56 protein-coding genes, 3 tRNA genes and 4 pseudogenes (1 of these 63 running past the window's edge) are annotated in these 56,165 nt (G+C 68.0%); 29 read left to right on the forward strand and 34 right to left on the reverse strand.

Going from position 1 to position 56,165, the window contains the following annotated elements:
- Nucleotides 1–318: 318 nt before the first annotated feature.
- Together Acor_RS33440 and Acor_RS33445 are read right to left on the reverse strand one after the other, a co-directional pair.
- The gene (locus Acor_RS33440) at nt 319–636 is read right to left on the reverse strand and encodes a DMT family transporter (RefSeq protein ID WP_155340776.1); all 318 of its coding nucleotides are present in this window, start codon (nt 634–636) and stop codon (nt 319–321) included.
- A 6-nt stretch (nt 637–642) separates the two neighbouring features.
- On the reverse strand, nt 643–1,374 hold the full coding sequence (locus tag Acor_RS33445; protein WP_155340777.1) for an SDR family NAD(P)-dependent oxidoreductase: 732 nt from the start codon (nt 1,372–1,374) through the stop codon (nt 643–645).
- An 82-nt stretch (nt 1,375–1,456) separates the two neighbouring features.
- On the opposite strand from Acor_RS33445, the gene Acor_RS33450 reads away from it, so the two are divergent.
- Entirely contained in the window at nt 1,457–2,050 is a 594-nt protein-coding gene (locus Acor_RS33450; RefSeq protein WP_246239491.1) for a TetR/AcrR family transcriptional regulator, read from the forward strand.
- Nucleotides 2,051–2,225: 175 nt separating this feature from the next.
- On the opposite strand, the gene Acor_RS33455 is transcribed toward Acor_RS33450, so the two are convergent.
- Nucleotides 2,226–3,248 carry a zinc-dependent alcohol dehydrogenase family protein gene (locus Acor_RS33455; protein WP_246239492.1) on the reverse strand — a complete coding sequence of 341 codons (1,023 nt, stop codon included), beginning with the start codon at nt 3,246–3,248 and terminating at the stop codon, nt 2,226–2,228.
- Between the two features lie 124 nt (nt 3,249–3,372).
- The gene (locus Acor_RS33460) at nt 3,373–3,840 is read right to left on the reverse strand and encodes a GNAT family N-acetyltransferase (protein WP_174876233.1); all 468 of its coding nucleotides are present in this window, start codon (nt 3,838–3,840) and stop codon (nt 3,373–3,375) included.
- Between the two features lie 123 nt (nt 3,841–3,963).
- On the opposite strand from Acor_RS33460, the gene Acor_RS33465 reads away from it, so the two are divergent.
- From Acor_RS33465 to Acor_RS33480, 4 genes are all read left to right on the forward strand, one after another.
- Nucleotides 3,964–4,039, forward strand: a tRNA-Pro gene (locus tag Acor_RS33465).
- 11 nt (nt 4,040–4,050) lie between these two features.
- A tRNA-Tyr gene (locus Acor_RS33470) sits at nt 4,051–4,129 on the forward strand.
- A 163-nt stretch (nt 4,130–4,292) separates the two neighbouring features.
- Complete coding sequence (locus Acor_RS33475) at nt 4,293–5,024, forward strand: DUF7873 family protein (RefSeq protein ID WP_155340779.1); 732 nt, start codon at nt 4,293–4,295, stop codon at nt 5,022–5,024.
- Between the two features lie 421 nt (nt 5,025–5,445).
- Nucleotides 5,446–5,901 carry a MaoC family dehydratase gene (locus Acor_RS33480; protein WP_155340780.1) on the forward strand — a complete coding sequence of 152 codons (456 nt, stop codon included), beginning with the start codon at nt 5,446–5,448 and terminating at the stop codon, nt 5,899–5,901.
- Here the strand turns inward: Acor_RS33480 and Acor_RS33485 are convergent.
- Both Acor_RS33485 and Acor_RS33490 read right to left on the reverse strand, forming a co-directional pair.
- Nucleotides 5,886–6,496 (reverse strand): annotated as a pseudogene (locus tag Acor_RS33485) (response regulator). The gene Acor_RS33480 and the pseudogene Acor_RS33485 sit on opposite strands and share 16 nt — an antisense overlap.
- Nucleotides 6,493–7,308 (reverse strand): sensor histidine kinase, encoded by an 816-nt coding sequence (locus Acor_RS33490; protein ID WP_246239493.1) that lies wholly within the window; start codon nt 7,306–7,308, stop codon nt 6,493–6,495. The pseudogene Acor_RS33485 and the gene Acor_RS33490 overlap by 4 nt, the downstream one beginning before the upstream one ends.
- 429 nt (nt 7,309–7,737) lie before the next feature.
- On the opposite strand from Acor_RS33490, the gene Acor_RS33495 reads away from it, so the two are divergent.
- Entirely contained in the window at nt 7,738–8,013 is a 276-nt protein-coding gene (locus tag Acor_RS33495; protein ID WP_155340781.1) for a hypothetical protein, read from the forward strand.
- A 22-nt stretch (nt 8,014–8,035) separates the two neighbouring features.
- Here Acor_RS33495 and Acor_RS33500 read toward each other — a convergent pair whose 3' ends face one another.
- Complete coding sequence (locus tag Acor_RS33500) at nt 8,036–8,563, reverse strand: sensor histidine kinase (RefSeq protein WP_155340782.1); 528 nt, start codon at nt 8,561–8,563, stop codon at nt 8,036–8,038.
- 503 nt (nt 8,564–9,066) lie between these two features.
- Here Acor_RS33500 and Acor_RS33505 point away from each other — a divergent pair.
- Nucleotides 9,067–9,139 (forward strand) — tRNA-Arg (locus tag Acor_RS33505).
- 192 nt (nt 9,140–9,331) lie between these two features.
- Here Acor_RS33505 and Acor_RS33510 read toward each other — a convergent pair.
- Nucleotides 9,332–10,438, reverse strand: a complete 1,107-nt coding sequence (locus Acor_RS33510) for a tyrosine-type recombinase/integrase (protein ID WP_170317202.1) — start codon at nt 10,436–10,438, stop codon at nt 9,332–9,334.
- A 247-nt stretch (nt 10,439–10,685) separates the two neighbouring features.
- On the opposite strand from Acor_RS33510, the gene Acor_RS33515 reads away from it, so the two are divergent.
- Complete coding sequence (locus tag Acor_RS33515; RefSeq protein WP_155340784.1) at nt 10,686–11,057, forward strand: hypothetical protein; 372 nt, start codon at nt 10,686–10,688, stop codon at nt 11,055–11,057.
- 402 nt (nt 11,058–11,459) lie between these two features.
- On the opposite strand, the gene Acor_RS33520 is transcribed toward Acor_RS33515, so the two are convergent.
- The 3 genes and pseudogenes from Acor_RS33520 to Acor_RS44940 form a co-directional block, all read right to left on the reverse strand.
- Nucleotides 11,460–12,191 carry a hypothetical protein gene (locus tag Acor_RS33520; RefSeq protein ID WP_155340785.1) on the reverse strand — a complete coding sequence of 244 codons (732 nt, stop codon included), beginning with the start codon at nt 12,189–12,191 and terminating at the stop codon, nt 11,460–11,462.
- 3 nt (nt 12,192–12,194) lie between these two features.
- Nucleotides 12,195–12,554, reverse strand: coding sequence for a hypothetical protein (locus tag Acor_RS46480; protein ID WP_155340786.1), 360 nt, complete (start codon nt 12,552–12,554; stop codon nt 12,195–12,197).
- Nucleotides 12,555–12,705: 151 nt separating this feature from the next.
- Nucleotides 12,706–12,846: pseudogene (locus tag Acor_RS44940) on the reverse strand (daunorubicin/doxorubicin resistance ABC transporter ATP-binding protein DrrA); the annotation flags it as partial.
- Nucleotides 12,847–13,055: 209 nt separating this feature from the next.
- On the opposite strand from Acor_RS44940, the gene Acor_RS33535 reads away from it, so the two are divergent.
- The 3 genes from Acor_RS33535 (at nt 13,056) to Acor_RS33545 (ending at nt 15,970) form a co-directional block, all read left to right on the forward strand.
- On the forward strand, nt 13,056–13,559 hold the full coding sequence (locus tag Acor_RS33535; RefSeq protein WP_155340787.1) for a SigE family RNA polymerase sigma factor: 504 nt from the start codon (nt 13,056–13,058) through the stop codon (nt 13,557–13,559).
- A gap of 4 nt (nt 13,560–13,563) precedes the next feature.
- Nucleotides 13,564–14,565, forward strand: a complete 1,002-nt coding sequence (locus Acor_RS33540) for a hypothetical protein (RefSeq protein WP_155340788.1) — start codon at nt 13,564–13,566, stop codon at nt 14,563–14,565.
- A gap of 1,021 nt (nt 14,566–15,586) precedes the next feature.
- A complete protein-coding gene (locus tag Acor_RS33545; protein ID WP_170317203.1) occupies nt 15,587–15,970 on the forward strand; it encodes an SSI family serine proteinase inhibitor in 384 nt (127 codons plus the stop codon).
- A gap of 145 nt (nt 15,971–16,115) precedes the next feature.
- Here Acor_RS33545 and Acor_RS33550 read toward each other — a convergent pair whose 3' ends face one another.
- Nucleotides 16,116–16,532: a M15 family metallopeptidase gene (locus Acor_RS33550; RefSeq protein ID WP_246239495.1), complete on the reverse strand. Its 417-nt coding sequence runs from the start codon at nt 16,530–16,532 to the stop codon at nt 16,116–16,118.
- 267 nt (nt 16,533–16,799) lie between these two features.
- Here Acor_RS33550 and Acor_RS33555 point away from each other — a divergent pair, with 267 nt between their 5' ends.
- Nucleotides 16,800–17,495: a response regulator transcription factor gene (locus Acor_RS33555; RefSeq protein ID WP_155340791.1), complete on the forward strand. Its 696-nt coding sequence runs from the start codon at nt 16,800–16,802 to the stop codon at nt 17,493–17,495.
- 55 nt (nt 17,496–17,550) lie between these two features.
- Nucleotides 17,551–18,576: a sensor histidine kinase gene (locus tag Acor_RS33560; RefSeq protein WP_281353288.1), complete on the forward strand. Its 1,026-nt coding sequence runs from the start codon at nt 17,551–17,553 to the stop codon at nt 18,574–18,576.
- Between the two features lie 152 nt (nt 18,577–18,728).
- On the opposite strand, the gene tnpA is transcribed toward Acor_RS33560, so the two are convergent.
- Nucleotides 18,729–19,157: an IS200/IS605 family transposase gene (tnpA, locus tag Acor_RS33565; RefSeq protein WP_155340793.1), complete on the reverse strand. Its 429-nt coding sequence runs from the start codon at nt 19,155–19,157 to the stop codon at nt 18,729–18,731.
- 43 nt (nt 19,158–19,200) lie between these two features.
- Here tnpA and Acor_RS33570 point away from each other — a divergent pair, with 43 nt between their 5' ends.
- A complete protein-coding gene (locus Acor_RS33570) occupies nt 19,201–20,325 on the forward strand; it encodes an RNA-guided endonuclease InsQ/TnpB family protein (RefSeq protein ID WP_308805703.1) in 1,125 nt (374 codons plus the stop codon).
- Between the two features lie 400 nt (nt 20,326–20,725).
- Nucleotides 20,726–22,243, forward strand: a complete 1,518-nt coding sequence (locus Acor_RS33575) for a hypothetical protein (RefSeq protein ID WP_155340795.1) — start codon at nt 20,726–20,728, stop codon at nt 22,241–22,243.
- Between the two features lie 9 nt (nt 22,244–22,252).
- Here Acor_RS33575 and Acor_RS33580 read toward each other — a convergent pair whose 3' ends face one another.
- On the reverse strand, nt 22,253–22,714 hold the full coding sequence (locus Acor_RS33580) for a PPOX class F420-dependent oxidoreductase (RefSeq protein WP_155340796.1): 462 nt from the start codon (nt 22,712–22,714) through the stop codon (nt 22,253–22,255).
- Nucleotides 22,715–22,866: 152 nt separating this feature from the next.
- Here Acor_RS33580 and Acor_RS33585 point away from each other — a divergent pair, with 152 nt between their 5' ends.
- On the forward strand, nt 22,867–23,211 hold the full coding sequence (locus Acor_RS33585; protein ID WP_155340797.1) for a VOC family protein: 345 nt from the start codon (nt 22,867–22,869) through the stop codon (nt 23,209–23,211).
- Between the two features lie 140 nt (nt 23,212–23,351).
- On the forward strand, nt 23,352–25,739 hold the full coding sequence (locus tag Acor_RS33590; protein WP_155340798.1) for an ATP-binding cassette domain-containing protein: 2,388 nt from the start codon (nt 23,352–23,354) through the stop codon (nt 25,737–25,739).
- 34 nt (nt 25,740–25,773) lie between these two features.
- Here the strand turns inward: Acor_RS33590 and Acor_RS33595 are convergent, their stop codons facing one another.
- The 3 genes from Acor_RS33595 to Acor_RS33605 all read right to left on the reverse strand — a co-directional run bounded on the left by Acor_RS33595 (nt 25,774) and on the right by Acor_RS33605 (nt 29,407).
- Nucleotides 25,774–26,823, reverse strand: coding sequence for a M48 family metallopeptidase (locus tag Acor_RS33595; RefSeq protein ID WP_170317204.1), 1,050 nt, complete (start codon nt 26,821–26,823; stop codon nt 25,774–25,776).
- Between the two features lie 319 nt (nt 26,824–27,142).
- Nucleotides 27,143–28,858 carry a glycoside hydrolase family 9 protein gene (locus Acor_RS33600; RefSeq protein WP_155340800.1) on the reverse strand — a complete coding sequence of 572 codons (1,716 nt, stop codon included), beginning with the start codon at nt 28,856–28,858 and terminating at the stop codon, nt 27,143–27,145.
- Nucleotides 28,859–28,972: 114 nt separating this feature from the next.
- Nucleotides 28,973–29,407 carry an Rrf2 family transcriptional regulator gene (locus Acor_RS33605; RefSeq protein ID WP_155340801.1) on the reverse strand — a complete coding sequence of 145 codons (435 nt, stop codon included), beginning with the start codon at nt 29,405–29,407 and terminating at the stop codon, nt 28,973–28,975.
- 124 nt (nt 29,408–29,531) lie between these two features.
- Here Acor_RS33605 and Acor_RS33610 point away from each other — a divergent pair, with 124 nt between their 5' ends.
- The 5 genes from Acor_RS33610 to Acor_RS33630 all read left to right on the forward strand — a co-directional run bounded on the left by Acor_RS33610 (nt 29,532) and on the right by Acor_RS33630 (nt 34,840).
- On the forward strand, nt 29,532–30,287 hold the full coding sequence (locus Acor_RS33610) for an SDR family NAD(P)-dependent oxidoreductase (protein WP_155340802.1): 756 nt from the start codon (nt 29,532–29,534) through the stop codon (nt 30,285–30,287).
- A gap of 73 nt (nt 30,288–30,360) precedes the next feature.
- Nucleotides 30,361–31,398, forward strand: a complete 1,038-nt coding sequence (locus tag Acor_RS33615) for an ArsR/SmtB family transcription factor (RefSeq protein WP_155340803.1) — start codon at nt 30,361–30,363, stop codon at nt 31,396–31,398.
- A gap of 264 nt (nt 31,399–31,662) precedes the next feature.
- Entirely contained in the window at nt 31,663–32,160 is a 498-nt protein-coding gene (locus Acor_RS33620) for a maleylpyruvate isomerase N-terminal domain-containing protein (protein WP_155340804.1), read from the forward strand.
- A gap of 24 nt (nt 32,161–32,184) precedes the next feature.
- Nucleotides 32,185–33,279 carry an alpha/beta hydrolase gene (locus Acor_RS33625; RefSeq protein WP_155340805.1) on the forward strand — a complete coding sequence of 365 codons (1,095 nt, stop codon included), beginning with the start codon at nt 32,185–32,187 and terminating at the stop codon, nt 33,277–33,279.
- A gap of 703 nt (nt 33,280–33,982) precedes the next feature.
- A complete protein-coding gene (locus Acor_RS33630; protein ID WP_246239497.1) occupies nt 33,983–34,840 on the forward strand; it encodes a hypothetical protein in 858 nt (285 codons plus the stop codon).
- Nucleotides 34,841–34,958: 118 nt separating this feature from the next.
- Here the strand turns inward: Acor_RS33630 and Acor_RS33635 are convergent, their stop codons facing one another.
- Entirely contained in the window at nt 34,959–36,014 is a 1,056-nt protein-coding gene (locus tag Acor_RS33635) for a DUF418 domain-containing protein (RefSeq protein WP_155340807.1), read from the reverse strand.
- Nucleotides 36,015–36,444: 430 nt separating this feature from the next.
- Here Acor_RS33635 and Acor_RS33640 point away from each other — a divergent pair, with 430 nt between their 5' ends.
- From Acor_RS33640 to Acor_RS46490, 7 genes and pseudogenes are all read left to right on the forward strand, one after another.
- Nucleotides 36,445–37,356 (forward strand): SIS domain-containing protein, encoded by a 912-nt coding sequence (locus Acor_RS33640; RefSeq protein ID WP_218034635.1) that lies wholly within the window; start codon nt 36,445–36,447, stop codon nt 37,354–37,356.
- 2 nt (nt 37,357–37,358) lie between these two features.
- Nucleotides 37,359–37,481 (forward strand): hypothetical protein, encoded by a 123-nt coding sequence (locus Acor_RS45680; RefSeq protein ID WP_281353289.1) that lies wholly within the window; start codon nt 37,359–37,361, stop codon nt 37,479–37,481.
- Nucleotides 37,478–38,398, forward strand: coding sequence for a 1-phosphofructokinase family hexose kinase (locus tag Acor_RS33645; protein ID WP_155340808.1), 921 nt, complete (start codon nt 37,478–37,480; stop codon nt 38,396–38,398). Before Acor_RS45680 ends, Acor_RS33645 begins: the two co-directional genes overlap by 4 nt.
- Nucleotides 38,392–39,207 (forward strand): class II fructose-bisphosphate aldolase, encoded by an 816-nt coding sequence (locus tag Acor_RS33650; protein WP_155340809.1) that lies wholly within the window; start codon nt 38,392–38,394, stop codon nt 39,205–39,207. Before Acor_RS33645 ends, Acor_RS33650 begins: the two co-directional genes overlap by 7 nt.
- Nucleotides 39,208–39,394: 187 nt before the next feature.
- The gene (locus Acor_RS33655; protein ID WP_155340810.1) at nt 39,395–39,838 is read left to right on the forward strand and encodes an ester cyclase; all 444 of its coding nucleotides are present in this window, start codon (nt 39,395–39,397) and stop codon (nt 39,836–39,838) included.
- A 782-nt stretch (nt 39,839–40,620) separates the two neighbouring features.
- A pseudogene (locus Acor_RS46485) lies at nt 40,621–41,244 on the forward strand (glucuronyl esterase domain-containing protein); the annotation flags it as partial.
- A gap of 327 nt (nt 41,245–41,571) precedes the next feature.
- A complete protein-coding gene (locus Acor_RS46490; protein ID WP_422664850.1) occupies nt 41,572–42,441 on the forward strand; it encodes a fibronectin type III domain-containing protein in 870 nt (289 codons plus the stop codon).
- 51 nt (nt 42,442–42,492) lie between these two features.
- Here Acor_RS46490 and Acor_RS42455 read toward each other — a convergent pair whose 3' ends face one another.
- The 16 genes and pseudogenes from Acor_RS42455 to Acor_RS33740 form a co-directional block, all read right to left on the reverse strand.
- On the reverse strand, nt 42,493–42,981 hold the full coding sequence (locus Acor_RS42455) for an ABC transporter permease (protein ID WP_170317205.1): 489 nt from the start codon (nt 42,979–42,981) through the stop codon (nt 42,493–42,495).
- A gap of 227 nt (nt 42,982–43,208) precedes the next feature.
- Nucleotides 43,209–43,738, reverse strand: a pseudogene (locus Acor_RS42460) (response regulator transcription factor); the annotation flags it as partial.
- Between the two features lie 46 nt (nt 43,739–43,784).
- A complete protein-coding gene (locus Acor_RS33675; protein WP_155340813.1) occupies nt 43,785–44,957 on the reverse strand; it encodes an MFS transporter in 1,173 nt (390 codons plus the stop codon).
- Nucleotides 44,957–45,904, reverse strand: coding sequence for an electron transfer flavoprotein subunit alpha/FixB family protein (locus Acor_RS33680; RefSeq protein WP_155340814.1), 948 nt, complete (start codon nt 45,902–45,904; stop codon nt 44,957–44,959). Before Acor_RS33680 ends, Acor_RS33675 begins: the two co-directional genes overlap by 1 nt.
- A gap of 13 nt (nt 45,905–45,917) precedes the next feature.
- Nucleotides 45,918–46,697: an electron transfer flavoprotein subunit beta/FixA family protein gene (locus Acor_RS33685; protein WP_155340815.1), complete on the reverse strand. Its 780-nt coding sequence runs from the start codon at nt 46,695–46,697 to the stop codon at nt 45,918–45,920.
- Nucleotides 46,698–46,700: 3 nt separating this feature from the next.
- Nucleotides 46,701–47,504 (reverse strand): enoyl-CoA hydratase/isomerase family protein, encoded by an 804-nt coding sequence (locus Acor_RS33690; protein WP_155340816.1) that lies wholly within the window; start codon nt 47,502–47,504, stop codon nt 46,701–46,703.
- Complete coding sequence (locus tag Acor_RS33695; protein ID WP_155340817.1) at nt 47,501–48,265, reverse strand: enoyl-CoA hydratase/isomerase family protein; 765 nt, start codon at nt 48,263–48,265, stop codon at nt 47,501–47,503. The genes Acor_RS33690 and Acor_RS33695 overlap by 4 nt, the downstream gene beginning before the upstream one ends.
- Complete coding sequence (locus tag Acor_RS33700) at nt 48,262–49,428, reverse strand: acetyl-CoA acetyltransferase (RefSeq protein ID WP_155340818.1); 1,167 nt, start codon at nt 49,426–49,428, stop codon at nt 48,262–48,264. The genes Acor_RS33695 and Acor_RS33700 overlap by 4 nt, the downstream gene beginning before the upstream one ends.
- Nucleotides 49,425–49,790 carry a Zn-ribbon domain-containing OB-fold protein gene (locus Acor_RS33705; protein ID WP_155340819.1) on the reverse strand — a complete coding sequence of 122 codons (366 nt, stop codon included), beginning with the start codon at nt 49,788–49,790 and terminating at the stop codon, nt 49,425–49,427. Before Acor_RS33705 ends, Acor_RS33700 begins: the two co-directional genes overlap by 4 nt.
- Nucleotides 49,787–50,209 carry a MaoC/PaaZ C-terminal domain-containing protein gene (locus tag Acor_RS33710; RefSeq protein WP_155340820.1) on the reverse strand — a complete coding sequence of 141 codons (423 nt, stop codon included), beginning with the start codon at nt 50,207–50,209 and terminating at the stop codon, nt 49,787–49,789. The genes Acor_RS33705 and Acor_RS33710 overlap by 4 nt, the downstream gene beginning before the upstream one ends.
- Complete coding sequence (locus Acor_RS33715) at nt 50,206–50,634, reverse strand: FAS1-like dehydratase domain-containing protein (protein ID WP_218034636.1); 429 nt, start codon at nt 50,632–50,634, stop codon at nt 50,206–50,208. The genes Acor_RS33710 and Acor_RS33715 overlap by 4 nt, the downstream gene beginning before the upstream one ends.
- On the reverse strand, nt 50,627–52,717 hold the full coding sequence (locus Acor_RS33720; protein WP_155340821.1) for an acetate--CoA ligase family protein: 2,091 nt from the start codon (nt 52,715–52,717) through the stop codon (nt 50,627–50,629). Before Acor_RS33720 ends, Acor_RS33715 begins: the two co-directional genes overlap by 8 nt.
- Nucleotide 52,718: 1 nt before the next feature.
- Nucleotides 52,719–53,843: a CaiB/BaiF CoA transferase family protein gene (locus Acor_RS33725; protein ID WP_155340822.1), complete on the reverse strand. Its 1,125-nt coding sequence runs from the start codon at nt 53,841–53,843 to the stop codon at nt 52,719–52,721.
- Between the two features lies 1 nt (nt 53,844).
- On the reverse strand, nt 53,845–54,591 hold the full coding sequence (locus Acor_RS33730; RefSeq protein ID WP_155340823.1) for an SDR family NAD(P)-dependent oxidoreductase: 747 nt from the start codon (nt 54,589–54,591) through the stop codon (nt 53,845–53,847).
- Between the two features lie 14 nt (nt 54,592–54,605).
- Entirely contained in the window at nt 54,606–55,355 is a 750-nt protein-coding gene (locus Acor_RS33735) for an ABC transporter ATP-binding protein (RefSeq protein ID WP_155340824.1), read from the reverse strand.
- Nucleotides 55,355–56,165: the 3' portion of a branched-chain amino acid ABC transporter ATP-binding protein/permease gene (locus Acor_RS33740; protein WP_218034637.1), read on the reverse strand. The gene runs 1,013 nt beyond the window's last position; only the last 811 of its 1,824 coding nucleotides appear in the window; its start codon lies off the right edge, out of view — the gene reads right to left on this strand; it ends in the stop codon at nt 55,355–55,357. Before Acor_RS33740 ends, Acor_RS33735 begins: the two co-directional genes overlap by 1 nt.

Here is a 56,165-nt window from a genome sequence, read left to right on the forward strand (position 1 = left end):
CCCCCGTGAATGGACACCCGACAGGAAGTTCGCTTTGGCGCGACAACTTGGAAGAGGGAGCCCGAAGAAAACAATGTGGCGGCGGGTTTATTGTTCCAGGAATCGGATCGTAAACCTTTCTCGCATAAGGTTACGGCCCCGGAACGTTTAAGATACGCCCGTATGGGCCGAGTGAACGAGCAGGCGGCGGGCATCGTTGCGGTACGCCCTCAGGCATTGGCCCTTCCCGCCCCCACATGTCGCGAGGTCTCCGAAGGCCGCCATCGACACTGCCGGGGACGGTGACCCCCAGGAGCAGCAGACCCTCAAATCACGCCCTCAGCCGTCAAGGAACTTCAGGCCGACCACGCCGACCAGAATGAGCATCAGGCAGGCCAAGCGAGCGGGTGCGGCGCTTTCGCCCAGGGCGACGATTCCCATGACGGCGACCCCGACCGCGCCGAGCCCGACCCAGACGGCGTAGCCCGTACCCAGTGGCAGGGTCTTGAGCGCGAAAGTGAGCAGGACGAAACTCAAGGCCGCCGCCGTCACCCCGATGACCGTTGGCCATAGCCGCGTGAACCCGGCAGAGCGCTCAAGCGCGGTGGCCCAGACGACCTCCAGCATGGCCGCCACAACGAGCAAAACCCAAGCCACGGCGGGTCAGGCCGTGGTGCCCGCGTCGACGGCGATGGCAGAGCCGGTGATGTTCGCACCGCCCTCGCCCGCCAGGTGGGAGATAGTCGCGGCGATGTCCTCGGGCTGGCAGTACCTGTCCAGCGCGGTGAAACGCCGCTCATCCTCCGCGTCCGGACCATCGGCCGGGTTCATCTCGGTGTCGGTCGAACCGGGATGAACGAGATTGGCCGTGATACCGCGCGGCCCCAGATCCCGCGCGAGCCCCTTGGTCAATCCGATCAGCGCCGACTTGCTCATCGCGTAGAGAGTCCACCCCGGGTACGGCACCCGCACAGCAAGGCTGCTACCGACACAGATGATCCTGCCCCCCACCCCCATATACCGCGCAGCCGCCTGGGCCAGGACAAACGAGGCACGGGCGTGAATCGCCAGACATCGGTCGACCTCGGCGAGCGTCACCTCATCAAGCGGCCCGTACGGCGCGATGCCGGCGTTGCTGACCAGAATGTCGATCCGCCCGAACTCGGCGACCGTACGCTCGACCGCCGCCACCAACATGCCTGCGTCGGATGCCTCCGCCTCCACGGCCAGCCCCCGCGCCCCAGCTGCGGCCATCTCCTTCACCACCGCCGCCGCTCGATCCGCCGAGCGCGCGTACGTGATCACGACGTCAGCGCCGTCGGCGGCGAGCCGGACGGCGGTGGCGGCGCCGATCCCACGGCTTCCTCCGGTGACGAGTGCGACCTTGCGTGTCATAGCAACCTCCTATACGGAATCAATTCCGTTTCAAGTTAATCGGAATCGATTCCGCTTGCAAGGCCTCCAGTAGCCTGTGACGGTGAACCTCGTCACAAATCCGCGGCAGGAGCGGGTCGACGCGGCGCGCAACCGGGCGAAGATCCTCGCCGCCGCCGCCGAGATCGTCGCCTCCCACGGCGTCGAGGGCCTGGCGATGGCCGACGTCGCCGCGGCCGCGGGAGTCGGTGTCGGCACCCTGTACCGCCGGTTCGGTGATCGCTCCGGGCTGGCCTACGCGCTCATCGACGAGCGAGAGCGGGAGTTCCAGGCAGCGTTCATCGCTGGACCGCCCCCACTCGGCCCCGGCGCCGACGCGCCCGTCCGCATCCGCGCCTTCCTGAACGCCGCAGTCGACAGAACCGTGGAGCAACTCGACCTGCTGCTGATGGCCGAAACGGCGGCTCCACTGGCCCGGTTCGGCGGTGCGTACGACGCCTACCACGCGCACCTGTCGATGCTCATCGCCCAAGCCAGACCCGACGCCGACGCCTACGTCCTGGCCGACGCGCTGCTGGCCACACTGGCCGCCCCACTCCTCGCCCACCGCCTGCGCGACTGCGGTGTGACAGCGGACCGGATCAAGGCAGGTCTGGGAGATCTGTTCAACCTTGCTGGCCAACGCCGTGTCCAATAACGTTCACCGGCTCGGAGCGCCGCGATCGGGGAGCCACTTTGACCCGGCGAGCTCGTGGTCACCGCTCTTGCCACCATGCAGATGACTGCCACGCCACCTGGCCGAGCGGGCTGCGCGGCGTCGTTGAGGAGACGGTCCACTCAGCTGGCCGCGGTTACCCTGTGGCATGGTCAGTTCAGCCACCCATGATCAGGACTGCCGCGCCGTTGACGCGATCGGCGGCGAGATCGCTGAGAGCGTCGGATGCGTCGGCGAAGTCGTACGGGACGGTCGAGACCTGGAGGGCGTTGTCTGCGGCGAATGCCAGAAATGCGCGCCCGTCCTCGCGGGTATTGGCCGTGACACTTCGTAGCACACGCTCCTGAAAGAGATGCCGTTCGTAGTCGAGGCTGGGGATGTCGGTGAGATGGATGCCCGCGACGGCGAGCGTTCCACCACGATCCAGCGCCCGAAGCGCGACCGGCACAAGCTCACCCACCGGAGCGAAGAGAATGGCCGAATCGAGCGGCTCGGGTGGTTCGTCGTAGGCGCCTCGTGCGGAAGCCGCCCCCAGCCCCAGAGCGAGTTCGCGCGCTTTCTCCGACCTTGTCAGCACATGTACGGCAGCGCCTTGGGCGATAGCCACCTGCGCGGTGAGGTGCGCCGACGCGCCGAACCCGTAGATACCGAGCCGGCCACCGGGCGGAAGGTTGGCCTGCACCAGCGAGCGATATCCGATGATCCCCGCGCAGAGCAGCGGAGCCAGCTTCTCCGCCGGATGGTCCTCCGGCAACGGATAGACATAGGCCTCGGGTGCCACGAGGTACTCGGCATACCCGCCATCCGCATCCCACCCGGTATACGTGGAATACGGACAGAGGTTCTCCGCCCCGCGCAAGCAATACCGGCATTCGCCGCAGGTTGACCGCAGCCACGCCACCCCCACCCGGGTGCCGACCGCCAACCCGCCATCCCGGACGCCCCCGACAACGCGACCGACCGCTTCATGCCCGGGGACGGTACGCGGACGTCGGGGCTTCAGGTCCCCTTCGGTAAGATGCAGGTCGGTACGGCACACCGCACACACCTCTACCTTGATCAGGACTTCCCCAGGACCAGGCTCGAGGACCGGAACCCGCACATACCGCAGCGGCCCAGTGGCCATCGGCCCCGGCCGGTCGACGACCCAAGCGTTCATCTCATCCGGAATCGGCACCATGCCTCCGACGATATGAGGATGGCGCGGATCGTTCGTCAGCGCAGCATCCCTCTTCCACCAACGTTCTCTCAGCGTCGGCTGCGTGGTCGCGACCAGCGACGGTTCGCCTCACGACAATGAGCAATCAGTCGCTCTCAGCGTCGGACAGGACGAGCATGATGTGCTCGTCCTGGCCATGCATGACCGTTCCGCTCGGCCGGAACCCACACCTCTCCAGCAGACGCACCGAACCGGCATTGCCGGAGAAGGGGTCGGCGAAGAGGGGGCGAGTCTTTTCTCGTTCGAGGAACAGACCTAAGGCTCTGGTGCCGACGCCGCGCCCCCAGAACTCGCGCCCGAACCAGTAGCCGATAAAACGTCTACCCTCCTCCCACCAGGCAACGATGTTGCCGGCGGCCACGCCGTCGACCGTGACCGTCTGCACGAAGACCGTGGGATCACCCAAGATCCTCGTCCGCCAATGGTTCATGAAATAGTCCCGTTCCCGGGGAACGAATCTTGATCGCCGGGTCGCCTCGGGGTCGTGTTCCTGGGCGTAGAACAGCTCCAGGTCGGCCTCTTCGACATCCCTCAACTGCACCTCGTCACTCATGGCGACGACTCTGCCACACGGCACCGACAGAATCCTGAGCCACCGCCCGGCAGGCATAATTCGGAAAAACCAGATGAACTACCGGAAGGCGCCTTGTTACCGTTCTAATGCCGGAACGGTAAACCGGGTGTGGGGCAGTTTGGTCAGCCCGCCTGCGTTGGGAGCAGGAGTATCGCAGGTTCGAATCCTGCCGCCTGGACGCGGTATCCCGCAGGAGCTGAGCATTGGTGAGCTCATTCGGTTGTAACCCGGACGCATTGCTGTGATGGTTCGAATCCATCCTCCTGCACTCTCCAGAAAGAGCCACTTCGCACCGCAATGCGAGGCCGAGCGGTTCTGTCGGTGGCGGCTGATAGGAAATACCTGCAGCCCAGCGAGGAGCCCGAGATCCGGGTATCCCCCCTTCAGATATTGAGGTGTGACATGTCGTCATTTACCGATACGGTCATACCGTGACCAAGCTCAACCAGATCCTCGCCGTAGAGAAGGGCGTCAAATCCGACGTCCAGCGTAAGGTTGCGGACGCGCACAGCCTGATCAACAAGGCTCCGCTGCTGTCCGGCATCTCCCGGACGTACCAGCCGATCGATGATGAGGGTGAGCAGCTGCCGCCCGAGTCGACGCGGGTGCAGGTGCAGGCCGAGCAGGTGCTCAAGGATGTGACCGTGGCGCTGACCCGGCTCCTGGACGTCACCGCGACCAAGGACGTCGCGAACTGCTCGGCGAAGGCCGATGTGAAGATCGACGGGGTCGTGCTGGTGCCCGAGGTGCCGGTGACGTACCTGCTGTTTCTGGAGAAGCAGCTCGTCGACCTGCACAATTTCATTTCGCGGCTGCCCACGCTGGACCCGTCCGAGAGCTGGACGCGCGACGAGAACACCGATTCCTGGCGCACCGAGCCGGTGAAGACCACGCGAACCAAGAAGGTGCCGCGCAACCACGTCCTGGTGGCCGCGACGGACAAACACCCGGCGCAGGTGCAGGTGTACAACGAGGACATCATCGTCGGTTACTGGACCAAGGTCGGTTTCTCCGGTTCGGTGCCGCAGCGTCGGGTGAACGAACTGCTGGCCCGGGTCGTCAAACTGCAGGAAGCCGTCAAGTATGCCCGCGAGGAGGCGAACGGCACCGAGATCGTCGACCAGCGGGTCGGTGAGGCGGTGTTCTCCTACCTTCTCGGGTAGTACGTCATAGACCCCCGCTCGTGAGAGCGGGTGCGCGAGGAGCGCAAGCTGAAAATGAAGCTCGAAACTGAACACGGTGAAAAGTTCGGGTTCGATTCCCGACTCCGGTACCGCATACCGGAGTAGCCCAATGGTAGAGGCCGCCGTTCAAACTCAGACTCTCGCTCCAGATTCAGTATTCTCCGTCGGACGCCAGAACAATCGAATGCTGACAGAGATAGTCGGGGTGCGGGTTCGATTCCCGCGGGGTGCTCCACGTGCACCCCTAGCTCAATAGGAAGAGCACGACCTACTTATGACTGACCAGCATTCTTAAACGAGCTGACGTCCCATGTGACGGAACTGGACCCCCAGGGCCAGGGAAGGTCCTGGGGGTCGCCGTCCCTAGCCGGAGGCGTACCAACAGAATAAAGTTCGACGTATGCGGATATTTGCTGATCTCGGCGAGCTGGCGGCTGCGCAGGGTGATCATCTGGGCCACACCGAGTGGCGGGTGGTCACGCAGGAGCAGGTCAACCTGTTCGCGGACGCCACCGGGGACCACCAGTGGATCCACGTAGATGTGGACAAGGCGGCCCAAGGCCCGTTCGGCCGGACCATCGCGCACGGGTACCTCTCGCTGTCGATGCTGCCCTCGTTCATGCAGGAACTGGTACGAGTCGACGGCATCCGGATGGGCATCAACTACGGGCTCAACAAGGTACGGTTCCCGACTCCGGTTCCGGTGGGGTCGCGCGTACGAGCAAGTGGTGAAATTGCCGAAATTACTGCCACGGCGAATGGGACGTTGGTCAACCTCAAGCTCACCATCGAGGTCGAAGGTGTGGCGAAGCCGGCCTGTGTCGCTGAGACGCTGTCGCTCTACATACCCGCATAGAACGCCGCTGCCTGCGCCCGGCTCTGCAACCCGAGTTTCGCGAGCACGCGGCTGACGTGCGTCTTCGCCGTCGGTTCGGCGATGTCTAGTTCGCGGGCTATCTCCGCGTTCGACAGCCCCGACCGAGACACCCGAGGACCTCCCGTTCGCGCGCCGTGAGCCCTTCGGGTTCCGGGGCCGTACGCGTCTGGGCGAACGCGGAGATAAGCTGCCGGGTGACCGACGGCGAGATGAGGCCGTCACCACGCGCGACCAGTCGCACGGCCTGGACCAGGGTGTCCGCATCGATGTTCTTCAGCAGAAAGCCCGCAGCCCCCGCCCGGAGAGCGCCGAAAACATACTCGTCCTGGTCGAACGTGGTTAGAACGATCACATCCGCGACGCCGTTCAGCTCGGCCGTGGCCGCGATCCCGTCCAGGCGCGGCATACGAATATCCATAAGCACAACATCTGGCCGCATTTCCATGGCCAGCTCCACCGCGGCACGCCCATCCGCGGCCTCCCCGACCACCTCGATATCGGGAGCCCCACCCAGGATCAGCAGCACCCCAGCGCGCACGGCCGCGTGATCATCCGCGACCAGCACCCTGATCATGACATCTCCCCCTGAATGGGGAGCTCAGCGCGAACCCGCCAGCCATGCCGGTACGGCCCTGCCTCGAATGTCCCTCCGACGAGCGCGACGCGTTCCCGCATCCCGACCAGCCCCGCGCCCGCCCCCGGCAGCGCCGGCGGCTGATCGCCAACCGGATTGTCGATGGTTACTCTGACCGCATTCGCCAGGTAGTCGACGGCGATGGCGGCAGCGGTCGTTCCGTGCTTGAGGGCATTCGTCAGGGATTCCTGAAGGATCCGATAGGCGGCGAGATCGACAGCGGCAGGCAGATCGTACGGCGACCCGCTGATCGCAAGAGTGGCCTGAAGCCCTGATCGTTCGACGAGGTCCCCTGCGTCAGCAAGCCTGCGCCGGGTCGGTTCGTCCTCATCTGTCGTCTCAGCCCGAAGCAGCCCGATCATGGTGCGCATCTCCGCCATGCCCTGAACGCTGTTCTCCCGGATCGATTCCACGATCGCCTGTACGGCCTGTGGCTCCAGATCCGACCGAGAAAGCACTCCCGCGGACTGGATGGCGATCGCACTGAAGTGGTTGGTGACCAGATCATGGAGCTCCCTGGCCATCCGCGTACGCTCAGCGGTGATCGCCGTCCGGCGGTCGAGCTCAGCCAGCCGCGCGATCTGCTCCGCCCTGGCGCGCTCGGCCTCGGCCTGGTCCCGGTGCTGCCGGACGATGACCGCCGTGATCACCGGAATGATTCCGACGAGCGCGGCCTGGACCCCCACCGGCAGGATCGCCCGCCAATCCCCAACGACATATCCGGCAGCAGCGCCGATAACAAGGGTGCCCACCGGGGGTTATCCGGAGCAGGGCACGAGTCAGCGGCGCAGGGCCGTACAGGGCGGCGGCATAGATGTTGTCGGTAAATATCAGGACCGTGCCCAGCGAGGGACCAAGCAGGACGTCCCCCAACAAGCCAATCGTTCCCAGGACGAGGGTGAGGATCGGCGCACGCCTGCGGATGGCGACCCCGACGCAAGTGATCGCGAGCGGCGCAATGAGCAGGATGGGCGGAGTTGCCCGAGGGATGTACACGCCCGCGGCGAGCAGGACCAGGCCGCCGACGAAGAGCACGCCGGCCATCCAGGTGTCCTGCCGACCGGGAGCCATGCCCCCATCTCATCATCCGGCGTACATCGAAGGATGTATCCCGGTTCGTTCCCGCTGACGAGGAATGCGAGGCGTCCGGCATCGACGATGGGATCAAGGAGGTGTTCGGCGTGCTGGCACTGATCATCGCGTGCGAGATCGGCTTCTGGGTGTTCCTCGGGCTCGGCTTGGCGGCCAGGTACGGCCTGCGGCTGCCGCGCGTGAGCGCCATCCTGCTGCTGTGCGTGCCACTGATCGACGTGGTGCTACTGGTGGCAGCCGTGATCGACATGCGTTCCGGCGCTGCGGCGACCTGGCAACACGGTCTCGCCGCGGCGTACATCGCGTATTCCGTGCTCGGCGCCCTGAGAGTCCCACTGATCGCCGCGATCTGGCACACCCTGTGACCGAAGAAGGAAAAGGACCAGGTCACGACGGAGTGAGCTCGGTAGGCAGGTACGCGTGAACCCGCCAGCCCCCCCGATAAGGCCCCGACTGCACCGTCCCGCCCAACGGAGTCGCCCGCTCGCGCATCCGCTTCACCCCAGAATGTCGCGTCGGCTTCCCCCCAACCGGGCTGTCCACAGTGAGCGTGATCGCGCCCACCTGATAGCTGATGGTCACCGTCGCCGCGTTCGTCCTGTGCTCCAGCGCATTGGTCAGTGCCTCCTGAACAATGCGATACCCGGCCAGATCCACACTGCGCGGCAACTTCCTCGGCGCCCCCGACACATGCAGCCGCGCCGCCAACCCCAACTGCCGCGACCGCTGAAGCAAGATCACCGCATCATCGAGCCCACGCCCATCGGCTCCCAGCGCCCCCTCGACCTGCTCGGCCAGCATGCGCTCGTTCTCGATGTCCACCTTCCGCCGCCGTACGGACTGCATGACGATCAGCACCACGAGAAGACACGCGGCCGTCACGACGATGCCTAGGTTCATCAGCATCAGCCCCATCTGGTGAGGTATAGGCGGATATATCCCTTTTTATGGCCCTCGCGATTGCGCTCCACGCCCACAGCCAGAGAACTTTGACCCTTCTTGGCAGGGGGCACGAACCCTCATCCCCCACCCGCCCCACCCCCAAAGCCAAGGAATGACCACAACCCTCGACGCCCCTGGCACCCTCGACTCCGTCATGCCCTGAAAATCCGGGGCATCCGCGGCAGATTCGAACGAGCGCTACGCTATGATCGGCGACCCGCTCGCCCCCACCCCGAACCACGAGAGTGGTCGCATCCCCAAGCCACCCGTGATCACCTCTCGACGACATGCCGGATGCAGGCCCACGACTCCGCCCCAGCCGGCCCTTCCCCTGATCAACCCCCAGCCGTCGATCTCCAAGAAGATCCACAACCTGACGCCAGGACGGCGTGGCCCACGGGATAATTGGCTCGATCAGCCATGTCCGGCTGGTACAGTTGGATCCGTTGCCAGCGACAAGTCACGGCAACAAACAAGCGGCCGTAGCTCAATGGATAGAGCATCTGACTACGGATCAGAAGGTTGGGGGTTCGAGTCCTCCCGGCCGCGCAAGGCAGAGCCCAGGTCATCACTGCGATGACCTGGGCTTTCTTCATTCCGAAGATCCTCCCCGTGCCCGGCGGTGTTCGGAGATGATCTAGCGTAGTCGGCTGATCATTCCCAATGTGTTCCCACGCTGTCGGGCGCAGACTGGCCGTCGACGAGTCCCGTCTCCCGTGGTGCGGGGCCGCCCGCGGAGGGTCATGGCGAGCCTGTAGTCCCCGCCTCTGGAGAGCGCGAGAACTCGCCATACAGGGCGCTGTCGATGCGGCGCATGGCGATCTGGTCGTGACCGACGAGGCACTTCTCGTATGTCCGGTGGAGAACTTCCACGCTGTTGCCCGCCCACTCGGCAACCTGTTTCGGGGAAACGCCAGCGTTGAGCCATGTGGACAAGCAGGCATGGCGTAGGTCGTAAGGGCGCCGGGCGATTGGAGAAGCAGCATCTTCAGTGCTTAGCGCCTCTACTCGTGCCTTAGCCCAGATTTGCTTGATGGTGCTGGTCGAAAGCATGCCCCCGAACCGCCCACGAAAGATCAGGCCGTCAGGTCCCGCCCCGTGTTCCTTGAGGTGGTTACGCAGAATGGCAACCAACTCGGGAGGACAGGGTACGGGGCGTCCGTGGCCCTGGGGCCGGTGCTTGAGGCCGCGTAGGTCGCGCTGCTCGCCGGTGCCTGTCCATTCCTTCCCCGCGTCCGGTGCGGCTTGGGTGAGATAGAGCTCCCCCCAGGCGTCGTCGGTATCGGGCAAGGTGAGGTCCCCTTCTTTCAGGTTGACCGCTTCCTCGGGGCGAAGGCCAGCGAAATAGAGGCCAGCGAAATAGAGGCCAGCGAAATAGAGGGTTGCGAAGAACGGCATCAGCAATGGGCCGCTGGGCTTCTGGGCCTCCACCGCGCCGAGTAGTCGTCGGGCCTGTTCGGGGTTGACGACTGACTTGCGGTCCACGTGATGGGTCGGCGTGGACACTTTCCATTTCAAGCTCGGAATGGGGTTGGTATCGAGGAGGCCGAGTTCGACGGCGTGGGTCAGCGCGTTGGAGAGGATGACGCGATGCCACCGGTTGGTGCTGGCGGCGACGCGCATACCGTCGAGCCGGGTAGTCGCGGCGTTCATCAACTTACGTGTCACGGTTGCATCGGAGAGCGCGGATACGGGTCGGCTGTGGCGTGAGACCCATCGAAGGATCTCTTCCACCTCGGCCGGAGCGGAGTCACGTTCTCTGGTGTTGAATCCCCACCGTCGAAGTGCGGTCCTCACCGCCTTGTCGTCATGAGGGCAGTTCTTGTCGAGCATGGCTTTGGATGCCATGGACAAGGCGTAGGCGATACCGGCCCGGTGTTTGCTCCTGCGGTCATGTAAGAGTCCGCGCCGGATCGGTCCTAGGGCGATGAAGCGCGTGCTACCAGGGTCTATACCTGGCATATACCGACGTGTCCGATACTCAACCCGGCGCCACGATCTTCGGTTTTACCGGGGCGCCGCAGACCAACAGTGGTCCGGGGATGCGACTAAAGACCGCATTATCACCCCAGAAGACCCTCTATGGAGGAAACACATGCGAAAGCAAACCAAAGCGCTGCTCATCGGGGCGACCACGTGCGCTGTGCTGTTCGCCGCGGCACCGGCCGAAGCCGCGTCGTCCACGTGCCATCTGGGAACCTTCAACACCAGCTGTACGAGCGGCATCATCAACGCCTACCCGGGAGGCAACTGGGTCGACATCCACATCACCTCTTACACCGCTAACACGGTGAAGTACCAGGTCGTGGACGTGGACACCGGGGTTACCGTGGCGTCAGGACAGACGTCGGGCGGGAATGGTGTCAATCGGACTATCGGGGGACTGGTCGGCCGCTATCGGCTGAAGATGCAGAAGCAAATACTCGGGGCCGGCGCCGACGGCGTGATCGAGAACGAGTTGCCATAACGTCGATCCCAGATGACACCCGTCGTCTGACGATTCGTTCTTTCGGCGTGATGCAACTCGGACAGTAAGGATATCCTCGGCGATATCGACACACTGGTGTAGACATATGGACGCACCGAAACGCGGGTTCGTCCGGAGGGGGCCGCTGCCTAAAGCGGATCTTTACCGGACGAACCTGCGGGTTCGGGGGTGGTGAGCGGTACGGACGAGGCTCGGCTAAAGGGCTTGGTCCGCACCGCGGCCGTGATGTCGGTTCCTACCGTCAGGTTCTCCGGGGGGCGGCACCGAGCCCGGAGAGCAACAGTGAAAGGCCCACAGGCGCGGCTCCCGGCGTCCGACCAAGCACGGCCTCAACGACCAGGGGCACCTGGCCCGGTGTCGAGCACCAGGCCGACCACGTGTTCACGGACGTACTCCAAGCTGTCGAGATCTTGCAGTAAAGGGAACGAGGGCGGCGGCTCGCCGTGACAGCAACGTCGGCGTTCGACCCGCCCCTGACCACATCACCTGAACAGCCAAAACGCCCCGAGCATCCGTGCTTCGGGGCGTTTTGGTCTCCAGTGGCAGCAACGTCCTAAGGACCTTCGTCATGCATCTCCTGGGCGATCGCGACGCCGGTTCCAAAGTGAATGCGTAGGTCAAGGGTTCAATTGCCTTAGCCCGCCTGGAAGCGCAGATCGCTCTTCCCGCGCTGTTCGACCGCTTCCCCAGCCTCGCCCTCGCCGAGCCCGCAGGCCAGCTCCGACCGCTTGAGTCCTTCATCTCCAATGGCACCGCGCCAATGCGCTCCAGGACGCTGTCGCGCCCCTCTTGAAGTGCTGCTTCGTCGGCCTTAGAGAGCCCTCGCAAGCCGAACAGCTTGTCGTAGGAGAAGTGAGAGTGGGTGCCCTCTTCGTCGTCCAAGACGACTAGGATGTTGGGGAATTCGGTGCCTTTCACGCCCTGCTGGGTGGAGTACGACGACTCATCGCCTACATAGTTGAAGTAGCCGGGTAGTTCGTGGATGTCGCAAGCCATGAAGGCACTGAGCGCCTGCCCATCATTGTCGGGGACGAGGGTGCTGCCATAGTTGCTGCTGGCGGCCAGATGATCAACCCACCGCTTGTCCAATTCGACGAGGCCGTAGTTCGACACGATTCACAGGGCTTTCCCGACCGATCCTGGACCTCCTTTGGTTATGACGCTTGCAAGCTCGATGAGGCCTTGCTTGAGCGAGCTGAGGATGGTGGCCAGATTTTCGCTGGCACGGATGCCCTGGAGGAGGGGCGAGTGGGCGCGGAGCAGGGTCATGGCGTCGGATGAGTTTGCTCGGTTCTTACCGGAGTGGTACGGCCGGTCGGCGGCCACTCGGTCGATCGGGATGAGGGTCCCGTCCAGTACGACGAAGGCGTAGTCGGGGCGTTCGGCTGCCCATAATGCCTGGTCCAGGCTCGGGGAGCGACGGGCGAGCAGCGTGATCGCCTCGCGGACATAGCGCCAGGCGGTGGTCGTGCCCACGCCGAATCCGGCCTCCGCCTCGGTAGGGTTTCGCCTTTGCGCAGGTGGACCAGCACGAGCAGGGCCTGCCGGCCGGCGTTCCGCCTCGGACCGCTGCCGTCCCGCCGGCCTCGGTGACGATCGCGGCCACCACCTTGATCACCACGACCCCGTCCGCCTCGTCGAGATACTGGGTGGCGAGTAGCACGGTCGTGCCGTCGGCGACGACGTCCCGGACGAGGTCCCAGACGTCACCGCGCGAGCGCGGGTCCAGCCCGGTGGTCGGCTCGTCCAGGAATAGCACGCGCGGGCGGCTTCACCAGGCCCTCGACTTGGATCGCGTGCGTCGTCGAATTCATGCCGCCCACGCTGCTATGGAGCACTGTTACGGCTCGCTCACGGCACTGACGCGGCTTCCCGGAACCCGGTAGCCGCGCTGTCCGGCAAACCAAGCGTCCGGGCAACCTTTTCGTGTCCTGGGGGCGTACAAACGGGTGACTGTCGCTTGAGGGGGGCTTGTTGATGGCGGATCGATCGGAGTACGACGCGTTTGTCGCCGCCGCGTGGACGCGGTTGCTCCGTACCGCCTACCTGCTGACCAGAGACTGGGGGGCAGCCGAGGACTTGGTGCAGACGGCGCTGTTGAAGACGTGGCTGGCCTGGCCGCGCATGGGCGACGAGCGGGAGGCGTACGTCCGCAAGATCATGGTGAATGTGCACGTGTCGTGGTGGCGGCGGCGGTGGAGATGGGCGGAGGTCACGACCGGATCGCCGCCCGCCCGGACGCAGGAGGCCGACCGCATGGAGCAGGCCGACGAGCGGGAACTCCTCTGGCAGGCGCTGGGGCGGCTGCCCGTCCGGCAGCGAGCCGTCGTGGTGTTGCGCTACTTCGAGGACATGACCGAGGCCCAGGCCGCCCAGACGCTGGGGTGCAGTGTGGGGACGGTCAAGAGCCAGACCAGCAAGGCGCTGGCCAAACTGCGCGTAGACGACTCGTTCGCATCAACGTCCATGAGTTGGGGGTAGGCGCATGCCCATCAACCGGCGAGATCTCCATGACCTTCTGGACGAGCGCAGCCGTCACGCGTTCGAGCGCCCGATCCCGTGGGAGCCGCTGCGGGCACGGGTGCGTGCCGCCCGCCGTCGCCGTCTCGCCGTCGTCGCGGGCGTCGTGGCGGTCGTGGCGTCGGCGAGCATGCTGAGCTTGCGCGGGCCTGAGAAAGGCGACCAGACGATCACCGCGTCCGCCGGCGGCCCGATCCCGGCTCAGTTGGAGGAAGCGGACGGGACGGTCTACCGCAGGGTCGCCACGGCGACGCTCGACGCCTCGCGCGAGAAGACGGTGACGTTCGACGTGGAAGTGCGCGGCAGGCCGCTGGCCATTCTCCCGAATTGCCCGACGAAGTCGATGTTCATGATGCCGGACGTCACCGTACGGGTTCCGGGCGTCGCCACAGTGTTCACCCTGTCGCCTCTCCCGTTCCTGTCGGACGCGTGCGAAACGAACAGGCCGGTCGACGTGATGCCGCTCCCGGCCGGGACGCGACGGGCAAGGTTCACCGTCAAAGCGCCCAAGGGGTTCGAGGACGTGCGCCTGCAGAAGTGGCGGTTCGGCGTCTATGAATGGACGCCACCCGCCACGATGAAGGCTGCGTCGCCACCGGCCGAGCCACCTGCGGGCTTCGGGGGATACACCCTGATCACGAAGAAGAGCATCACCTGGCCGGCCGTACGCGAATTGACGGTCACCGTTCCGAACGAAGGCCGGTCGATGGCGTTCCTGACGTACTGCGGAGGCGACGTCGCCGGCCGCCTGGCTCAAGAGGTCCGGGTGAACGGCCGCCTGATCAAGAGTTCCATCGTCTGCTCCGCCTCGCCCGCCGATCGCGGGATCGTCTTCACCACCTTGGGCGGGCCGCGGCCGCGGAGCCAGAAGACGGTGACCATCCAGGTCCGGCTGGTGGCGAAGGTCCCCGACCACCAGCACCGTCCGGGGGCGCTGACAGTGGCCGTCTATGACGAGCCCGGGTGACGGCGCTTACGCGCGCTCCTGGTTACTTCGCACTCGGTGCACAGACCTGAGCGAGGGCCTCGTAGTCGTCTGCGGGCCTTCACGAATCGCACTGACCTGGCGGGAGTGTGGGATCCGAAGGTCCCTCCCCTGATTGCGACTGATCGTTTTCCGACGGGTCGTCGCGATCACGCGACGGGCGAAGGGTCAGATGATCAGGCTGAGTGCGGCCTCGCACCGGGCGGCCGGCGTCGAACGGTGGCCGGGGGTCGTACTCGATCGCGAGCTGCACGGTGCGAGCCGTCTCCTCATGCGTCTCGGTCGGTTCACCCATGTCTATTGGCTGGGCCCCGGCATGTTCCCAATGCATTCCCACAAGCACCACGGCAGGCTAGAAGCCGAGCTGTTTCTGCAGTTCAGAGGCATAGGCGCCGCCAATCGATGCTTTTCCTACGGATCAGAAGGTTGGGGGTTCGAGTCCTCCCGGCCGCGCAGCAGGTCAAAGGCCCATTGCGATCATTGCAGTGGGCCTTTTTGATCTCTGTACAGCAACGCGATCTACCCCCGGTGAATCCGGTAGAACTGCCACCCGACCGTCAACCTTCCTGACCCGCTTGCAGTCAACGCTGGGCAGCTGTTCGATCTGGTCCTGGTGGACCTGCCTCCACCTCATCGCGATGGCGTCGTGGTCCTTGCGCGTCACCTCCAGGACGGCCTCCGGAAATAGAGCCACCAGCCGTCATCGCGACGCACTCACAGGATCGCGCGGGCCAGGCCGCCGCCGATGATCCGGAAGAGTGGCCCGTCCGGCACCGAGTTGAGCGGAGGGAACTGCTCCGGCAACTCCTCCAGTGTCTCGAACATATGTTCGATAGTCTGCCCGAGTCGCCCCGCGTGGGTGAGCGCGCAGGAGTAAGACTGCGAAACATACACAGGGCTACGACCCGTACGCTGCGACTTCGTCAACGGTCGCGGCGGTGGGCTTGACGGGGCGGACGGGCCGCGCATGCATAGATGGCACCCACCCATTCCAGGAGCCGTGATGAAGATCGTAAGGATCGTCGCGCTGGCGCTGACCGCCGCGCTGTTCTCCGCTCCCCTCACCGCCTCCCCGGCCGCCGCGTCCGCCGGAGCCAACTACCAGCTCACCCTCGTACGCAACGGGATTCCCAAGACCGCCACGCTCACCTGCGCACCCGACGGGGGGACACACCCGAACCCAGCGGCCGCCTGCGCCCGGCTGGCACCGGCGCTGGGGAATCCCGCGTCGATCCAGCCCAAGCAGGGTGTGATGTGCATCGCCCTGTACGACCCGGTGACGGCCACGGCGACGGGCGTATGGTTCGGCCGCCCGATCTCCTACACCCGAACTTTCACCAACACCTGCTGGCTCTCCGTGGCCACTTGGGAGGTGTTCGCCTTCTAACTCGGCGCTGGTACGGATGCCCCGTCGGCGCGAGGTCGACGGGGGCCAGCGCCTCCGGCACGCGGCCGCTCATCCCCCGATTCTCGTGGCAAACCTAGCCACGCCGTCGGCACCTGCGTCATCGTCTGTCCTAACTCACTGCCGGTCACTGCTGCATCCTCGGGTCCTGGGTGGGGTCGGCGTACATGCGAGGGCAACCACGATCGATCGCCTCAGTGCGCAGTTCGTAGTGCCAGGGTTCGTTCCGGTAGATCTGGCACAGCCCGTACTCGGCGCCGTGCTCGGACAGCCACGCCGTGGCATCGTAGCGCCCGATGTCGATCGCGTCCCCCGACACGTGCCGAGACGTCTCCGGGGTGGCCACCCATCGGGCGGCTTCCGCTGCCGAGCCATATGTCGAGACCGCCTCACGAAGGAGCTGATTCTGGCGCTCAGGGGAACGCCAGCCGCTGTTGACGTAGAACGTGACCTGGTCCTCGGCGGCATCCGTCGCCGCTTCACGCAGGGCTTGGAGTAGAGCGGGGTCGAGGTTGGCCACACCGGGATACTCGTCCTCGAACACCGTCGCACCGTCAGGGACGGCGCCATCAGCCTCGCCACGTACACCAGCGGCCGGGGAAGGCGAGTAATTCGGCACCTGGTCGGCGCAGGCTGCGCTGATCATTGCTAGGACGACACTCAAAGCGAGGAACCGGCGAATCCGGCGGCGCGATATTCGTGCCGCCGGTGGGATTGGGGGCATAGCGCCAGTCAAGGCAGCGTGGTGTTGCCAGCGCGTATGCGGTTTTCAATACGCTGACGATATGCGCCCGCTCGTAGCATCAAGAGCGTGCGCGTGCTGATCGTCGAGGACGAACCTTATCTGGCGGAAGCCATCCGCGATGGTCTCCGCCTGGACGCGATCGCCGCCGACATCGCAGGTGACGGCGACACTGCTCTGAAACTGCTGGGCATCAACATTTACGACATCGCCGTCCTTGACCGCGACGTTCCTGGACCGTCCGGTGACGAGATCGCCAAACGCGTCGTCGCCTCCGGCAGCGGCATGCCGATCCTCATGCTCACCGCTGCCGACCGGCTCGACGACAAAGCCTCCGGGTTCGAGCTCGGCGCCGACGACTACCTCACCAAGCCTTTCGAACTCCGGGAGCTCGTCCTCAGGCTCAGAGCACTCGACCGCAGACGTGCCCACAACAGGCCGCCTGTGCGAGAGATCGCCGGTCTGCGGCTGGACCCGTTCCGCAGAGAGGTCTACCGGGACGGCCGCTATGTCGCGTTGACCAGGAAGCAGTTCGCCGTGCTCGAAGTCCTCGTCGCGGCCGAAGGCGGTGTCGTCAGCGCCGAGGAACTTCTGGAGCGGGCGTGGGATGAGAACGCCGACCCGTTCACCAACGCCGTGCGCATCACGGTTTCGGCACTGCGCAAGCGTCTCGGCGAACCCTGGCTCATCGCCACCGTTCCCGGCGTCGGCTACCGCATCGACACGCGACCAGAGGCCGGACATGAGGGAGGAGACCGTGGATAGAGCGCCCGGGTTGAGCGTTCGCCTCAAACTCACCCTCAGCTACGCCGGATTCCTCATGCTCGCCGGCGCCCTGCCGCTCGCGGCGGTGTGGATCTTCATCCTGCGCCACCTGCCCGACTACACGAGTGTCCCCGGGGGAGTGCTGAGCCGCACGACCCTCCTGCGCGACTTCGCGTCGGCCGCGGGCGCGGTGCTGCTCTTGCTGCTGATGTTCGGCCTCGCGGGAGGGTGGATCCTCGCCGGCCGGATGCTCGCCCCGCTGACCCGCATCGCCGACGCCACGCGGCTGGCCACGACCGGATCACTCTCCCACCGAATCCGGCTACCGGGCCGCAGAGACGAGTTTCGCGAACTCGCCGACGTCTTCGACGGCATGCTTGAACGGCTCGAAGCACACGTCGCCGAACAGCAGAGATTCGCAGCCAACGCCTCTCACGAACTGCGCACCCCGCTCGCGATCTCGAAGGCACTTCTCGACGTGGCCCGCACCGATCCGCACCGCGACATCGGCGAACTCGTCGACCGCCTCCACGCCGTCAACACCCGAGCCATCGACCTCACCGAAGCATTGCTCCTGCTCAGCCGCGCCGAGCAGCGGTCCTTCACCCGGGAACACGTCGACCTGTCCCTCGTGGCGGAAGAAGCCACAGAAACACTCCTCCCCCTCGCGGAAAAGCATGGCGTCACCATCGAGACCTGCGGCGACATCACCCCCACGATCGGATCGCAAACGCTCCTGCTGCAGCTGACCATGAACCTGGTGCAGAACGCGATCGTCCACAACCTGTCCGAACAGGGCACCGTTTGGGTCAATACCAGCGTCCGCCCCAAGACCGTGGTGCTCGCTGTCGAAAACACCGGCGAGACGCTCACCCCGCGGCTGGTCTCGACACTCACCGAACCGTTCCAGCGTGGCACCGAGCGGATACACACCGACCACGCGGGCGTCGGCCTCGGCCTGGCAATTGTCAAGACCATCACCCACGCACATGACGGAACACTCACCCTCACCCCGCGCTCTGCCGGCGGGATCCGCATCACTGTGGAACTACCCGCGACAGCCCCGCACACCGGCAGGTGAAGAATCAGGGGAAAGGCCCCGCCTGCTGTCTCCTCGAAAGCGAGCAAGTTCCAGCGAGATCTACCCCGGGCGTTTACGCCCGGGAGGAAGCGACAGCGCGGGAGGGCCTTCAGGCCCGAGCGGTGCCGTGACAGGTAGTCCGCGTGAGTAGCTCAGCCGGGCCGTTTCTGGTTCTCGATGTACTCCTTGATGATGGAGAGTGGGGCTCCGCCGCAGGAGGCGGCGAAGTAGGACGGGGACCAGAAGTGGTCGCCCCACAGGTCCTTGCTGATGTGGGCCGGGTACTGCTTGCGCAGGAGTCGGGCCGAGACGCCCTTGAGGGAGCCGACCAAGCTGGACAGGGCGACTTTGGGCGGGTAGCGGACCAAGAGGTGGACGTGGTCGGGTTCGCCGTTGAACTCCACCAGTTCCGCGCCGAAGTTGTCACACACCTCGATCATGATGGCTTCGCAGCGGGTCAGGATCTCCTCGGTGAACACTCCACGTCGAGACCTCGGGATGAAGACCAAGTGAGCGTGGAGGCTATGGACAACACTTCTACCCCGGCGGGTGTCGGGGTCAGGCTCCCAGCGCGGTGACATAGGCCAAATGGTAGTGTGTTCGATTGTGAAGTTGGTGGTGCGGGTGAAGCTCCTGCCAACGCCCGAGCAGGCGGCGGCACTACAGGCAACCCTGCGCATGGTCAACCAGGCCGCCAACCACGTGTCGAAGGTCGCGTTCGAACGGAACACGCGCCGCCACTACGACCTGAGGAAACTCACCTACGCCAACGTGCGGGAGGAGTTCGCTCTCGCGGCGCAGGCCGCCCAGCACGCGATCAAGAAGGTAGCCGACGCCTACACCTCCCTGAGAAGCAACATCCGCGCGGGGAACCTGGGCCCGGAAGGCTCGCCCCGCCGGGCCAAAGCCGAATCCAAACCGATCACCTTCGGTCCCGACGCCGCCAAGCCCTACGACGACCGGTGCCTGAGCTGGAACCACGACGCCCGCACGCTGTCGATCTGGACCACGGCCGGCCGACTCAGGAACATGGCCTTCACCGGCTCTCCCGATCAGCTGAAGATGCTCACCGCGCACCGCAAAGGCGAATCCGACCTGATCCACCGCGACGGCATGTGGTTTCTGTACGCCACCTGCGACCTGCCCGACGTCCAGGTCCTCGACCCGGTCGGATTCGTGTGCGTCGACCTGGGCATCGCCAACTTCGCGACCACCTCCGATGGCACGCTCTACGCCGGGAAGACCCTCAACGCGGTCCGCCACCGGCACCGGGAGCTACGCCGCCGGTTGCAGGCCAGGAACACCAAGTCCGCGAAACGACTCCTCAAACGGCGTTTCCGCAAAGAGGCCCGCTTCGCCGCCGACGCCAACCACGTCATCAGCAAACGCATCGTGACCGAGGCGAAACGCACCGGGCGCGGCATCTCACTGGAAGACCTGAGTGGAATCCGTGACCGGGTACGGCTCCGCAAGCCCCAGCGGGTCACCCTGCACTCGTGGAGTTTCCACCAGCTGGGAAGCTTCATCGCCTACAAGGCGGCCGGCCAGGGCGTTCCCCTGGTGTACGTCGATTCGGCCTGCACCAGCCGGGAATGCTCGACCTGCGGGCATGTGGACAAGAAGAACCGGCCGGACCAGGCCACCTTCTCCTGCACCTCGTGCGGCTTCGCTGAGCACGCCGACGTCAACGCGGCCCGCAACATCGCCTCACGCGGTGCCACGGGCTGGGCAGTGAGTCACGCTGCCTGACGCGGCCCGAACCGTCGACGCCATCGACGGTCAGGAGCTGCAAGCTCGGTCGTTTACGGCCGAGAAGCTGACTGAAGACGGCATCGGGTGGTACGCCATCGACTTCTTCGACCTTGCGCGTCGTCCCATCCGGTGACGTATCCGGCTTCAAACCGGCATTCTCGGATTCCGGCAATTCACCTGGACCAGCTCCGGAATGCCCGCTGGGCCCGCACGGGAGCATTGCGTAGTCGTACTACGATCATGCCTCATTGTGCGCATATACCGTTTGGCGGCTTCTGCCTACTTAGTCATCACCCTCGGTTCGATCATCCTCAGCCTGGTGATGGGCACGGCGACACCCGCCTGGTTGGTCACCATGTGGTACCCGCCCAGCGAGATCACCGGGAAGTCCCCGCTGGTGCCGGTGCTGGGTGGTCTGCTGCTGCTTGGGCTGGTGAACTCGTGGATGCTGTGGCAGGTTCTGCGGGGACCCGCGCCCACGGCCGTGCCGATGAGCCGGGCGGCCAGGTGGCTACGGCTGCTGCTGTACGCCGACGTAGTGTGGCTGCTGATCCCCTCACTCCTCCCAGGCCTGGTCGAAACGGTCATCGGGCTGGCGCTCTGGGTGCCCGCGCTCGTGTTGTTCACGATGGTGTTCACCGGGTCAGGCTGGCCCTTCCGACTGGCTCTGCTCCTGCTCGGACTGATGGAACCGGTCAGATCGCTCGTGTACGACCTGGCGGACGATTCAGTGTTCCGGCTCTTCATGAGTCCGGCCTATCAAGTGACTGTCATGGCCGCAGGAGTGGCCTCGTTCGTCGCGATAGTGATGCTCCTGCTCGCTCAGCGGCGCGACGGGCGCTGGAGCCGGATGACCCTCCTCATCGGGCTGGGCATATTCGCGAGCGCGTTCCTGGTGGAGTTGGTGGATGGCCTGACCCGCGGCAGCACGATCGAGTCGATCGCCGAGGCGATGGATGTGCTCTACATCGTCTGGCTGGCCCGTACGGCGCATGAACTGAACCGCGAGCCGAAGCAGAACGCGCCACTGCGCGTGCCCACAGCGGTCGCCGCTGCTGCCACGGTTCTCCCGCTGATGGTCATCGGAGCCGAAGGCCGTCCACATCTCACCTACACCTGGCAGAGCGATGAGCCCACCGAATGTTGGACGTGGTGGAAACCGCCACGTGTCGCGGATGTCCCGGCCAACAAGCGCGATTGGGCCTACGTGTGCAGCGTGAGCAAGCCTTCTCGGCATGTCTCGGACCAGGAACTGCTCGGCAAGGGCTGGAATGCGTGCGCCAGGTTCGCAGCCGGGGAGCCGGTCAGGGCTCGGCCTGCGCTGCTCGCGCTGCTCTGCCCGGAGGTGATTGGACGGAAATATCCGGATCTGTTGCTGTCATCCGCTCAGATCGCCCAGCAAGAGGCAGAGAAGGAGAACATCCAGCGCGAACGGTTGAGGCGCGAGGCGCGCAAGGAGGACGCACTGTGCCGCGACCCGTGGCCCGCGCTACGCACCCGGTTCCAGGCGACCGCGTCCTATTACGACTGGGACACCCAGCCCTACGGCATCTACGACGCGGAAGCGGACACCGAGGAAGACGCCGAGAAGATCTGGGACGCGAAACAGGTCGACACCCTGGCAACCAGCGGTCAGCTGGCCCTGATCTACACACCCAGCCAGGACTGGGCGACCTGCGTCACGGCGAAGGCGCTGAACTCGGCCCCGCCACCCCTGCGACGAAAAGGGTGGGACGAGGTGGTCGAGGCCGACATCATCAGCGAATCGGGCCGCCTGGTGATGGAGACGTTGTCGGCGAGCAAGGTGCGCTTCCCCAACCTCGCGCGCAACGGCCCTGGCCGCTACCGCCTGCGCCTGTATACACGTCCAGGCGTGGATCTCGTCCTCATCTATCCGGCGAGGAGGGCGGCTTAAGCGCCATCTTCAGGCGAGGCGAGCGGGGAAGCCGCCGGTGGCGATCGGGCCCCAGCGGGTGGGGGTGACGCGCAGCAGCGACTTGCCCTGGCGTGTCATGGCCGCACGGTATTCGTCCCAGTCGGGATGCTCGCCCGAGATCGAGCGGTAATAGTCCACCAGGGGTTCGAGCGCCTCCGGCAGATCGAGCACCTCCGCGGTGCCGTCCACCTGCACCCAAGCGCCGTCGAAGTCGTCCGACAACACCATGACGCTGACCTGTTCGTCGCGCCGGGCGTTGTGGGTCTTGGCCCGCTCGGGGTAGGTCGAGATCACGATCCTGCCGTCGTCGTCGACCCCGCAGGTCACCGGCGACGCCTGCGGCCGTCCGTCCCGCCGGGCCGTGATGACGATCGCCCGGTGCCGTACGCGCAGGAAATCGAGCAGTTGCTCACGGGTGACGGTGTCCGACGTCGCGATCTTTGGGCTCATTCGGCCAACTCTAGGACCTCGGGAAACAGGTGACCAGACCGGTCAGGAATCGAGAAGCGCAGGTCACAGGCCCGCAACTAGCCTGACTGTCATGACCGACGGCAATCTCCGTCCGTCTTCAAGCTCGACAATCCGCAATCTCAGGAGTGCCCATGACCACCCAGGGAATCAAGACCGTCCTGCATCCCGTCTCCGACCTGGCCGCCGCCAAAGCGGTGTACGCCGCTCTGCTCGGCGTCCAGCCGGTGGCCGACTCGTCCTACTATGTCGGTTTCGAGGCCGAGGGTCAGCACATCGGGCTGGTGCCGGGCGGTGGACCGCAGGGCATGACCTCGCCGGTGGCGTACTGGCACGTGGCCGACATCGAGGCGAAGCTGGCCGAGGTGACCGCCGCGGGCGCCACCGTGAAGGAGCCCGCGCACGACGTCGGCGGCGGACGCCTGGTGGCCACCTTCACCGACCCCGACGGCAACGTCCTCGGGCTGCTCCAGGACTGAGCGCCGACCCCCGCTCCCGCCGCCGCGGGGCGGGGTGACCGCGGCCTACGCCTGGGTCGAAGGAACACGAACCAGACGTACCCTCGAATCTGGTCAAATCGAGCCAGGCGACCCCCCCCCGACCAACAGATGGAGACAGGATGACCATGTCCACGAGGACGGACGCGCAGGCGCCCACGCTGCACGCGGCCGACAGCCACGATCTGATCCGCGTGTACGGCGCGCGCGTGAACAACCTCAAGGACGTCAGCATCGAGATCCCGAAGCGCCGGCTGACGGTGTTCACGGGTGTCTCCGGCTCGGGCAAGAGCTCGCTGGTGTTCGGCACGATCGCCGCGGAGTCGCAGCGGCTGATCAACGAGACCTACAGCGCCTTCGTGCAGGGCTTCATGCCGACGCTGGCGCGGCCCGAGGTCGACGTGCTCGACGGGCTGACGACCGCGATCATCGTCGACCAGCAGCGGATGGGCGCCGACCCCCGTTCCACCGTCGGCACCGCCACCGACGCCAACGCGATGCTGCGCATCCTGTTCAGCCGGCTCGGGCAGCCGCACATCGGCTCGCCCAACGCGTACTCGTTCAATGTCGCCTCGGTACGGGCGAGCGGTCCGATCACGATCGACCGCGGCGCCAACAGCACGACCGTGAAACAGTCCTACAGCCGAACCGGCGGCATGTGCACGCGCTGCGAAGGCCGGGGCTCGGTCACCGACTTCGACCTCTCCCAGCTGTACGACGACAGCAAGTCGATCAACGAGGGCGCGATCACGATCCCCGGCTACAGCGTCGACGGCTGGTACGGCCGCATCTTCAGCGGCTGCGGTTTCTTCGACCCGGACAAACCCATCAGCAAGTACACCAAGAAGGAGCTCCACGACCTGCTCCGCAAGGAGCCGACCAAGATCAAGGTCGACAACATCAACCTGACGTACGAGGGCCTGATCCCGAAGATCCAGAAGTCGTTCCTGGCCAAGGACGTGGACGCGCTGCAGCCGCACATCCGCGCCTTCGTGGAGCGGGCGGTGACGTTCACCATCTGCCCCGAGTGCGACGGCACCCGCCTCAGCGAAGCGGCGCGCTCGTCGAAGATCAGCGGGATCAACATCGCCGACGCGTGCGCGATGCAGATCAGCGACCTGGCCGACTGGGTGCGCGGCCTGGGGGAGCCGTCCGTAGCGCCGCTGCTGGCGACGCTGCGGCAGACCCTCGACTCGTTCGTGGAGATCGGGCTGGGTTACCTCAGCCTCGAACGGCCGTCGGGCACCCTGTCGGGCGGCGAGGCACAGCGCGTCAAGATGATCCGCCACCTCGGCTCCTCGCTCACCGACACCACCTACGTCTTCGACGAGCCGACCACGGGCCTGCACCCGCACGACATCCAGCGGATGAACGACCTGCTGCTGCGGCTGCGGGACAAGGGCAACACGGTGCTCGTTGTGGAGCACAAACCGGAGACGATCGCGATCGCCGACCACGTTGTCGACCTCGGCCCCGGCGCCGGTACGGCAGGCGGAGCCGTCTGCTTCGAAGGAACCGTCGAAGGACTCCGCGCCAGCGACACCATCACCGGCCGCCACTTCGACGACCGCGCCGCCCTCAAGGAGACGGTACGGACGCCCACCGGCAAACTGGAGATCCGCGGCGCGACCTCCCACAACGTGCGCGACGTCGACGTCGACATCCCGCTCGGGGTGCTCGTCGTCGTCACCGGCGTCGCCGGGTCAGGCAAGAGTTCGCTAATTCACGGGTCGGTCTCCGGCCGTACTGGTGTGGTGGCGATCGACCAGGGCGGGATCCGCGGCTCGCGACGGAGCAACCCGGCGACCTACACCGGCCTGCTCGACCCGATCCGCAAGGCGTTCGCGAAGGCCAACGGCGTGAAGCCGGCCCTGTTCAGCGCCAACTCCGAGGGCGCCTGCCCCAACTGCAACGGCGCCGGCGTCATCTACACCGACCTGGCGATGATGGCCAGCGTCGCCACCACCTGCGAGGAGTGCGAGGGGAAGCGGTTCGAGGCCTCGGTGCTGCACTACCACTTCGGTGGCCGCGACATCAGCGAGGTGCTCGCCATGTCGGTGACCGAAGCCAAGGAGTTCTTCGGCGCCGGCGAAGCCCGTACCCCCGCCGCGCACGCCATCCTCACCCGGCTCGCCGACGTCGGGCTCGGCTACCTCAGCCTCGGCCAGCCGCTCACCACGCTGTCCGGCGGCGAGCGGCAGCGCCTCAAGCTGGCCACCCACATGGCCGAGAAGGGCGGCGTCTACGTCCTGGACGAGCCGACCGCCGGCCTCCACCTCGCCGACGTCGAGCAACTGCTCGGCCTGCTCGACCGTCTGGTCGACTCCGGCAAGTCGGTCATCGTCATCGAGCACCACCAGGCGGTCATGGCCCACGCCGACTGGATCATCGACCTCGGCCCCGGCGCCGGCCACGACGGCGGCCGAATCGTCTTCGAAGGCACCCCCGCCACCCTCATCGCCGCCCGCTCCACCCTCACGGGCGAACACCTCGCGTCCTACGTCGCCTGACCGAAGAAGGACCTCTGGGGTCACCCAGAGGTCCTCAGTAATTCGAGGTGAGTACGGCGTGAGCCGCGCGGGCGCGGACGGCCGTCAGCTCGGTTTCGACGGCGGCGATCTCTGTTTCCCGGAGGGTGATCGCGGCTTCCTGGGGCGGTCGTTCGTCGGCGAGCCGGATACGCAGGTGGGTGGGCGGGTGGGTCGTGTCCACCGATGCCATGTGCAGGGCCGACACTCGCAGTCGCCGCAGGCGTTCGGTTTCGGGGATCGAAGTGATGTACTCCCGCAACTCCTGCCACAGATCGAAGTCGTCTCCCCGGCGGGAGTTGATGCGGGAAGAGCGCGTTTGCCGGCGAATGACCGTCTGGCGTTGGAACAGGTGCTCCACGCTCTTGTCGAGCACCAGTGCCTCCAGCATGGATCGGGTCGCCGCCGACGAGGCGACGCGTGCGGCCAGGTCATCCGCCAGGTATTCGGCGCGCTGGCCGGTGCGCAGCGTGTAGCGGTGCAGCAGGAGCAGGATCAGGCCGGTGAGCTTGTGGGGAACGATCAGCAGCAGTGTGGCGGTCGCGTTGCCGATCATGGTGAAAGGGTCTGACTCAGTGGTGAAGGTTCTGCTGGGCCGGGTGAACTCGTACCAGCTGGCCAGCGCCTCGGAGGCCGAGTGGAGCCACAGGCCGCGACGGCTGTCGCCGTTGCGGGCGTGCCCGAACTCGTGCCCGAGTAGTGCGACGCGTTCTTGAGGAGTCAGCACCTCCCATAAGGCCAGGCCTATGGTGAGGACGCTGCGCCGGCGCAGGCCGGTCTTGCCGTAGCTGGCGTTGAATTCCGGGGCGACGCGGATCAGATCGACGGGCCGCACGCCCAGTTCGGCGGCGACTCGGTTGGCGATGCCGTACAGGTGGGGTGCTTCGGTTCGGTTCAGTGACCATTCGTCGCGCCGGAATCGGCCCAGGCGCGGACGGAGCAGAACGGCGGTGGCGAAGCCCACCACACCGAGGAACCTGATCAGGAAGGTCCCGTTGACCAGGAGCCAGACGGAACCCGTTGCCAGGACGGCAGTGGTCAGGTGCACCGCGCCCGCGATGGTCATGGCAGTGAACCATGCCCCGTCGCGCCATGGGCGTGAGGTCGCTTCGCCGGAGATCTCCGCGTACAGCCGTTCGACGGCCGCGCGGTCGGCCGCCCGTCGTGCGTCCTGCCGCCGGGCGGAGCGTCCGCGCTGAGCGTCGGGCGCGGGACCGAGGTTCCCTTCACATGCGGGACACCAAGTGACGAACCGTGGGTCCGCCGAGGCACGGGTGGAGCAGGAACAGAGGCTGTCAGCCGAGGCAGCGGGCAGCGATGTCATGACGGAGATCATGCCGTATGCGCACATCTCTCCTGCGCGCGTCGGAGAACATCGTGGTTGGTCAGTGGGCGGAGGCGACGGCGAGGAGGAACCAGCCCGTGTGCGGGATCCATTGTTCGGCCCAGCGCCAGGAGTCTCCCGGGGGTGCGTCGGGCGGGAGGAAGGCGATGTCCTCCTCGTCGCTCCAGCCGGAGGTGATCCCGTTGACGATCCCGCCGGGGATGTTCGGGAAGTCCGAGGTGTAGTCGGGGTTGTTGCGACCGCGTCCGTGGATCATGGAGGCGTCGAAGGGGTTGCGGCCGGTGATCCAGGCGAGTTGGTCGTCGGCGAAGGCGTTGAGCCGGTGGCGGTCGGGCTCGGTGACGTTGTCGAGGGCGGCGCAGGCGCACGCGGCTGCGGCGAGTGAGGCGATTGTGGCGTTTTCGCCCTGCCACCAGTAGCCGGTTTCGTTGGCGTGCGGGAAGAAGAAGGCGTCCTTGGGTGCCGCGTCGGCTGGCTGGACCCGCTGGCGTGGGTATCCGAAGGGGTTGGCCACGGCGTAAGTGCGTTCCAGCGTGTCGAGCATCGCGCGCAGAGCCACGTCCTCGGCTTGCGCGGCTTCGGGAGAGCCGGGCAGGACCTCGGCGAACCTGAGTAGTGCCAGCACCGGGAGGCCGGCTTCGGCGGCGTGGAAGAACGGGCGCTCCTCGGCGTCGGCGACGAACCAGCCGGGGGCGTTTGCGGGCCGGGTGTAGCGTGCCGCGAGCGTGCGGGCCCGGCGTCTGGCGGCCTCGGGTGCTCCGTCGGCGACTCCGGCCGCCACCAGCTCGGCGGCGGCCAGCAGTGCCGCGTAGTCGTCGACGATGGATTCGGTGCCGTCATCGAGGTAGTCGAGGTTGTGCTGTTCGAGGTGGGCGAAGCCGAGCCGGGCCGCGGACAGGTACTCGGCCCGGGTGAAGTCGCCGTCGTCGTCCTGCGTGGCGGCTCGGGCCAGGGCCGCGATGGCCAGCCCGCCGCCCTGCCGGTAGGCGGCCTGGTAGCGGTCGGTGCGTACACACTCGGGCAGCGGCGCGGTCACCACCCGTTCCTCCAGGCGCTTGGTCAGCGCGTCGAAGATCCCGGTGTAGAAGCAGCCTTCGGCGGAGCGGAATCTGACCAGGAAGTCGGTCCCCCACAGCGCCTCGTCGCGCAGGCGTGCACCGAGCGAGCGCACCAGGGCGGGGTGGCGTACGGCGATGGCGTCACGCGCGGCCAGCATTGCCCAGGCGCACAGCGGAATCTGCTGCGGGCTCATCGTGCGCGTATAGGTCAGATGGCTGAGGAACTTGCTGGTGTCACCACTCGCGTCGAGCCACCCACCGCGTGCGTCGACGGTGGCGCCGGAGTCATCACCCCAGAACGCCGCCCGGCGATCCTTGCGGTCGATCTCCCCGCTGGAACGCATGGCCTTGAAATAGGCGAGCACATCGGACATGGTCTGACGCTGCAAACGATCGGCCGCGACGACGAACGGCTCACCCTGCACGCTCCGCCCATCAGCACACTCCACCTGTACGGCATAACCCCCCGGCCCCAATTCGTCGGGAAGCTCCACCCGCGTGTACGGTCCAAGACTCCAGCCGGGCACCTTCTCGACCGGCCCAGCTGTCAGCGGGCGAGGCGCCGACCCGTCCGACGGCACCAGCAGGACCCGCGCGGGCGGCGCACCGTCCGGCAGAAGCACCACGACGGCCTTTGAGCCGGCCAGGCCGTAGCCGAGGTGGCCGGCGTGGACAACGGGAGTATCCCTTGAGCGCACCTGCGACCGCCCCCTCCATCGTGCCGCGAAGATCGCGTAGAGGATATACACACCACGCAAGTGCGCCAGCGGCGGCGACTCAAGCTCATCACGGCCGTGAGCACGCCGTATGTACTAGCGAGGTGCCGCGAGGACGTCTCGGACCACGTCCTCCAGCGTGACACGGGCCAGCTCGTGCCGCAGGGTCTCCTCGATGCCCTCGTAAATGCCCTGCATGGCCGGCTGGATGCCGTACCCCACCACGCATCCCTGGTCAGGGGTGGCGCGGTGCATCGCGAACAGGGGGCCGGGTTCCACTGCCTCGTACACGTCGAGCAGGGTCATCGACGTCAGTTCGCGCGCCAGCGACCAGCCCGCGCCGACGCCGCGCCGGGACTCCACGAGCCCGGCCTTGCGCAGCTCGCCGAGGAGCCGCCTGATCACCACGGGATTGGTGTTCGCGCTGCTCGCGATCTGCTCGGAAGTGGCGACCTCGTGGCCCTGGCGCTGGTAGAGGCTGATCCAGGCCAGCGCGTGGGCGGCGATGGTCAACCTGCTGTTGGCGCTCATGAACCCTCTCCTCTTGGCCGCAATGCTACGACCGCACAGTCGTAACAGCAAATGTTGCGACTAGGATGTCGTAACTACTAGTGTTACGACTTTCTTTGGAGGATCGATCAGCGAGGTGGGAAGAATGAACAAGCCGCTCACGGGCAAGGTCGCCCTGGTCACCGGAGGGTCCCGCGGGCTGGGAGCCGCGACCGTACGGCTGCTGGCCGAACAGGGCGCCGACGTCGCGTTCACCTATGTCAGCTCCGACAAGCAGGCGCAGGCCGTCGTCGACGAGGTGCGCGGCAAGGGCGCGAAGGTCGCCGCCTTCAAGTCCGACCAGGCGGACCTGGGCCGGGCGCCGGCGCTGATCGACGACGTGGTCGAGGGCTTCGGTGGCCTGGACATCCTCGTCAACAACGCGGCGATCTCGGTGGAGCAGGGCCGTACTGTGGACGACCCGGACGTCGACACCGCCGCGCTGGACCGGATGCACGCCACCAACTACCTCGGCGTGATCGCCGTAATCCGGGCTGCCTCCCGCGTGCTGCGTACGGGCGGCCGCATCATCACAGTGAGCTCCGGGCTGGGCACCCGGGTCGGCGTCCCGGGCCTGGCCGACTACTCGGCGACCAAGTCGGGCGTCGAGAGATACACCATGGGCGTCGCGCGGGATCTCGGCCGCCGGGGCATCACGGCCAACGTCGTGGAAGCCGGACTGATGGAGAGCGGCATGCAACCGCCGGATCCCGAAACCCTCAAGGGCATGGTCAGCTCGCTGTCCCTGCAGCGTATGGGCCACCCCGACGAGATCGCCGCGGCGATCGCCTTCCTGGCGAGCCCCGCCGCGTCGTACGTCACGGGCGCGGTGCTGGACGCCCACGGCGGCTACAACGCATAGGCTGGCTCCTAAATCGTAGGAACTGACCGATATCGGGTTGTTCGTCAAGCAGCCCTATCGGGAGCCGGGTGGTATGCCGATCATCGTCGCCGGGCTGAGGTCGCTTCAGCGTATTCACGTCGTTGTGGCGCCCTTGATCGAACTCGGGTCCGCGTTGCACGTGCTGGGTCAGCCGAAGCATCACGGTCGTGAGGAATGGGCGCAGAATGTGCTCGCGGGCATGAGCCCTGTTCTCGCTGAGCAGTCACGGACGTGGGCTTGGGCGACTCAGGCGATCCGCGCGACCCCGTTCGTGCGCGTCACCGGGAATTCGGACCGGAATGACTTCTCCGGGCAGGTTGAGCAGATGCGGCGGATTCCGGCGCGTGAACTCGCGAATCAGTTGCTGCGGCCGGTATCGGGTGCCGGAGATCCGGCCGCGGCCCGTAAATGGGGAAAATCTCGGGGCCCGGCCGTCACCGCTCTGGTCGACGCGCTGATCGATCAGCCTCAGGCGGCGGTTGGGCGCTTTCTGGACTTTCTCGCGGCCACCTGGCAGGAGTGGTTTCGCGACGAGTGGCACACCGTACAAACGGATCTTGTTTCACGAGCACGGCAGATCGAGGACATTTTCCAACGTTTCGGAGGGTCGGCTGGTCTGGACTGTTTGGACCCGGCGGTGAGCGTTCGCGGTAACAGCGTTGTCATCGCCAAAGTCCAGAGCAGACGCCACGACGTCTCCCGCCGCGGCCTGGCGATCGCTCCGAGCGCTTTCGTCCACCCGCATGTGTACGTCGCGAACATCCCAGGTCAGCCGCTCCTATTGATCCACGACGCCCACCCCGATCAGGGCGTGGTGCCCTCGGCCCCGGCTGTACTCTCACGGCTCACCGTTCTCGCCCACGCGGGCCGCCTGGAGGTGTGCCGGGCGATCGCCAGCGAGCCGCGAACCGCCGGCGAGATCGCGGCTCTGTGGGGCATGGACCCGAGCCAGGTCACGCGGCATCTTCGCGCCCTGGCGTCCGCCGGTCTGGTCCGCGCCAGACGCCAAGGGCGTTTCGTCCAGTACGCCCTTGAGGTGGAGGCGGTCGAGTCGGTCGGCGTGGACCTCGTCCGGCTCCTCCTCCGCTGACACCGCAGGACGATTGCCGAACATCGTCAGTCCACTCGCCATCCCGACCGGCGTGCCCTTTGCTCTCGGGGGGACACGTCCTGGCCGTGGACGGACGTGACAGCCATGTCCTGCATGAATACGGAGCACGATCGTGAGTACAGATGGAAGCGCGTTGCCGCTGGGGCCCACCAGGACGGCGGCGGGCCACCGGGCCGCGAAGGCCGCATCGTGAGTACGGATGAAAGCGCCTTGCCGATGGGAAAGGCCGCCCGGAGAGTCCGCGTGGATCGGGGACTCCTGCTGGCGGAGGTCGCGCAACGCTCGGAAGAAGACCTGATTGCCGGATACAGCGTCGCCGGCGGCCCGCTCGGCGACTTCTGCGAGTCGTTGCGCGACCTTGTGGCCCATGTGCTGATGTGGGACGAGATCAACCTGGCGGTGCTCACGGAGGCGCGGCTCGGACGGGCGCACTGGAGCCTGCGATCAGCGTGGGAGACGCGCGAGGCGGGCCAACTGCTCAATAAATCGGGTGTCGCCGCCGGCCGTGACCTTCCCGTGGACCTGCTGACAGATCGCTACGCCGCAGTCCAGGAAGCGCTCCTCGCCGAACTGCGGAGTTACGGCGAGGACGGATGGCGGGCTCCGACCGGGCTCGGGCATCCGCAGGCGACAAGCGTCGGATCGCTGGCGCAGTACGTCATGTCGGTGCCCAACGCGGCGCCCTACTGGCACGCCGCCATCCACCTCGGCCGGCTGACCGCCGTCGAGGCCGCGCGGTAAGGCGCGGCCCATTCTCACGTTGGGGTGATCAACATTCTTGCTCGTACGGTACGTGACGCGCGATTCGCGCCGGAGACCTCGGCCCTCCTCGACCTCATCGGCCCCCAGGCGGGGCCAATCACCTATGACGACCTTGTCGCCGACCGGGCGAGCCCGCCCGACCCCGAAGTGGCCGGGCACGCGGAACCCGTCCGGGTCCGTACTGACCTGCTGCTGGTTCGGGGGGAGAGCGATGGGTTGCTGCCTTGGGGGGAGATCGACGGGCTGTTGCTCCGCCGGGACACCGACGGGCTGCTGCTTCGCGGAGAGAGCGACGAGCCGCTGCCCCACCAGGAGACCAATGAGCCGCTGCTCCGCGGGAAGACGCCGCTGCGCGTCCGGCTGTATCGGCACGCTGTGGAGACACCGCGCCCGCTGCTCCTCTGGCTGCACGGCGGCGCCTTCGTCGGCGGGTCGCTTGCTGACGTGGACGTGGCCTGTTCGGCGCTGGCCCGGCGGGCCGGGGTGAATGTGGCCTCGCTTGACTACCGGCTTGCCCCGGAACATCCGTTTCCGGCGGCCCTTCACGACACGTACGACGCCTTCCAATGGCTGGCCGCCAACGGTGCCGCGATCGGTGGCGACGGGCGTGTCGCGGCCGGTGGGCAGAGTGCCGGTGCGAATCTCGTCGCGGCCGCCTGCCTGCTCGCCCGCGATCGTGGCGGTGCTCAGGTGCTGCGGCAGATCCTCTGCTACCCGGCGCTCGATTTCGGCCGGGACACCGAGTCGAGCCGGCTCTTCGACGGCGTCCTGCTAGATTCCAGTCTGGAAGAGTGGTACGAGGCCCAGTACCTGGCCGGGCAGCCCGTCACGCCCTACGCCGCGCCGCTGCGCGCGCAGACCGTCGAAGGGCTCCCGCCGGCGCTCATCCTCGGCGCCGGCCGCGACCCGCTGCGCGACGAGGCTCGCGAGTACGCCGGACGGCTGGACCAGGCGGGAGTGGACGTCAGCTACCTGGAGTACGAGGACACGATGCACGCGTTTCTCAACTTCCCGGGAGCGCTGTCCGCTGCGGGGCAGGCGATCCGGGACATCGCCGATGACCTCGGCCGATTCTTCGCCACCAACGACCGACCGTGAGTCGCGAGCGCGGATCCTCCGTCTGAGCGAAATCAGCACGGCCGGAAGCCCGCAGCCCTGAGCGCACGGTGAAGCTTTCATCGGCCACACCCTGATTTCGGCCGAGTGCGTCGCCTTCCTCGTTCCTGGTGACCGCGAAACAGCATTCCCAATGGCGCCCCTGCGCCTTGTTTTATGCCTGACCGGATCGCGACCCTTAATCGTCCTGCTGGACGGGTTCCCGATTAGAGAATAATCTCCTGGCGCTCCGCACTCCTGAATGGGATGAGGTGTGAATTGACCGCACGGTCGAGCGGACGTCGATCGCCCTGGCTGTCGCGACATCGGTCGCCGCTCTCGTGCCGATCACCCCCGCACACCCGACATACGACTCGGACCAGCCGGTCAACGTGCGGTTGAGCGCGTCCGCCGGAGCCGGGCGTCAGCTAATTCGCCTGGCACGGTACCGGTACTCGCTGTGGTAGCAGGCATACCCAACGCCTTATGCTTATGCATTGAAATTTCAACGACCCGGCATTGCTTTTATTCCCGTTAATAAATCGCCAGTCCGTCGGCCCGTAATATCGCGGTACCACAAAAAGTGGTCAATTATATTGTAAGTCCGGCTGTGGCGGCACACACTCGGTGGCAAGCAGGCCCGCCCCCAGAATTAGGAGCCGCAATGGACCGAGCCGTAATCGTAATTCCCAGGCGCAGTAAATCAATGCTCCAGCGCCTCGCGTCCGCCGCCGTCGCCGTGCTCGCCGTGACATTTCTCTGCGTGCCACCCGCCACCGCGCTCGCGCTGCCGACGCCGAAGGATCTGACCTCCTTCCTCGACCTCGAATGCTTCAAGACCAGCCCGTACCAGCCGCCGGCCACCACACTCACGCTGCGGCACATCAACCCCGTGCTCGGCAACCTGCCGATCGAGACCGTCACCCTCGGCCAGCGTGAGCAGCTGTGCGTTCCGGTCGCCAAGAACAACCAGATGCCGCCGTCGCCCGCGCTCGACTTCATCAGGTTCATCGACCTGGCCTGCTACAAGATCTCCGGCGCCACGGTGACCACGGGCCTCGTGCTCAGCCACCTCAACCCGCTGTTCCAGACCCTGCCGCGTACCCAGATTTCGATGAACACGCCGCAGCAGCTGTGTGTGCCGGTCATCAAGAACAACGTGGCGCCACCCGCCGAGGTGCTGTCACTTATCCGGCACATCGACCTCAAGTGCTACGCAATCACCCCCAACACCCTGCTGAACCAGCAGCTGTCGCTGCGTCAGCTCAACCCCGTCCTGACCCCGGTGATCCCCACGCACGGCGCTCAGATCCTGGCCGCCCGCCAGCTGTGCGTCCCGGTGCAGAAGGCCGGCGACAACATCCCAGCCCAGGTGTTCAACATCGTCCGATGGATCGACCTGGAGAAGTTCGACCTCTCCACCCCGGCGCTGCCGACGGTCTCGCTGACCCTGCGGCACATCAACCCCGTCCTCGCCGGCCTCCCGATCGAGCAGGCCACCCTCTCCGGCGCCAGCCAACTGGCCCTGCCGGTCGCCAAGAACGGCAACCTCCCCCCGGGCTGACCGGGGCTTTCCCACCCATCCCGCACCCTGACCGTTAGGTAGCGACTGGGGCCCAGGGCCAGATTGCCTGGGCCCACGCTCGACAGCGCCTGAGCCCGGCGGTCAGGGGTGCGGCTGGTCAGGGGGTACGGCGGAAGGGCGGGCGGTGGGCCAAGGTGGCCCAGCGCCAGAGCCATTCCAGGGGTCCTTGGCGGTAGCGGCGCAGCCAGAGTGTGGACACCAGCCATTGCGGGAGGAGGATGGCTCCGGCGATCAGGACAACCGTCGTTTCGGACCAGCCGTCCGGTGAGCTGCCGATGAGGCGGGTGGCCAGCAGGACCAGGATCGTGGCGGACAGGTAGTTGGTCAGCGCCATCTGGCCCAGTGGCGCGAACGCTCCCCGGAGCACCGGCCGGAGCGGCGTTTTGAGCAGAAGCAGTAGGGCGCACACATACGCACCCGCCATCAGCAGTCCGGCGACGGCGAACCAGGAGCCGAAATCGGCCCTGCCGGCGGCCCCGGACTCGATCTGCTGCCACACCGCGGGCACCGCCCCGGCCACGAAGGCCAGGCCCAGCGCGGCCGGGACACGGGCGGAGCCCTCGAACCTGTCGATCACGCCGTACCGGGTCAGTGCCGAGCCGAGCAGGAACAGGCCGGGGACCAGCGGCACGCCGTTGCTGCCGAGAATCACCGGCGTCACGATGAGGACGGCGGCGAGCCCCGCGACGGCCGAGCGCGGCAGCCAGGTCGAGGGCAGCAGCACCACCAGGCCGACGACGGCGTAAATGGTCAGGATGTCCCCCCACCACAGCAGGAGCATGTGCGCCAGGCCGATGGCGAGCAGCACCAGGAGCCGCCGCAGCAGGAGCACTCGCGGGCGCGGGACACGGCGTCCCGCGGAGTCCAGCAGCAGCGAGAAACCGATGCCGAACAGCAGGGAGAACATCGGGAAGAAGCGCTGGTCGACGAAGAGCCCCACGCCCAGCCAGGAGTCATCCGGGCTCGGCGGCGCCGCATAAGCTGCGAGCGATTCGGTGTCGAGCATGTGAGCGATCGGCTTGACGTTGGCCAGCAGGATTCCGCACAGGGCGAACCCGCGCAGAACATCGAGAGCGGCGATACGCGGCCGGCCGGAGGCGGTGGTCGTGGCCTCCGCGGCTGCCGGCGTCAGGGGGAGCGTTTCGGGTGGCATGGGCCTCATCCTGCGGCCCCGGGCACTGAGCCCGGATCGGTCGAAAGAAGGGTTCACGGCGACCTGGACCGTACTTCCGGTCGTTTCAATGGGCGGGTGGTCTGGCGGAATCCGTTCTCTGATCGGTTTCCCTCCAGCGTTGTGTCCACAAACCTTCGCCGAGTCGCCGCACCGGCCTCGGCGATCGAGGTGAGGCAGTGGGTCGGGATCGCCGTCCGCGGTGCCGGTAGGACGTCTCGAAATTGGGCACATTTGTAACGTCGGCGGCAGCTATGTCGGTAATGTCTGAAGTGTGATCTTTGTTGCGTGAAACGACGGTAACGACTATCCCTCGGGTGGCCAGTTCCATGACGGTCGGCGCGAGGATCTCCGTCCCTCGCCGGGGCCCTCGAACTCCCTCACCATCACCGACTCTCCAGGAGACACAGCAGTGACCGCAACGACCGCCCCCGAGTTGGCCCGCCGTACCGAGGCCGAAGTCGAGAGTCAGCCGGAGACCTGGAGTCGTGCCATTGAGCTGGCCGCCCGCGCGGGTGCGCTGCCCGCCGCCGGTGCGAGCGTACTCGGCCTTGGCTGCGGCACCTCCTATTACATCCTGGACAGCTACGCCCGCCGTCGGCAGCAACTCGGCCAGGGCCGTACCCGCGCCGCCATCGCCACCGAACTCGACGCCGTCGACCTGGCCGACCCCGGTGACGCGGTCATCCTGCTGTCGCGCTCGGGCACCACGAGCGACCTGGTGCACGTCGGCCGCGAGCTGTCGAAGCGCACCCGTACGATCGCGATCACCGGCACCCCCGGTTCGCCGATCACCGAGGTCGCGCACGACACCATCGTCATGGACTTCGCCGACGAGCAGTCAGTCGTCCAGACCCGGTACGCCACCTCCGCGCTGACCCTGCTGCGCGCCTCCATCGGCGACGACGTGGCTACCCTGCCCGACCTCGCCCGCGCCGCCTTGGCCGAGCCGCCGGTCGCCAACCCCGCCGACTACAACCACGTCGTCTTTCTCGGCACCGGCTGGACCCTCGGCCTGGCCGACGAGGCCGCGCTCAAGTGCCGCGAAGCGGCCCGGCTGTGGACCGAGTCGTACGCCACCCTGGAGTACCGGCACGGGCCGATCGCATGCGCGTCCGAGAAGACCCTCGTGTGGTCGTTCAGCCCGCTGCCCGCAGACGTCACCGAGGCGATCACCGGCACCGGAGCCACCCTCCGCGTCGCCACCATCGACCCACAGGCCGAACTGACCCTGGTCCACCGCCTGGCCATCGCGTACGCCCGCCACCGCGGCCTGGAATGTGACACCCCCAAGCACCTGTCCCGCTCGGTCATCGTGGGGTAGCCATGCCCTTCACCCAGTACGCCACCGTGCGTCCCGTACCCACGGACTCGTCCAAGGACCTGCTCACGGACGTGTCCACGCGACTGGCCGCCGAGCTCGGTGACGCCCCCGGGGTGCTCGGGTGATCCTCACGGTCACGCTCAATCCCGCTCTCGATGTCACTTATCGGGTGCCGGGTCTGACGCTCGACGCCACCAACCGTGTTGCGGAGGTGTCCGTGCGCGCGGGTGGCAAGGGTTTGAATGTCGCTCGCGTGCTGCACGCGCTTGGGTATGAGGTGATGGCACTGGGCCTGGCGGGCGGTCCTGACGGGGACCGTCTCGTGGCGTCGGCTGGTCTTCCGGCCGCTTTCACTCGCGTGTCCGGTGAGACCCGCAGGACCGTCGCGGTCGTCGCCGATGGTGGCGTGACCATGCTGACTGAGCCTGGCCCGGGGATCACCCCCGCCGAGTGGGCCGCGTTCCAGGCTGACTTCGCGCGCTGGTTGCCGCGCGCCTCGGCCGTTGTTTTATCGGGCAGCTTGCCGCCCGGGCTTCCCGCCGACGCGTACGCCGTGCTCGCCGGGCTGGCCGGTGGTGTGCCCACGATCGTGGACGCCGAGGGCGACGCCCTGGTCAACGCGCTGGCCGCGCGGCCGCACGTGGTCAAGCCCAACGTGGACGAGTTGAGCCGTACGTTCGGTGCCGCCACGTCGGTCCGCGACGGCGCCTTGCGGCTGCGCGAGTTAGGCGCACGTGCCGTCGTCGTCTCCGATGGGCCGCGCGGCCTGCACGCCGACACCCCCGAGGGCCGGTGGCGGGCCGTCCCGCCGTACACCGAAGGCAACCCCACTGGCGCGGGCGACGCGGCTGTGGCGGCGATCGCGATGGGCGTGGTCGGCCGCTGGGACTGGGCCGAGACACTGCGGCACGCCGCCGCCCTGTCGGCAGCGGCCGTGCGCGCGCCGCTGGCGGGGCAGGCCGACCACACCGCCTACCGGGACAATCTCGCGGTCATCGCCGCGGAACCGCTGGAATTCGAGAGAGAGGGCACACAGTGCTGACCCCCACGACTGAGATCATTGCCGCTGCGTACGCCGTCGGTGGGGGCGTGGGTGCGTTCAACGTGATCCAGATTGAGCATGCGCAGGGCATTGTGGCCGGTGCTGAACAGGCCGGGGTGCCGGTGATTTTGCAGGTCAGTGAGAACACCGTGGAATATCACGGTGGGCTGGTGGCTCTCGGTGTTGCCTGTTTGGAGCTTGCGGCGGGTGCGTTGGTGCCGGTTGCGGTGCATCTTGACCATGCGACTCGGGGTGAGCTGGTGGATCAGGCCGTGGCGCTTGGCTTTGGGTCGGTGATGTTTGACGCGTCGGCTTTGCCGTACCAGGAGAATGTGGTCGCGACCGCTGAGGTGGTGCGTCGGGCGGGGGTCTTTGTGGAGGCCGAGTTGGGCGAGGTCGGTGGGAAGGACGGTGTGCATGCTCCCGGTGTGCGGACCGATCCGGTCGAGGCGGCCGCGTACGTCGCCGCCACCGGTGTTGCCGCGCTCGGCGTCGCTGTGGGTACGTCGCACGCGATGCTTACCCGCGACGCCGCGTTGGACTTCGAGCTGATCGCCGCGCTGCGCGAGGCGGTGCCGGTGCCGCTGGTGTTGCACGGCTCCTCTGGCGTCGATGACGAAGGGCTCGCCAAGGCCGTTCGCGGCGGTATGACGAAGATCAACATTGCCACTCAGCTGAACAAGGTGTTCACGGCCGAGGTCCGCCGGGTGCTGGCTGACCAGAAGGTCGTCGACCCGCGCAAATACCTCAAGCCCGCCCGGGACGCCGTCGCCGCGCAGGTCGCCCACCTGCTGCGCATCCTGCGTTAGGGAGCCGGCGCTAGCGAGCTGACCATGAGTTAAGCGCCCTGGGCAGGGGATAGGCGCCCTTGGCTTGACCGGGAAACCAGGGCCTCTTCCCTGGTTCACGTACAACGCAATTGTGACCAGCGACTGGTTTCTCGTTGAGTAGCGTGGAATGGACCTTTATATCCGGATCTGGCCTGGGGGAGGATCCATGTCCGCAGTGTGGGACCTCAAACGCCAGCTGCAAATCGCGACGAACTCGCACGATCTGGAGAGAGTGCTCGACTGCTACAGCGTGGACGCCGTCTACGTCGCGCCCGCCGGCATAGCCGAAGGGCATGAGCAGATCGCCTGGCACTATGAGCAGTACTTCAAAGGATTCCCCGATTTTCACGCGACGGCGTGGCTGGAGCTCGCCGACTGCGATAACCCTGCGATCACTGAATGGACCTACACCGGCACCCATACGGGACCTTTTCTCCTGCCGGACGGGGACGAGATCGAGGGAACAGGCCGCCGCATCACTGTTCGCGCCACCTGCGCCGCCCATGTTGAGAACGGGAAGATCGTCACGCACCGCGAATACTTCGACCAGCTGGAGCTTTACAGCCAACTCGGCTTCGGGCTGGCCCGACTCAACTCGACCATCGTCTAGTCCGTCCTGCTGAGGACCGCGAGACCGGTTTCGTACCCACTCAGCGGTGCGGACATCACTGACGCGTGCCTTCGACCGTGCAGCGACCTATAGCCCGCGCGCGATCAACCGAAATGTCTCCTTCTCACAATCCGTCAGCGCGGCGAGCCGACCGTTCCGACGTTGAACTCGGCGATCGGCACGCGGATGCCGAGAGCCGGGCGAGGGTGTTGAAATATTTCGGCCTATCGGGCCAGGCAGCAGATAACGTGCCTACCATTCAGCTAGTTTCCGAAAATTTCGGTAGTGGTCTTGATGTACTTCCAGCTCAGAGGTATCGCAAGACATCAAATGTCGAAACATTTCGGTCATAGCGTTGACGTGTTTCGAACGGATTCCCAGACTGAGCGCCAACACCCCACCCGGAAGGGAGAGCCCTAGTGATCATTAGCTCAAGCCGCTCCGTGATCCGCAGGAAGGTCGTCGCGCTCGCGGTGGCGGCGACGCTCTCGGTCGCTGGAGTGATAACGATAGCAACCACCGAGGCCGCCGCAGCTGTGGGAATTGAGGACGACGGCGCCGACTGCCCGGTGACCCTGCCCTCCGAGGGATCCTTACCCACCAACACCAGGCTGCCCGATCCTTTCAGGAAACTGGATAACACCCGGATTGCCACCAAGGGCGACTGGCGCTGCCGACGGGAAGAGATCAAGAGGCTGTCGGAGCGCTTCGTCTACGGAGACAAACCCCCGAAGCCGACCACTGTCACCGGTACGGTCACCAACACCAACATCACCGTCAATGTGAACCACAACGGCAGAAGCTCCAGCTTCTCGGCGAGCGTCTCGCTGCCGAGCGGCACCGGACCCTTCCCGGCCGTGGTCGTCTACGGCGGCTTCGGCGCCGACGCGGCCGCCATCCGCGCGGCCGGCGCCGCCGTCATCAACTACGACCCGTACACGGTCGGACGCGAGGGCACGCCGCGCAACAACAAGCAGGGCGCGTTCTACACCATCTACGGCAACACCAGCAGCACCGGCCTGCTCATGGCCTGGGGCTGGGGTGTCAGCCGGATCATCGACGTCATCGAGCAGTCCGGCGGCAACATCCTCAAGGCTGACTCGACCGGCGTCACCGGATGTTCCCGGTTCGGCAAGGGCGCCTTCGTGGCCGGTGTGTTCGACCAGCGGATCGCGTTGACCATGCCGATCGAGTCGGGCACCGCCGGTGTTCCCATCTTCCGCGGCGTCCCCGGGGAAGGCGCGCAGAGCCTGAGCAGCGCCTACGGCGAGCAGCCGTGGTTCGGCGACGCGTTCGGCACCTTCACCGGCAGCCCGAACAGGCTCCCGGTGGACACCCACCAGATGGTGGCCATGGTGGCCCCGCGCGGGCTGTTCATCATGGACAACCCGCACATCGCCAACCTGGGCCCCCGGTCCGCGAGCGTCGCGGCTCTCGGCGGCGCCGAGGTCTACCGGGCGCTGGGCGCGGGCGACAACATCACCTACTGGTCCGACGTCGCGGACGGCACTCACTGCGCCAACCGGCCCGAGTGGCGGACCCCGCTCCAGCAGAACATCCAGAAGTTCCTGCTGCGTACGGGCAACGCGGCCGGCGCGATCAGGATCTCCTCCCGGGCGCAGGGCAACCTGGCCGACTGGCGGGACTGGACGACCCCGACCCTCACCGACTCCAGCCCGTCCCCGACCGACACCACCCCGCCGAGCACCCCGGGCGCCCCGGCCGCGTCCAACGTGACCGCCACCAGCGCCACGCTGACCTGGACCGCGTCCACCGACACCGGCGGCTCCGGCCTGACCGGCTACAACGTGTACCGCGAGCAGGGCTCCACCGACCCGCAGCTCGGTTCGCCGACGACCAACTCGTTCACCGTCACCGGACTGACCGCGAGCACCCAGTACCAGGTGTACGTCCGAGCCAGGGACGGCGCCGGCAACCTGTCCGGCAACTCCGCTCTGGTGACCTTCACCACCGCGGCCGGCACCGGCGACACCATCCCGCCGACGGCTCCGGGCAGCCTCGCGGCCTCGGGAACCACGCAAACCGGGACCACGCTGGCCTGGACCGCCTCAACTGACGCTGTCGGCGTCACCGGCTACGACGTCCTGCGCGCGCCCGGCGCGACCGGAGGCACCTTCACCCAGGTCGGCACCTCGACCACGACCTCGTTCGCCGACACCGGCCTGACCGCGAACACGACCTACCGCTACCAGGTCAGGGCACGGGACGCCGCGGGCAACCTGTCGCCGGTCTCGAACACCGTCCAGATCACCACCCAGCCGGGCGCGTCCACCGGAACCTGCACGGCCGTCGCGACCGTACAGACCCAGTGGGCCACCGGGTATGTGATTCAGCCTCTGACCATCACCAACACCAGCATTTCGACGATCACCGGCTGGACGGTCACGTTGACGCTGCCGGCCGGGCACACGCTGACCGGCTCGTGGAACGGCACCGTCACCGTCAGCGGGCAGACCGTGACGATCAGGAATGTCGGTCACAACGGAACTCTCGCTCCCGGAGCCAGCACGGGCAGCGCCGGCTTCCAGGTGAGCCGCCCGAACGGTAACACCGCTCTTCCGTCCGGATACACCTGCGCCTGACGGACATAGACCCACCCACACCGGTTCGCGCCGGTGTGGGTGGGTTTCTTTTCAGGCGGTGGCGAGGGCTTCGGTTGGGGTGAGGCGGGCGGCGCGGCGGGCGGGGTAGAGGCCCGCGACGGCGCCGATGGCGATGGCGGCCAGGGTGCCGCCGGTGATGGCCTCCACGGGCAGCGCCAGTGGCCAGCCCTGATATCCGGCGTAGCCGAGGCAGATGGCCAGCCCGATGACGACGCCGGCCACCCCGCCGAGCGCGGAGAGGGTGATCGATTCGGTGAGGAACTGCAGTCGGATCTGGCCGCGGGTCGCGCCCAGTGAACGGCGCAGGCCGATCTCCTGGCGGCGTTCCAGCACCGAGATGACCATGATGTTGGCGATGCCGACCCCGCCGGCCAGCAGCGCCACCGCGCCCAAACCGAAGAACAGCGCGTTGAACGCGCGATTGGCGGCGGCCTCGGCGGTCAGCACGTCGGACGGGCGGCTGACCTTCACCTCTTCGGGGTGTTCGGGGCTGACGGTGTGGGTCAGCCGGCCTCGCACCGATTCGACGGTCTCGTCGGTGGAGCGCTCGTACAGGGTGGTGGCGTAGCCGTCGAAGCCCACTTGGGCGCGTACGGCCAGCCGATCAGCGCGGATCGGTCGATCCCGGGGGCGAGTTTGATGGTGTCGAGGATCCCGATCACCAGGAACCACCGGCCGGAGATGTAGACGTGTTCGCCGGCGCGGTCGACGCACAGCCAGGTCGCCGCGGCCGAGCCGAGGACCACGGCCCGTTCCAGGAGTTCCTCAGTACTGACGACCTGGCCCCGCGTCTGCATCAGCACCTCCAGCACCGTACTCCTTACGGGACAATGGCAGGTAGCGGCCATCGCGGTGATCCTGCCGCCGCGCGGTATCCAGCGTGATATCACCCCATTCCAGGACAGGAGGCAGCGGCGGCCCGACCCGCCGGGCGAGCGCACGAATCCGCGCCACCAACTCGTCGAACGCGAAAGGCTTGGCCAGGTAGTCGCTGCCCCCAGATTCAGCCCGGTGATCCGCTCATGCACCGCGCCGGAGGCGGTCAGCATCAGGATGCGTACCGGCTGCCCGCGCCGCATCAACTCCCGCAGACCTCGTCCCCGTGCACCTGAGGCAGATCCCGATCCAGCACCAGCACGTCGTAGTCGTTGACCACGAGCCGCTCCAGCGCGGCGGCCCCGTCATAGGCGACATCCACCGCCATCGCCTGCTCACGCAACCCCTCGGCCACCAGGTCGGCCAGCACACGCTCATCTTCGGCCACCAGTATCCGCACGCCGCCATTACCGCAGATCCGCGATAAGACGATGGTTAACGAACTGCTAGCGCGACGGCATCGCCACGGCCATCACGAGCGCGCACAGCACCACGGCGGCGGTGGCGGCGAAAGCCGTCTCGTACGAGAAGGAGGCCGCCAGCTGCCCGGCGACCAGCGGGCCGACGGTCATGCCGAGATCGGCGGTCATCTGGTAGCCCGCCACCACGGTGCCGCCGCGGCCCCTGGCGACGTCGCCCACGGTGGCCGCGCCGCCGGTGGTGCAGAAGGCGGTGCCGAGGCCCATCAGGGCGAAGGCCGTCAGGTAGCCCGGCAGCGTCTGCCAGGTGATGACCAGGATGAGGCTGCCGAGCACCAGGCTCAGGCCGGCCACGAGTGACGGGCGGCGGCCCCACAGGTCGGCCGACCGGCCGGCGAGGGGCAACGCGACCGCCTGCAGGATGGCGCCCAGCGCCAGGCCGACGCCGACCCAGGTCACGTTCGTCGTGATCACGGCCAGCAGGAACAGCGGCAGCACGGAGACCCGGACCCCGAACACCGCCCAGCCGAGGCTGAAGTTGGTGGTCAGCGCGGCGCGATAGGACTGCTGCCGCAGCGCGCCGAACACCGACAGGGGGTCTTCTGCGGAGGCCGCCGGTGTCGCGGGGCTGTTGACCAGGGCGGCGCGGGCCAGCGCGACGGTGGCGATCGTGCCCGCGATCGCGACCGCGACGCCGTACACGAAGAAGGGCAGCCGGGGGGAGATGCCGAGCAGGCCCCCGCCCAGCACGGGGCCGGTCACGGTGCCGAGGTAGTAGCCGCCCTGGAAGTAGCCGGTCGCCCGGCCCCGGTGCGACTCGGGGGTCACCCGGAGCAGCAGGTTCATCGCCGACACCGTGTACAGCGCGGAACCGACGCCGCAGGCCCCCCGGAAGATCAGCAGCTGCGGGTAGTTGCTGGACAGGCCCGCGAGGATGCTGGTCGCCGCGAGCAGCGCCATGCCGGCGGCGAGCACCCCGCGTTCCCCGAAGCGGTTGACCAGCCGGCCGCCGGGCAGGCCGGTGGCCAGGCGCATGAACGCGAACGCCGACACGACCGCGCCGATCGCCGCGCTGCCCACGCCGAACTCGCCGGCGAAGACCGGGATCGCCGGTGACTGGATGCCGAAACCCACCGCGACGGTGAACGCGACGATCGTCAGGATCCTGACCTCGCGCGGCAGTTCGCGGAAACCTCCCACTAGGCCCGCCGCCTGGCTATCTCGTCCAGGAGCCGCGGCACCACCTGGAACAGGTCGCCCACGACGCCGTAGTCGGCCAGGTCGAAGATGGGCGCCTCGCCGTCCTTGTTGATCGCCACGATCGTCTTGCTGGTCTGCATTCCGGCGCGATGCTGGATGGCGCCGGAGATGCCGACGGCGAGGTAGAGCTGGGGTGAGACGGCGACTCCGGTCTGGCCCACCTGGTGGGTGTGCGGATACCAGCCCGCGTCGACGGCCGCCCGGGACGCGCCGACCGCGCCGCCGAGGGCGTCCGCGAGGTTCTCGATCAGGGCGAAGTTCTCGGGTCCCGCCAGGCCGCGCCCGCCGGACACCACGATGTCGGCCTCGGTCAGGCCCGGCCGGCCGGTGCTCTCCCGGACCGAGCGGGAGACGACCCTGGTCCGCAGGGACGCCTCGTCCGGCACCAGGCGCGCGCGGGTGACGGCCGGCTCGACCGGGGCCGGCGTGGGCACGACGGCGTTGGGTTTGACCGCGATGATCGGCACCCCGCGCGCCACCCTGGCGGTGACGGTGAAGCCGGCCGCGAAGGCCCACTGCGTGACGACGGGACCGTCAGGGCCCGGCTGGACGTCCACGGCGTCGGTGAGCACGCCGCCGCCCAGCCGGACGGCCAGACGTGCGGCGATCTCCCGGCCGTGGGGGGTGGCCTCGGTGAGGACGGCGTCCGGCGGCGTGTCGGCGGCCAGCTCGGCGAGGGCCTGCACCCAGCCGATCGGGTGCGCACCGATGTCCTCAGATTCGATCACGTGCACCCGTTCCGCGCCGTACTGGCCGAGTGCCTCCGGTGCTGACCCCGAGCAGACGGCTATCGGCGTGCCGAGGCGGCGGGCCAGCGTGAGCAGTTCCAGGCTCGGCTTGCCGACCTGTCCCTCGATGTGCCCGACGAGCACGAATATCCCTGCCACAACGATCCCTCTCTCAGATGAACTTCTTCGTGGCCAGGAATTCGGCGAGGTGCCACGCCCCTTCGCCGTCGTCCTGGACGGCGGTTCCGGCGGCCCGGGGCGGACGGGCGGTGATCTCGTCGACCACCGTGCGGGCGGCGCCCGCCCCGACCTGGTCGGCGGGCACGCCGAGGTCCGCGAGGGTCCAGGTCTGCAGCGACTTCTTCTTCGCCGCCATGATCCCTTTGAAGGACGGATACCGCGGGTCGCCGATGCGGTCGGTGACCGACACCAGCGCGGGCAGCTCCGCCGCCAGCTCTTCGGTCGCCTGTACGGCTTCGCGCCGCACGCGCACGGTTCCCGCGTCCACGCTCACCTCGGTGGCGAAGGTGAGCTGCGGCAGCTCCAGGTGCTCGGCGAGCATCGCCGGGACCAGGGCGGTGCCGCCGTCCGTGGAGGCCATCGCGCACAGCACGAGATCGGGGGTCAGCCGGCGCAGCGCCGCGGCGAGCACCAGCGCGGTGGCCGAGGCGTCGGAACCGGCGAGCGCGTCGTCGCTGACGTGCACCGCCGCGTGCCCGCCCATCGCGAGCGCCCGGCGCAGCGCCTCCGCCGCCTGCGGCGGACCGACGGTCAGGTGGGTCACGTGGGTGTCCGGTGCCGCGTCCACGACCCGGAGCGCCTGTTCGACGGCGTATTCGTCGAGCTCGGAGAGGCGGCCGGGAACGTTCTCGCGGTCCACGGTGTGGCCGGCGGTGAAGCGGGGCTGCGAGGCCGGGTCGGGGACGTACTTGACGCAGACGACGATCTTCATGGGTCACCGCCCCCGGAAGACGGGCTTGCGCTTGGCCACGAACGCGGCGGCCGCCTCCTTGTGGTCGTCGCTGACGAAGGTGGCGCCCTCCAGGACGAGACCGAGGTCGAGCACCAGGTTCATCCGCTCCCGCACGATCTTGTTGACGGTCGCCTTGGTGCCCTGCACGGCGAGGGGCGCCGCGTCGGCCAGCCGGCGCGCGACGGCGGTCGCCTCGGCGAGCAGCTGGTCGGCGGGGACCGCCCGCAAGGCCAGCCCCAGCCGGGCCGCCTCGGTCCCGCTGAGCCGGTCGCCGGTCATCAGGTAGTAGCGGGCCGCCCCGATCGGCATCGCCAGCGGCCAGGCCACCGCTCCGCCGTCGCCCGCGACCAGCCCGATCGCGACGTGGGTGTCGGCGAACTGGGCGTCCTCCGCGGCGACCACCACATCGCAGAACAGGGCGATCGTGGCGCCCAGCCCCATCGCGTATCCCTGGACGGCGGCCACGATCGGCTGCGGCACGGACAGGATGGACTCCAGGATGTCGCGGCCGTGCAGCAGCTGGTAGACCTGCTGGGCCGCGCTCGGCCCGACCTCGTCGGCGGCGCGCCCGGCCATGTCCTTGACGTCGCCGCCGGCGCAGAACGCGCGCCCCTCGCCGCGCAGCAGCACCGCACGCACCGACGGATCCGCCGCGACCTCGGCCAGCGCCCTCAGCAGGTCCGTTTCCAGGCCGCCGCCGATGGCGTTCAGCCGGTCGGGCCGGTTCAGCGCGATGGTGGCCAGCCCGTCGTCCACGGTCAGCAGCAGGGTCGTGTAGTCACTCATGTGTTCTCCTCGGTACCGGAAAGGCGGCGGACTGTGGCGGCGCGGGCCTCCTGCCGTCCGGGCGCCGCGACGGCCAGCGCCTGGAGTCGGGCCTCCTCGTCCAGCAGTTCGGCCAGCCCGTGGTTGAGGCCGTAGTCGAGCAGCCGCTTGGTGAGCCCCACGGCGAGGCCCGGCGTCCCGGCCAGCTGGTGGGCCAGCCGGGTGGCGTGCGGCATGAGGTCGGCGGCGGGCACCACTTCGGAGACGAGTCCCCAGTCGAGCGCCTGCGCCGCGGTGAGCGGCCGGCCGGTGGCCAGCCACTCGTAGGCGCGGGCGTAGCCGAGCAGGCGCGGCAGGAAGTACGCGCCGCCGGCGTCGGGCACCAGCCCGACCGCCGTGAAGGCCGGGACGAACTTGGCCGTGTCGGCGGCGATCCGCAGGTCGGCGGCGGCGGCCAGGGACAGCCCGGCGCCGGCGGCCGGGCCGTTCACCGCCGCGATCACGGGTTTCTCCAGGGCGGCCAGGGCGAGCACGTGCGGGTGGTAGGTGTGCCGGAGCCCGCTCCTGCCCGGTGCGGAACTGGCCGCGCGCAGGTCGGCGCCGGCGCAGAATCCCCGCCCGTTGCCGGTGACGACGACCGCCCGGACCTGCGGGTCGGCGGCCTCCTGCCAGGCGTCGGCCAGCGCGTACAGGGTGTCGGTGTCCAGGGCGTTGAGCTTGTCGGGGCGGTTGAGGGTCACGATCAGCACCGCGCCGTCCCGCTCGGTCAGCACGGTGTTCACAGGCTCGCCTCCGACCCGAGGATCGCGGTCACCTGGCTGGAGAGCTGGCCGCCGTTGCCGTGGGCGAGGGCGACCGTCACCCCGGGCTGCTGCCGTTCGCCCGCCTCGCCGCGGATCTGGCGGGTCGCCTCGATGAGGGTGAAGATGCCGTACATGCCGGGATGGCAGTAGGACAGCCCGCCGCCGTTGGTGTTGACGGGCAGCACCCCGCCGGGGGCGATTCGCCCGCCGGACACGAAGTCGCCGCCTTCGCCCTTCGCGCAGAAGCCCAGGTCTTCCAGGAACAGGATGGTGTTGATGGTGAAGGCGTCGTAGAGCTCCACGACGTCGACGTCCGCCGGGCCGAGTTTCGCCATCGCGTACGCGCGAGCCGAGGACTCGGTCGCGGCGGTGACGGTGAGGTCGGGCATCTGCGCGATCGTGCGATGCCAGTGCGCCTCGCCCGCGCCGAGCAGGTACACCGGGGGGCGGGGGAGATCCCTGGCCCGGTCGGCCCTGGTCACCACCACCGCGCCGCCGCCGTCGGTGACCAGGCAGCAGTCCAGCGCCGACAGCGGGCTGGAGATGACGCGGCTGGCGAGCACGTCCTCGATCGTGAGCGGATCGCGGGCGAACGCCTTCGGGTTGAGCATCGCCCACCGGCGGGCGGCGACCGCCACCTCGGCGAGCTGGGTGCGGGTGGTGCCGTACTGGTACATGTGGCGGGCCGCCGCCAGCGCGTACCCGGTGACGGGCATGCGCGGCCGGTAGGCGGCCTCGTAGGAGGGCAGCTCGGGCGGGCCGGTGGGCAGCCTGCCACGCCCGCTGTCCGAGCGGGCCGTGCTTCCGTAGGCGATCAGGGCGACGTCGCACGCGCCCGCCGCGACGGCCAGCGCCGCGTGGTGCAGGTGCGAGACGAACGAGCTGCCGCCCACCATCGTGCCGTCGGTGTACCGGGGGCGGACGCCCAGGTATTCGGCCACGTCGAGCGGTGCCATGCCGCGCCCCGCGATGGCGCAGAACAGCCCGTCCACGTCCCGGGTGGTCAGCCCCGCCTCGGCCAGGGCGGCCACGCTCGCCTGCGCGGCGAGCTCGATGGCGTATCTGTCCTGACCGACCTCGCCGAGGTCGGATTCGGCGACTCCCACGATCGCCGCGGCGCCCCGCAGATCGGGCCCGCTCATGACCTGTCCGCGAGGAACTCGACCCGGGCCTGGTCGACCTGGTCGACCTGGTCGACCTGGGCCCGCACCCGCATCCCGATCCGGACGTCCCCTGCGGGCATCCCCACGACTGTGCTCATCATGCGGAACCCTTCGTCGAGGTCGATCAGGGCCACCGAATACGGCCGGCCGTCGCGCGGGGACAGCACACTGACCGAGTAGACGGTCCCCAACCCCGCGCTTTGTCCCCAGGTCAGCCGCGTGGATCCGCATGCGGGACACAGCACCCGGGGCTGGAACACCGCCGCCCGGCAGTCGTCGCACCGCTGGAAGGCCACCTCGCCCGCGGCGAGCCGATCGGTGTACTCGCGATGCGGGGTCATGACGCACCTCCCCCGGAAACGGGGTAGACCGCCGTCGCGTCGCCGCGCAGGACCAGCCTGGGTTCCCGTCCTTCGGCTTCGCTGTGCACCAGGAGTCCCACCTCGACCTCGCCGGGCGCGCTGCGCAGCACCTCGCCGCTGAGCACGAGCGTGTCTCCCGGCCAGACCTGATCCACGTAGCGCACGGTGAAACGGCGCAGGTTGCGGCGGCCGAGCCAGGACGCGGCGAACCCGCCGAGAATGCCGGCCGTGAGCAGCCCGTGCCCGAATACCGAGGGGTAACCGGCGGCGACGGCGAAGGTCTCGTCGTGGTGGATCGGATTGAAGTCGCCGCCGGCCCCCGCGTACCTGACGAAATCGGTACGCGTCAGCGGCCCGACCCTGCGCACGGGGGCGGGCGGCGGCGCGCTCTCGCTCATCGTTCCCCCAGTTCGATCACTGTGCTCCGGAGTCGCAACACCGTCTCCTCACGCTGATTGACGAATTCGTGCTCGGTGACGACCAGCGTCATCGGGCCCCTGCTCCCGGTCTTCTCCGACACCTCGGCGATGTGCGCCCGCACGGTCAGCACGTCGCCGGCGACGATCTCCCCCAGGTACTCCCACTCGGCGCCGCCCGCCAGGACCCTGCGCAGGTCCAGTCCGAGCACGTCGGCGCGCTCGCGCGGCAGCCAGTGGGAGGTCACGGCGGAGAACGTCGGCGGTGCGGGCAGCCGCCCCGCCTCGTCCGCGTACACCGGGTCGTCGTCCTTGACGGCGAGTGCGAATTCGCGCACCTTGCCGTGCTCCACCCGGACCGTGTAGTGCGGGTAGGTGTGCCCGACCAGCCCGCTGCGGTCAGTCACGCCGCACCACGATCAGCGCGTCGGCCGCCAGCACCGCGCCGTCGGCGACGCGCAGCGGGTTCACGTCGACCTCGGTCACCTCGTCCAGCTCCAGCGCCAGCTCGCCGAGGGCGACCATCACCTGGGCCGCGGCCTCGCATTCGGCCTCGGACAGGCCGCGCCGCCCCGAGACCAGCCGCCCGCCGAGCAGCCCGCCCAGCGCCGCCACGGCGTCGGCCACGTCGAACGGCGGGCGGAGCAGCGCGGCCTCGCTGAGCACCTCCACCAGCACCCCGCCGAGTCCGATCGCGACCATCGGCCCGAAGACCGGGTCACGCTGGACGCCGCAGGTCAGTTCCAGCCGGGCGGGCGCCATCTGCTGGACCAGCACCCCCTCGATCACCGCGTCCGGCGCGCGCACCGCGACCTCGGCGAGCATGTCCGCGTACGCCTCCCGGACCGCGTCGGGGCCGCGAAGGCCGAGCCGGATCGCGCCCGCGTCGGACTTGTGCGGGAGCTGGTAGGACATCACCTTGAGCGCCACGGGACCGCCGACGCGCTGGGCCGCCTCGGCCGCGCCGTCCGCGTCGGTCACCAGTTCCTCGCGGGTGACGGGCACGCCGTACCGGGCGAGGATGTCCTTGCCGGTCGACTCCAGCAGTGTGCTCTGATCGCCGGGGATCAGCTCGCGCACGGCCCGCGCCCGGTCCGCGTCAGGGGTGAACCGCGCGGAGCCGGCCGGGCGCCGGTCGGAGTGCCGGACCAGCGCGGCCAGCGCGGTCATCGCCCGGCGCGGATCGGTGTAGGTGGGCACGCCGGCCTGCTGGAACTGGTCGCTCCACGCGGTGGACAGGATCGCGACCGGCTTGTCGGTGCTCTGGTACATCTCCACGATCGCGTCGTTGGCCGGGCCAGGCCGTGCCCAGGTGACCGCGGCCAGCAGGTCGGCGGACGGGCTGGCGGCGACCGAGAAGAGCACCTTGCGGTACGCGTCGGGCATCGCGGTGGTCTGCGCGGTCGTGTCCACCGGGTTGGCGGCGCTGCCGTAGAACGGCACCGGCATGTCGGAGACGAGCCGCCGCTGCTCCTCCTCGGGGAGCACCGGCACCGACAGCCCGCTCTGCCCCGCCTCGTCGGCGAGCAGCACCCCGGCGCCGCCGGAGGCGGTCATCACGATCACCCGGTTCCCGCGGGCGCGGCGGCCGTCCTGGAAGATGGTGCCCAGGTCGAGCAGTTCCTCCATGGTGGAGGCGACGAAGACGCCGTACTGGTGGCAGATCGCGTCCAGGACCTGGGCCGAGCCGACGATGGAGGCGGTGTGGCTCATCGCCGCCCGCGCGGCCTCCTCGGACCGGCCGGCCTTCAACAGGATCAGCGGCTTGTCCAGTTCGGCGGCGCGGCGTGCCGTGTCGATGAAGACCTCGGGGTCGCGCAGCGTCTCGACGAACGACAGGAGCACTCCCACCTCGGGCCGCTCCACCAGGTGGCGCAGCACGCCCGCCACGTTCACGTCGGCCTCGTTGCCGGTGGAGACGAACCAGCCCAGTCGCAGCCCGGCCAGCACCGCCTTGTTGGTGATGTACGAGCCGAAGCCGCCGCTCTGGGAGACCAGCGCGACCGGCCCCGGCTGGGGCAGCGGCTCGTCCACGGTGACCATGAAGTTGGCCATCACGCCGTCGTGGGCGTTCATGTATCCGATGCAGTTGGGGCCGATGACGCGGATGCCGGTCTCCAGCGACACCTGGGTGAGGCGGTCCTGCAGGGCGCGTCCCTCCGGCCCGGCCTCGGCGAACCCGGAGGTGATGACGGTCGCGCCGCCGATGCCCTTGGCGGCGCACTCCGCGACCACGTCGACCACGGCCGCGGCGGGCACCGCGATCACCGCCAGGTCCACCGGTTCTGGCAGGTCGCCGACGGTGCGGAAGGCCGGACGGCCCTGGACGATCTCGTCCCTGGGGTGGATCGGGTGGACGTCGCCGGGGAAGGCGCGGGCCAGGTTGGCGAAGACGGTCCCGCCGATGCGGGTCGGGCTGTTGGACGCGCCCACCATCGCGATCGAGCGGGGCGAGAGAAGCCGGTCGAGGGGCGGCCGGGATGCGGTCATGTCAGTTGCCTCCTCTGGACGCGGCCGGCGCGTCCAGTTCTTGCAGGATCGAAGCGGTGTGCTGGCCCAGGAGCGGCGGCGGGCCGGGGTCGTGCGCGGGGTAGGCGCTCAGGCGCAGCGGCTGGCGCACGTAACGCCGCGGTTCGGGCCCGGAGAGCGTCCGGACCACGTCCCGCGCCGTGACGTGCGGATCGTCGAGTGCCTCGCCGAGCCGGTGGACCGGGCCCGCGGGCACTCCGGCGCGGTCGAATCTCTCCTGCCAGTCGGCGCGCGTGCGGGTGGCCAGCACCCGGGCCAGCTCGCCGACCAGCAGGTCGCTCTCGGCCAGGCGTTCGGCCTGGTCCAGGCGCTCGTAGCCGGCCAGCCCGGTCGCCCGGCACAGCAGGTCCCAGAAGTGGTCCTCGAAGCCGATGCCCAGCGCGATCAGCAGGCCGTCCGCGCAGCGGTAGAGCCCGTACCCGGGTTCGCGGCCCGGCGCGGGGGCGGGCGACGCGGTGAGCACCGGCTCGAACCGGAGCGTCTGCGCGGCCAGCAAAGCCTCGTGGGTGGACATGTCGACGTGGGTGCCGTGCCCGGTGGCGGTCCTGCCGATCAGGCCGGTCAGCGCGCCCAGCGCCGCGTAGAGGGTTCCGATGATGGCTCCGGCCTCCAGGTCGGGCGGCGGGAAGGCGGTCCCCCGCTGGTCGCAGAGCCCGGCCACCAGCCCGGCCGCCGCCTGGTACATCAGGTCGTGGCCGGCCCTGTCACGGTAAGGACCGTCCTGCCCGAACCCGGAGACGGACACGTAGACCAGCCCGGGGTTGCCGGCGCTCAACTCGGCGTACCCGAGGCCGTACCGGGCCATCGTGCCCGGCCGGTACGCCTCGAACAGCACGTCCGCGGTGCGGACGAGTCGCCGCGCCGCCTCCTGATCGGCCGGCTGCTTGAGATCCAGCGTCACCGAGCGCTTGCCCCGGTTGAGCGCGGTGAACAGAGCGCCCTGGGCCCGGGCGGGATCGCCGGTCCCCGGCCGCTCGACCGTGATCACGTCCGCGCCGAGATCGGCGAGCAGCATGGTCGCGTACGGCCCCTGGTAGAGCTGGGCGAAAGTCACCACTCGAATGCCGTCGAGCGGACGAGACGCCATGTCAGCGCACCATCATTCCGCCGCCGTCCACCGAGATCACCTGACCGGTGACGTAGCTGGAGGCGTCCGAGGCGAGATACACGTAGGTCGGCGCGATCTCCTCAGGCTCCGCGTGCCGGCGCAGCGGCAGGCGCTTGACGGCGTCGGCGAAGCGCGGGTCGGTGCGCACCTTCAGCGTCATCTCGGTCGCCGCCGCCGGCGCCACCGCGTTGACCAGGATGTTGTAGCGGCCGAGCTCGCGGGCCGCGCTGCGGACCATGCCGAGCATCCCGGACTTGGCCGCCGCGTAGTTGATCTGCCCGATTGATCCGTTCTGCGCCGTCGAGGAGGAGCTGAAGATGATCCGCCCGCTCTCCTGCGCGATCATGTCGTGCACCACGGCCTGCAGCCAGTAGAACGACCCGGACAGGTGCACCGCCAGGACCCGGTCCCACTCCTCGTCTGTCATCTTGTGCAGCATCGCCGGGCGGGTGATGCCCGCGTTGTTCACCAGCACGTCGATCGGCCCGTACGCCTCCTTGACCAGCCCGGCCGCCTGGTTCACCGCCACCCGGCTGGACACGTCGCAGGTCACCGCGAGCGCTTCCCCGCCCGCGTCGCGGATCGCGGCGGCCACCTCGTCGGCGCCCTCCTTCTGCACGTCCACGACGGCCACCCGTGCGCCCTCCCGGGCGTAGGTCTCGGCGATCGCGCGGCCGATGCCCTGCGCCGCCCCGGTGACCACGGCCACCTTGTCCTTCAACAGCATCTCTATGGTTCCTTTCACCGATTGCCCGTGTTCATCTGCTCGCCCGTCCGGCCCAGGTAGACCTCGCGGATCAGCGCGCCGTCGTCGAACTCGGCCTTGGGTCCGGCGGCGATGATCCGCCCGTTCTCCATCACCGCGACGTCGTCGGCGATCGCCAGCGCGTGCTCCACCCGCTGCTCGACCAGCAGGATGGACAGCCCTTCCTCGCGCAGCGCGGCCACCATCCCGAGAACCTCGTTGACGATGGACGGCGCGAGACCCGCGGAGGGCTCGTCCAGCATCAGCAGCTTGGGGCCCGGCATCAGGGCCTGGCCGATCGCGAGCATCTGCTGCTGCCCGCCCGACAGGCTGCCCGCCGGGATCCTGCGCCGCTCCCGCAACATCGGGAACCGCTCGTACGCCTGTTCCAGCGCCTCGCGCCTGGCCGTGGCGCGCAGCCCCCGGCCCGGGATCGTGTAACCGCCGAGCAGCAGGTTCTCCTCGACCGACCGGCCGCGGAAGACCCGCTTGTTCTCCTGGACCAGGGCCAGCCCGGCCCGGATCCGCCGGTGCGCGCGGGTCCCGCTGAGGTCCTGCCCGGCCAGTTCGACCGTGCCCTCGCTGACCGTGGGCAGCAGCCCGGCGATCGCGCTGAGCAGCGAGGTCTTCCCCGCGCCGTTCCGGCCGAGCACCACAGTGATCTTCCCGGCGCCCACCCGCGCGTCCACGCCCCACAACACGCGCAGATCTCCGTACCCGCCGGTTATCCCGGTGACCGTCAGCATCACTGCGCTCCCTTCGTGGTGGCGGTCTCGGCCTGCTCGTCCGTCGCGCCGGTGTACTCCGCGAGCACCCGGCGGTCGGACTGGATCTCCGCAGGGGTGCCGGAGGCGATGAGCTGTCCCTGGCTGAGCACGTGGATGCGGTCGGCCAGCTTGAGCACCAGCGGGAAGTTGTGCTCGACCAGGATCACGGTGCCGCCGGCCCGGCGGATCGCGCCGATCACCCGTTCCAGCACCACCAGGTCGCTCTCGTCGAGCCCGGAGCCCACCTCGTCGAACAGGAAGACCCGGGGCCCGGACGCGAGCGCCCGCGCCGCCTCGACCAGCCGGCGCGTGCCCAGCGCGAGCGAGTCGACCTGCTGGTCGGCCAGGTCCTCGATGCCCAGCCAGCGCAGCAGCCGCAACGACTCCGCGGTGTCGGCCGCGTACCCGCGCCGGAACGCGGGCAGCCGCAGCACCGCCGCCGCGATGCCCACGCGGTGGCTGGTGTACCTGCCGGTGGCGACGAACGCCAGCGTGGTCATGTCCTTGGGGATCAGCGGGGTCTGGAAGGTGCGGGTGACGCCCAGCCGCGCGATCCGGTAGGGCGCGCGCCCGGCGATCTCGTCGTCGTCGAGCAGCAGCGAGCCGCCCGACGGCTTGTAGAAGCCGCAGATCAGGTTGAGCAGCGTGGTCTTGCCCGACCCGTTGGGGCCGATCAGCGCCGTCACCTCACCGGGTTTGGCCTCGATCGACACCTCCCGCAGCGCCGCGTTCCCGCCGAAGGACTTGCTCAGCCCCTCGGTGCGCAGCACCGCGCCGTCCAACCGGTCA

Source organism: Acrocarpospora corrugata, assembly GCF_009687845.1.
Lineage (GTDB): Bacteria > Actinomycetota > Actinomycetes > Streptosporangiales > Streptosporangiaceae > Acrocarpospora > Acrocarpospora corrugata.

Excerpts from the sequence above, each read along its gene's own strand:
- Acor_RS33710 (WP_155340820.1), bottom strand. The coding sequence starts at position 50,209 with ATGAGCGAGAGCGCGCCGCCGCCCGCCCCCGTGCGCAGGGTCGGGCCG.
- Acor_RS33720 (WP_155340821.1), bottom strand. The coding sequence starts at position 52,717 with ATGACCGCATCCCGGCCGCCCCTCGACCGGCTTCTCTCGCCCCGCTCG.
- Acor_RS33735 (WP_155340824.1), bottom strand. The coding sequence starts at position 55,355 with ATGCTGACGGTCACCGGGATAACCGGCGGGTACGGAGATCTGCGCGTG.
- Acor_RS33630 (WP_246239497.1), top strand. The coding sequence starts at position 33,983 with ATGCTCCAGCGCCTCGCGTCCGCCGCCGTCGCCGTGCTCGCCGTGACA.
- Acor_RS45680 (WP_281353289.1), top strand. The coding sequence starts at position 37,359 with ATGCCCTTCACCCAGTACGCCACCGTGCGTCCCGTACCCACGGACTCG.
- Acor_RS33535 (WP_155340787.1), top strand. The coding sequence starts at position 13,056 with ATGGCGGATCGATCGGAGTACGACGCGTTTGTCGCCGCCGCGTGGACG.
- Acor_RS33635 (WP_155340807.1), bottom strand. The coding sequence starts at position 36,014 with ATGCCACCCGAAACGCTCCCCCTGACGCCGGCAGCCGCGGAGGCCACG.
- Acor_RS33615 (WP_155340803.1), top strand. The coding sequence starts at position 30,361 with ATGCCGATCATCGTCGCCGGGCTGAGGTCGCTTCAGCGTATTCACGTC.
- Acor_RS33585 (WP_155340797.1), top strand. The coding sequence starts at position 22,867 with ATGACCACCCAGGGAATCAAGACCGTCCTGCATCCCGTCTCCGACCTG.
- Acor_RS33560 (WP_281353288.1), top strand. The coding sequence starts at position 17,551 with ATGCTCGCCGGCGCCCTGCCGCTCGCGGCGGTGTGGATCTTCATCCTG.
- tnpA (WP_155340793.1), bottom strand. The coding sequence starts at position 19,157 with ATGTCACCGCGCTGGGAGCCTGACCCCGACACCCGCCGGGGTAGAAGT.
- Acor_RS33445 (WP_155340777.1), bottom strand. The coding sequence starts at position 1,374 with ATGACACGCAAGGTCGCACTCGTCACCGGAGGAAGCCGTGGGATCGGC.
- Acor_RS33655 (WP_155340810.1), top strand. The coding sequence starts at position 39,395 with ATGTCCGCAGTGTGGGACCTCAAACGCCAGCTGCAAATCGCGACGAAC.
- Acor_RS33690 (WP_155340816.1), bottom strand. The coding sequence starts at position 47,504 with ATGAGTGACTACACGACCCTGCTGCTGACCGTGGACGACGGGCTGGCC.
- Acor_RS33510 (WP_170317202.1), bottom strand. The coding sequence starts at position 10,438 with ATGGCATCCAAAGCCATGCTCGACAAGAACTGCCCTCATGACGACAAG.
- Acor_RS33730 (WP_155340823.1), bottom strand. The coding sequence starts at position 54,591 with ATGCTGTTGAAGGACAAGGTGGCCGTGGTCACCGGGGCGGCGCAGGGC.
- Acor_RS33545 (WP_170317203.1), top strand. The coding sequence starts at position 15,587 with ATGAAGATCGTAAGGATCGTCGCGCTGGCGCTGACCGCCGCGCTGTTC.
- Acor_RS33540 (WP_155340788.1), top strand. The coding sequence starts at position 13,564 with ATGCCCATCAACCGGCGAGATCTCCATGACCTTCTGGACGAGCGCAGC.
- Acor_RS33515 (WP_155340784.1), top strand. The coding sequence starts at position 10,686 with ATGCGAAAGCAAACCAAAGCGCTGCTCATCGGGGCGACCACGTGCGCT.
- Acor_RS33605 (WP_155340801.1), bottom strand. The coding sequence starts at position 29,407 with ATGAGCGCCAACAGCAGGTTGACCATCGCCGCCCACGCGCTGGCCTGG.
- Acor_RS33455 (WP_246239492.1), bottom strand. The coding sequence starts at position 3,248 with ATGGTGCCGATTCCGGATGAGATGAACGCTTGGGTCGTCGACCGGCCG.
- Acor_RS33685 (WP_155340815.1), bottom strand. The coding sequence starts at position 46,697 with ATGAAGATCGTCGTCTGCGTCAAGTACGTCCCCGACCCGGCCTCGCAG.
- Acor_RS33610 (WP_155340802.1), top strand. The coding sequence starts at position 29,532 with ATGAACAAGCCGCTCACGGGCAAGGTCGCCCTGGTCACCGGAGGGTCC.
- Acor_RS33725 (WP_155340822.1), bottom strand. The coding sequence starts at position 53,843 with ATGGCGTCTCGTCCGCTCGACGGCATTCGAGTGGTGACTTTCGCCCAG.
- Acor_RS33595 (WP_170317204.1), bottom strand. The coding sequence starts at position 26,823 with ATGACCATCGCGGGCGCGGTGCACCTGACCACTGCCGTCCTGGCAACG.
- Acor_RS33580 (WP_155340796.1), bottom strand. The coding sequence starts at position 22,714 with ATGAGCCCAAAGATCGCGACGTCGGACACCGTCACCCGTGAGCAACTG.
- Acor_RS33480 (WP_155340780.1), top strand. The coding sequence starts at position 5,446 with ATGCGGATATTTGCTGATCTCGGCGAGCTGGCGGCTGCGCAGGGTGAT.
- Acor_RS33590 (WP_155340798.1), top strand. The coding sequence starts at position 23,352 with ATGACCATGTCCACGAGGACGGACGCGCAGGCGCCCACGCTGCACGCG.
- Acor_RS33705 (WP_155340819.1), bottom strand. The coding sequence starts at position 49,790 with ATGACCCCGCATCGCGAGTACACCGATCGGCTCGCCGCGGGCGAGGTG.
- Acor_RS33460 (WP_174876233.1), bottom strand. The coding sequence starts at position 3,840 with ATGAGTGACGAGGTGCAGTTGAGGGATGTCGAAGAGGCCGACCTGGAG.
- Acor_RS33700 (WP_155340818.1), bottom strand. The coding sequence starts at position 49,428 with ATGAGCGGGCCCGATCTGCGGGGCGCCGCGGCGATCGTGGGAGTCGCC.
- Acor_RS33500 (WP_155340782.1), bottom strand. The coding sequence starts at position 8,563 with ATGGGGCTGATGCTGATGAACCTAGGCATCGTCGTGACGGCCGCGTGT.